At 68.9% G+C, this 56,000-nt stretch carries 54 protein-coding genes and 1 pseudogene; 31 read left to right on the forward strand and 24 right to left on the reverse strand.

What is annotated here, in order from left to right:
- Nucleotides 1-111, forward strand: a pseudogene (locus tag JMF86_RS24470) (AraC family transcriptional regulator); the annotation flags it as partial.
- Nucleotides 108-1,145: a LysR family transcriptional regulator gene (locus JMF86_RS24475; protein WP_011694655.1), complete on the forward strand. Its 1,038-nt coding sequence runs from the start codon at nt 108-110 to the stop codon at nt 1,143-1,145. The pseudogene JMF86_RS24470 and the gene JMF86_RS24475, both read left to right, overlap by 4 nt.
- A 38-nt stretch (nt 1,146-1,183) precedes the next feature.
- Here the strand turns inward: JMF86_RS24475 and JMF86_RS24480 are convergent, their stop codons facing one another.
- Nucleotides 1,184-2,302 (reverse strand): porin, encoded by a 1,119-nt coding sequence (locus JMF86_RS24480; RefSeq protein ID WP_011694654.1) that lies wholly within the window; start codon nt 2,300-2,302, stop codon nt 1,184-1,186.
- A gap of 410 nt (nt 2,303-2,712) precedes the next feature.
- Here JMF86_RS24480 and JMF86_RS24485 point away from each other — a divergent pair, with 410 nt between their 5' ends.
- Both JMF86_RS24485 and JMF86_RS24490 read left to right on the forward strand, forming a co-directional pair.
- Complete coding sequence (locus tag JMF86_RS24485; RefSeq protein ID WP_011694653.1) at nt 2,713-4,116, forward strand: MFS transporter; 1,404 nt, start codon at nt 2,713-2,715, stop codon at nt 4,114-4,116.
- A gap of 214 nt (nt 4,117-4,330) precedes the next feature.
- The gene (locus JMF86_RS24490) at nt 4,331-5,311 is read left to right on the forward strand and encodes a PDR/VanB family oxidoreductase (protein WP_011694652.1); all 981 of its coding nucleotides are present in this window, start codon (nt 4,331-4,333) and stop codon (nt 5,309-5,311) included.
- Nucleotides 5,312-5,452: 141 nt separating this feature from the next.
- On the opposite strand, the gene JMF86_RS24495 is transcribed toward JMF86_RS24490, so the two are convergent.
- Complete coding sequence (locus JMF86_RS24495) at nt 5,453-6,370, reverse strand: LysR family transcriptional regulator (protein WP_011694651.1); 918 nt, start codon at nt 6,368-6,370, stop codon at nt 5,453-5,455.
- Between the two features lie 140 nt (nt 6,371-6,510).
- Between JMF86_RS24495 and JMF86_RS24500 the strand changes: the two genes are divergently transcribed.
- The 3 genes from JMF86_RS24500 (at nt 6,511) to JMF86_RS24510 (ending at nt 8,803) form a co-directional block, all read left to right on the forward strand.
- Entirely contained in the window at nt 6,511-7,794 is a 1,284-nt protein-coding gene (locus JMF86_RS24500) for a Rieske 2Fe-2S domain-containing protein (protein ID WP_011694650.1), read from the forward strand.
- Nucleotides 7,791-8,294, forward strand: coding sequence for an aromatic-ring-hydroxylating dioxygenase subunit beta (locus tag JMF86_RS24505; protein ID WP_041489639.1), 504 nt, complete (start codon nt 7,791-7,793; stop codon nt 8,292-8,294). The genes JMF86_RS24500 and JMF86_RS24505 overlap by 4 nt, the downstream gene beginning before the upstream one ends.
- 122 nt (nt 8,295-8,416) lie before the next feature.
- Nucleotides 8,417-8,803: a 2-hydroxymuconate tautomerase family protein gene (locus tag JMF86_RS24510; RefSeq protein ID WP_011694648.1), complete on the forward strand. Its 387-nt coding sequence runs from the start codon at nt 8,417-8,419 to the stop codon at nt 8,801-8,803.
- Nucleotides 8,804-8,853: 50 nt separating this feature from the next.
- Here JMF86_RS24510 and JMF86_RS24515 read toward each other — a convergent pair whose 3' ends face one another.
- Nucleotides 8,854-10,401, reverse strand: coding sequence for an ATP-binding protein (locus JMF86_RS24515; RefSeq protein ID WP_011694647.1), 1,548 nt, complete (start codon nt 10,399-10,401; stop codon nt 8,854-8,856).
- Nucleotides 10,402-10,550: 149 nt separating this feature from the next.
- Here JMF86_RS24515 and JMF86_RS24520 point away from each other — a divergent pair, with 149 nt between their 5' ends.
- From JMF86_RS24520 to JMF86_RS24540, 5 genes are all read left to right on the forward strand, one after another.
- The gene (locus JMF86_RS24520; protein ID WP_011694646.1) at nt 10,551-11,744 is read left to right on the forward strand and encodes an acyl-CoA dehydrogenase family protein; all 1,194 of its coding nucleotides are present in this window, start codon (nt 10,551-10,553) and stop codon (nt 11,742-11,744) included.
- A gap of 102 nt (nt 11,745-11,846) precedes the next feature.
- Nucleotides 11,847-12,224, forward strand: a complete 378-nt coding sequence (locus JMF86_RS24525; RefSeq protein ID WP_006490490.1) for a hypothetical protein — start codon at nt 11,847-11,849, stop codon at nt 12,222-12,224.
- An 8-nt stretch (nt 12,225-12,232) separates the two neighbouring features.
- The gene (locus JMF86_RS24530; protein WP_011694645.1) at nt 12,233-12,754 is read left to right on the forward strand and encodes a nuclear transport factor 2 family protein; all 522 of its coding nucleotides are present in this window, start codon (nt 12,233-12,235) and stop codon (nt 12,752-12,754) included.
- A gap of 31 nt (nt 12,755-12,785) precedes the next feature.
- Nucleotides 12,786-13,910, forward strand: a complete 1,125-nt coding sequence (locus JMF86_RS24535; RefSeq protein WP_011694644.1) for an amidase — start codon at nt 12,786-12,788, stop codon at nt 13,908-13,910.
- Nucleotides 13,911-13,969: 59 nt separating this feature from the next.
- Complete coding sequence (locus JMF86_RS24540) at nt 13,970-14,713, forward strand: SDR family NAD(P)-dependent oxidoreductase (protein WP_027812267.1); 744 nt, start codon at nt 13,970-13,972, stop codon at nt 14,711-14,713.
- A 141-nt stretch (nt 14,714-14,854) separates the two neighbouring features.
- Here JMF86_RS24540 and JMF86_RS24545 read toward each other — a convergent pair whose 3' ends face one another.
- Entirely contained in the window at nt 14,855-15,487 is a 633-nt protein-coding gene (locus tag JMF86_RS24545; RefSeq protein ID WP_006479687.1) for a response regulator transcription factor, read from the reverse strand.
- A gap of 354 nt (nt 15,488-15,841) precedes the next feature.
- Here JMF86_RS24545 and hpaC point away from each other — a divergent pair, with 354 nt between their 5' ends.
- Nucleotides 15,842-16,387, forward strand: a complete 546-nt coding sequence (gene hpaC, locus JMF86_RS24550) for a 4-hydroxyphenylacetate 3-monooxygenase, reductase component (protein ID WP_006479688.1) — start codon at nt 15,842-15,844, stop codon at nt 16,385-16,387.
- Between the two features lie 39 nt (nt 16,388-16,426).
- Here the strand turns inward: hpaC and JMF86_RS24555 are convergent, their stop codons facing one another.
- Both JMF86_RS24555 and JMF86_RS24560 read right to left on the reverse strand, forming a co-directional pair.
- A complete protein-coding gene (locus JMF86_RS24555) occupies nt 16,427-17,677 on the reverse strand; it encodes a YbfB/YjiJ family MFS transporter (RefSeq protein WP_011694642.1) in 1,251 nt (416 codons plus the stop codon).
- A gap of 183 nt (nt 17,678-17,860) precedes the next feature.
- Nucleotides 17,861-18,406, reverse strand: a complete 546-nt coding sequence (locus JMF86_RS24560) for an alpha/beta hydrolase (protein WP_041489664.1) — start codon at nt 18,404-18,406, stop codon at nt 17,861-17,863.
- Between the two features lie 115 nt (nt 18,407-18,521).
- Here JMF86_RS24560 and JMF86_RS24565 point away from each other — a divergent pair, with 115 nt between their 5' ends.
- From JMF86_RS24565 to JMF86_RS24570, 3 genes are all read left to right on the forward strand, one after another.
- Nucleotides 18,522-18,977: an Lrp/AsnC family transcriptional regulator gene (locus JMF86_RS24565; protein WP_011694640.1), complete on the forward strand. Its 456-nt coding sequence runs from the start codon at nt 18,522-18,524 to the stop codon at nt 18,975-18,977.
- A 405-nt stretch (nt 18,978-19,382) separates the two neighbouring features.
- Nucleotides 19,383-19,505: a hypothetical protein gene (locus JMF86_RS35325; RefSeq protein ID WP_006479692.1), complete on the forward strand. Its 123-nt coding sequence runs from the start codon at nt 19,383-19,385 to the stop codon at nt 19,503-19,505.
- 58 nt (nt 19,506-19,563) lie between these two features.
- Complete coding sequence (locus tag JMF86_RS24570; protein WP_011694639.1) at nt 19,564-20,517, forward strand: hypothetical protein; 954 nt, start codon at nt 19,564-19,566, stop codon at nt 20,515-20,517.
- A gap of 16 nt (nt 20,518-20,533) precedes the next feature.
- Here JMF86_RS24570 and JMF86_RS24575 read toward each other — a convergent pair whose 3' ends face one another.
- Entirely contained in the window at nt 20,534-21,043 is a 510-nt protein-coding gene (locus tag JMF86_RS24575) for a GNAT family N-acetyltransferase (protein ID WP_041489638.1), read from the reverse strand.
- 68 nt (nt 21,044-21,111) lie between these two features.
- Nucleotides 21,112-22,143, reverse strand: a complete 1,032-nt coding sequence (locus JMF86_RS24580) for an AraC family transcriptional regulator (protein WP_041489637.1) — start codon at nt 22,141-22,143, stop codon at nt 21,112-21,114.
- 272 nt (nt 22,144-22,415) lie between these two features.
- Here JMF86_RS24580 and JMF86_RS24585 point away from each other — a divergent pair, with 272 nt between their 5' ends.
- The 4 genes from JMF86_RS24585 (at nt 22,416) to JMF86_RS24600 (ending at nt 27,620) form a co-directional block, all read left to right on the forward strand.
- Entirely contained in the window at nt 22,416-24,134 is a 1,719-nt protein-coding gene (locus tag JMF86_RS24585) for a GMC family oxidoreductase (protein WP_011694636.1), read from the forward strand.
- Nucleotides 24,121-26,571: an alpha/beta hydrolase fold domain-containing protein gene (locus JMF86_RS24590; protein ID WP_011694635.1), complete on the forward strand. Its 2,451-nt coding sequence runs from the start codon at nt 24,121-24,123 to the stop codon at nt 26,569-26,571. The genes JMF86_RS24585 and JMF86_RS24590 overlap by 14 nt, the downstream gene beginning before the upstream one ends.
- A gap of 390 nt (nt 26,572-26,961) precedes the next feature.
- Nucleotides 26,962-27,294, forward strand: coding sequence for a type II toxin-antitoxin system RelE/ParE family toxin (locus JMF86_RS24595; protein ID WP_011694634.1), 333 nt, complete (start codon nt 26,962-26,964; stop codon nt 27,292-27,294).
- Nucleotides 27,291-27,620 (forward strand): DNA-binding protein, encoded by a 330-nt coding sequence (locus JMF86_RS24600; RefSeq protein WP_006479699.1) that lies wholly within the window; start codon nt 27,291-27,293, stop codon nt 27,618-27,620. Before JMF86_RS24595 ends, JMF86_RS24600 begins: the two co-directional genes overlap by 4 nt.
- A 24-nt stretch (nt 27,621-27,644) precedes the next feature.
- On the opposite strand, the gene JMF86_RS24605 is transcribed toward JMF86_RS24600, so the two are convergent.
- Nucleotides 27,645-29,663 (reverse strand): VTT domain-containing protein, encoded by a 2,019-nt coding sequence (locus JMF86_RS24605; protein ID WP_011694633.1) that lies wholly within the window; start codon nt 29,661-29,663, stop codon nt 27,645-27,647.
- Between the two features lie 115 nt (nt 29,664-29,778).
- Nucleotides 29,779-30,231, reverse strand: coding sequence for a hypothetical protein (locus JMF86_RS24610; protein WP_011694632.1), 453 nt, complete (start codon nt 30,229-30,231; stop codon nt 29,779-29,781).
- A 323-nt stretch (nt 30,232-30,554) separates the two neighbouring features.
- Here JMF86_RS24610 and JMF86_RS24615 point away from each other — a divergent pair, with 323 nt between their 5' ends.
- Complete coding sequence (locus JMF86_RS24615) at nt 30,555-31,202, forward strand: response regulator transcription factor (RefSeq protein ID WP_011694631.1); 648 nt, start codon at nt 30,555-30,557, stop codon at nt 31,200-31,202.
- On the forward strand, nt 31,199-32,995 hold the full coding sequence (locus JMF86_RS24620; protein ID WP_011694630.1) for a sensor histidine kinase: 1,797 nt from the start codon (nt 31,199-31,201) through the stop codon (nt 32,993-32,995). Before JMF86_RS24615 ends, JMF86_RS24620 begins: the two co-directional genes overlap by 4 nt.
- 36 nt (nt 32,996-33,031) lie before the next feature.
- On the opposite strand, the gene JMF86_RS24625 is transcribed toward JMF86_RS24620, so the two are convergent.
- The 4 genes from JMF86_RS24625 to JMF86_RS24640 all read right to left on the reverse strand — a co-directional run bounded on the left by JMF86_RS24625 (nt 33,032) and on the right by JMF86_RS24640 (nt 36,181).
- Nucleotides 33,032-33,331 carry a type II toxin-antitoxin system RelE/ParE family toxin gene (locus tag JMF86_RS24625; RefSeq protein WP_027808612.1) on the reverse strand — a complete coding sequence of 100 codons (300 nt, stop codon included), beginning with the start codon at nt 33,329-33,331 and terminating at the stop codon, nt 33,032-33,034.
- Entirely contained in the window at nt 33,328-33,603 is a 276-nt protein-coding gene (locus JMF86_RS24630; RefSeq protein ID WP_006482105.1) for a YlcI/YnfO family protein, read from the reverse strand. Before JMF86_RS24630 ends, JMF86_RS24625 begins: the two co-directional genes overlap by 4 nt.
- A 112-nt stretch (nt 33,604-33,715) precedes the next feature.
- Nucleotides 33,716-35,026: an MFS transporter gene (locus tag JMF86_RS24635; RefSeq protein WP_011694628.1), complete on the reverse strand. Its 1,311-nt coding sequence runs from the start codon at nt 35,024-35,026 to the stop codon at nt 33,716-33,718.
- A gap of 129 nt (nt 35,027-35,155) precedes the next feature.
- Nucleotides 35,156-36,181, reverse strand: a complete 1,026-nt coding sequence (locus tag JMF86_RS24640) for an ABC transporter substrate-binding protein (RefSeq protein ID WP_011694627.1) — start codon at nt 36,179-36,181, stop codon at nt 35,156-35,158.
- 237 nt (nt 36,182-36,418) lie between these two features.
- Between JMF86_RS24640 and JMF86_RS24645 the strand changes: the two genes are divergently transcribed.
- Entirely contained in the window at nt 36,419-37,084 is a 666-nt protein-coding gene (locus JMF86_RS24645) for a response regulator transcription factor (protein ID WP_011694626.1), read from the forward strand.
- The gene (locus tag JMF86_RS24650) at nt 37,071-38,495 is read left to right on the forward strand and encodes a sensor histidine kinase (RefSeq protein ID WP_011694625.1); all 1,425 of its coding nucleotides are present in this window, start codon (nt 37,071-37,073) and stop codon (nt 38,493-38,495) included. Before JMF86_RS24645 ends, JMF86_RS24650 begins: the two co-directional genes overlap by 14 nt.
- Before the next feature lie 58 nt (nt 38,496-38,553).
- Here the strand turns inward: JMF86_RS24650 and JMF86_RS24655 are convergent, their stop codons facing one another.
- The 6 genes from JMF86_RS24655 to JMF86_RS24680 form a co-directional block, all read right to left on the reverse strand.
- Complete coding sequence (locus JMF86_RS24655) at nt 38,554-39,003, reverse strand: hypothetical protein (RefSeq protein ID WP_011694624.1); 450 nt, start codon at nt 39,001-39,003, stop codon at nt 38,554-38,556.
- 87 nt (nt 39,004-39,090) lie between these two features.
- Nucleotides 39,091-39,855: an ABC transporter ATP-binding protein gene (locus JMF86_RS24660; RefSeq protein WP_011694623.1), complete on the reverse strand. Its 765-nt coding sequence runs from the start codon at nt 39,853-39,855 to the stop codon at nt 39,091-39,093.
- Complete coding sequence (locus JMF86_RS24665; RefSeq protein WP_011694622.1) at nt 39,852-40,709, reverse strand: ABC transporter ATP-binding protein; 858 nt, start codon at nt 40,707-40,709, stop codon at nt 39,852-39,854. The genes JMF86_RS24660 and JMF86_RS24665 overlap by 4 nt, the downstream gene beginning before the upstream one ends.
- Nucleotides 40,710-40,720: 11 nt before the next feature.
- Nucleotides 40,721-42,532 carry an ABC transporter permease gene (locus JMF86_RS24670; RefSeq protein ID WP_011694621.1) on the reverse strand — a complete coding sequence of 604 codons (1,812 nt, stop codon included), beginning with the start codon at nt 42,530-42,532 and terminating at the stop codon, nt 40,721-40,723.
- A 39-nt stretch (nt 42,533-42,571) separates the two neighbouring features.
- Nucleotides 42,572-43,765 (reverse strand): ABC transporter substrate-binding protein, encoded by a 1,194-nt coding sequence (locus tag JMF86_RS24675; RefSeq protein ID WP_011694620.1) that lies wholly within the window; start codon nt 43,763-43,765, stop codon nt 42,572-42,574.
- A 13-nt stretch (nt 43,766-43,778) separates the two neighbouring features.
- The gene (locus tag JMF86_RS24680; protein WP_175804006.1) at nt 43,779-44,075 is read right to left on the reverse strand and encodes a hypothetical protein; all 297 of its coding nucleotides are present in this window, start codon (nt 44,073-44,075) and stop codon (nt 43,779-43,781) included.
- 44 nt (nt 44,076-44,119) lie between these two features.
- Here JMF86_RS24680 and JMF86_RS24685 point away from each other — a divergent pair, with 44 nt between their 5' ends.
- The 4 genes from JMF86_RS24685 to JMF86_RS24700 are packed head-to-tail and all read left to right on the forward strand — an operon-like array spanning nt 44,120 to nt 47,707.
- A complete protein-coding gene (locus JMF86_RS24685) occupies nt 44,120-45,133 on the forward strand; it encodes a LysR family transcriptional regulator (RefSeq protein WP_041489636.1) in 1,014 nt (337 codons plus the stop codon).
- Nucleotides 45,130-46,590 (forward strand): NAD(P)-binding domain-containing protein, encoded by a 1,461-nt coding sequence (locus tag JMF86_RS24690; protein ID WP_011694618.1) that lies wholly within the window; start codon nt 45,130-45,132, stop codon nt 46,588-46,590. Before JMF86_RS24685 ends, JMF86_RS24690 begins: the two co-directional genes overlap by 4 nt.
- Nucleotides 46,587-47,117 carry a CMD domain-containing protein gene (locus JMF86_RS24695; protein WP_011694617.1) on the forward strand — a complete coding sequence of 177 codons (531 nt, stop codon included), beginning with the start codon at nt 46,587-46,589 and terminating at the stop codon, nt 47,115-47,117. Before JMF86_RS24690 ends, JMF86_RS24695 begins: the two co-directional genes overlap by 4 nt.
- Nucleotides 47,114-47,707, forward strand: a complete 594-nt coding sequence (locus JMF86_RS24700) for a peroxidase-related enzyme (RefSeq protein ID WP_011694616.1) — start codon at nt 47,114-47,116, stop codon at nt 47,705-47,707. Before JMF86_RS24695 ends, JMF86_RS24700 begins: the two co-directional genes overlap by 4 nt.
- Before the next feature lie 34 nt (nt 47,708-47,741).
- Here the strand turns inward: JMF86_RS24700 and JMF86_RS24705 are convergent, their stop codons facing one another.
- A complete protein-coding gene (locus JMF86_RS24705) occupies nt 47,742-48,173 on the reverse strand; it encodes an Lrp/AsnC family transcriptional regulator (RefSeq protein ID WP_006479718.1) in 432 nt (143 codons plus the stop codon).
- Here JMF86_RS24705 and JMF86_RS24710 point away from each other — a divergent pair.
- The 3 genes from JMF86_RS24710 (at nt 48,172) to ctlX (ending at nt 50,616) form a co-directional block, all read left to right on the forward strand.
- Nucleotides 48,172-48,339, forward strand: a complete 168-nt coding sequence (locus tag JMF86_RS24710) for a hypothetical protein (protein ID WP_154234412.1) — start codon at nt 48,172-48,174, stop codon at nt 48,337-48,339. The two genes, JMF86_RS24705 and JMF86_RS24710, sit on opposite strands and share 2 nt — an antisense overlap.
- 127 nt (nt 48,340-48,466) lie before the next feature.
- Nucleotides 48,467-49,546: an ornithine cyclodeaminase gene (locus JMF86_RS24715; protein WP_011694615.1), complete on the forward strand. Its 1,080-nt coding sequence runs from the start codon at nt 48,467-48,469 to the stop codon at nt 49,544-49,546.
- Between the two features lie 59 nt (nt 49,547-49,605).
- Entirely contained in the window at nt 49,606-50,616 is a 1,011-nt protein-coding gene (gene ctlX / locus JMF86_RS24720; RefSeq protein WP_041489635.1) for a citrulline utilization hydrolase CtlX, read from the forward strand.
- 91 nt (nt 50,617-50,707) lie between these two features.
- Here ctlX and JMF86_RS24725 read toward each other — a convergent pair whose 3' ends face one another.
- From JMF86_RS24725 to JMF86_RS24735, 3 genes are read right to left on the reverse strand one after another with little or no spacing between them, the layout of a single operon-like run.
- Nucleotides 50,708-53,464 (reverse strand): Hsp70 family protein, encoded by a 2,757-nt coding sequence (locus JMF86_RS24725; protein WP_011694613.1) that lies wholly within the window; start codon nt 53,462-53,464, stop codon nt 50,708-50,710.
- A gap of 5 nt (nt 53,465-53,469) precedes the next feature.
- Nucleotides 53,470-55,311: an Hsp70 family protein gene (locus tag JMF86_RS24730; protein WP_011694612.1), complete on the reverse strand. Its 1,842-nt coding sequence runs from the start codon at nt 55,309-55,311 to the stop codon at nt 53,470-53,472.
- Nucleotides 55,308-55,898: a DUF2760 domain-containing protein gene (locus JMF86_RS24735; RefSeq protein WP_011694611.1), complete on the reverse strand. Its 591-nt coding sequence runs from the start codon at nt 55,896-55,898 to the stop codon at nt 55,308-55,310. Before JMF86_RS24735 ends, JMF86_RS24730 begins: the two co-directional genes overlap by 4 nt.
- Nucleotides 55,899-56,000: the final 102 nt, after the last annotated feature.

The following is a 56,000-nucleotide window of genomic DNA, read 5'->3' on the forward strand; positions in this document are numbered from 1 at the left end:
GTGACCGACGTATTGATCGCGCACGGCATCCATGGCTTCGGCCATTTCGCGAAGGCGTATGCACGGCGTTACGGCCACGCGCCTTCCGTCACTGCGAGGCAGACACGATGACGCTCTCCGCTCCCGGCCGCCCCGCGGCACCAACCCGCCCCGAACCCGTGCCGCACGACGGCGACGCGTCCGACGGCCTGCGCGTGCAGGATCTCGATCTCAACCTGTTGAAGACGTTTCGCGCGGTGTATGAAGCCCGGCACGTCGGCCGCGCGGCGCTGCGGCTCGGCGTCACGCAGCCGTCCGTCAGCTACGCGCTCGGCCGGCTGCGGCTGATGTTCCGCGACGCGCTGTTCGTGCGCACCGGCACCGGCGTCGAGCCGACGCCGCGCGCGCAGCGGCTCGCGATCTCGGTCGACAAGGCACTCGCGATCCTGCAGGACGTGCTCGACGAAGGCTCGCGCTTCGCGCCCGACAGCACGCAGCGCGTGTTCCGCCTGCACATGAGCGATTTCGCGGCGAGCGCGTTCCTGCCGACGCTGCTCGCCGCGTTCGACCGGCGCGCGCCGGGCGCCGTGATCGAGACGCTGCACGTCGACGAATGCCAGCTCAACGTCGCGCTCGAATCGGGGCGCATCGACTTCGCGCTCGGGCATTTCGCCGATGCGTCGAGCCACTTCCAGCGCACCGCGCTGCTGCACGAGCGCTGCGTGCTGCTGATGCCGCGCCGCACCGCGCAGCGCGTCGGGCTGCCCGACGATTTCGTGCTCGACGGCGCGGCGCCCGACACGCTGCGCTTCGTCGCCGTCACGTCGCATCCGCAGTCGATGCAACTGCTCGAACGACACGAACTGATGCCGCGAGTGCGCGCGGCGCTGCCGGATTTTCTGGTGGTGCCGGCGTTGCTGCAGGACGGCGACTACGCGCTGATCCTGCCGGAGACGATCGCGATCACGTTCGCGGCACGCCAGCCGTGCGTGCTGTACGAGATCGCCGGCGCCGGCGAATGGGCCGTCAACGCGTACTGGCACCGCCGCTTCGATGCGGACCCGGGTCATTGCTGGCTGCGCGCGCTGCTGCTCGAACTGTTCAATATCGGCGAGCAGGCGCCGTTCGACGCATGGCTCGCGCCGCAGCCGCCCGCCTGCGCGTAGCGGCGCGAGCGGACACGAGCACGGGCCCGCCGAGACGCTCAGAACGACGTGAGGATGCCCGCGACGAGCGAACTCGCGGTCGCGCCCGGCTTGGCCACGGCGACGCCGCCGCCGGCCGCGCCGTTGACGACGAAGCGGGCATGCGCGCCGTTGCGTACCATCGCGGCGCCCGTGTACAGCACCGTGCGCTTCGACAGCGGATAGTCGAAACGAATGCCGTACGAATCGGCATTGCCGTCGCTGTCGGCCACCTTCCGGTAATGGCCGACGCTCAGCAGCAGCGACGCACGCCCGATCGGCACCGTCGCGCTGAGCTCCATGATGTCGCTGTGCGGATACGCGCTCTGGCTGTCGATCGCGGTCGCGACATCGGGGCCGCCGCGATGGCGCAGGTACAGCGCGGCCACCTTCACGACGTTGAAGTCGTACGAAATCGCGCCGAGCGTGTAGTTGCCGTTCGCGGCCGCGCTCGTGGCGCCGAGCGTGGGCGCCGCAACCGGACTGAACTTCTGCTGCATGTAGTCGACGTCGACCGACAGCCCTCCACGCACGTAGTTGAGGCCGGCGCCGTACGTATCGCCGAGCGTCGCCGGCTGCCCGGCCGCGCCGTTGGTGCCGCGCGCGGCCATCGCGCGCAGCAGGAAGCCCGCGTAGCGCGGCGACGTGTAGCGCATCGAGTTGCGTACGCGCAGGAACGCGGGCCCGACGAAGTTGTTGGTCGCATTGCCCCAGGCGAGCCCCGCGCCGAGCCCGGGCAGGCTGTACGTGACGAGCGTCGTATGCAGGATCGTGTAGAGCTCGCCGAACTGCACGCCGCCGAACGGCCCCGTGATGCCGACCCACGCTTCGCGGCCGAACAGCGCGCTGCTGTTCGACAGCGCGCCGCTCGCCGCGTTGAAACCGTCCTCGAGCTTGAAGATCGTCGCATAGCCGCCGCCGAGATCCTCGACGCCCTTCAGCCCCCATTGCGACGCCCACAGGTTGCCGCTGCCCATGCGCGTCACGTGGTTCGGCCCGGCGTTCGCGTATTCGATCGCGGTGTCGATGCGGCCGTAGAGCGTCACGCTCGATTGCGCGGCGGCCGGCAGCGTCATGCACGCCAACAGCGCGGCAAGCGGTACGGCAAGCCGGAGGGCTCGCCCGTTCGGATGGTTCATCTGCGTCGTCCCGTAGAAGTTGCGGCGCCTGTCGGCATCGCGCCGCTTGATGTGAAGCGCGTTCGCTTCCAGAGGCGAACGCTGCCGATCAAAACCGGGCCGAGTCTAGGAACGACAATTTCGGACGTCGACGCAATGCGCTCTATAACGCTTATAGATGTGCCGCATGAGGCATGCGGGCCCCGCCGCACGCGCGCTGCGCGGCGGCCCGCGCGCACGGTCTCGGTGTTTTCTTTATCCGGGTCGGTAAATGTCCGTGTGGCGCGGCTGTCACTCCGGCTATGGCCGCCGAATTTGGCCGACTACGCTGCGTTTCCGATCGTGTCATCCGCACGCTTTCGCGCCGCGACGGCGCCCGGCCCGCCAGGCCGATGCCGCGCTTTTCCACCGCCCGCTCCTGGAGAACCCGCATGTCCGCATCCACGGCCCGCGCTGCCGACGGCAAGCGCTATACGTACGAATGGTATGTCGTCGTCATCTGCATGCTCGCGTACATCTTCTCGTTCGTCGACCGGCAAGTCCTCGTGCTGATGATCGAACCGATCAAGCGCGACCTGCATCTGTCCGACACGCAGTTCAGCCTGCTCAACGGCTTCGCGTTTTCGCTGTTCTACGCGGTGATGGGGCTGCCCGTCGCGTATCTCGCCGACCGCTATGCGCGCCCGCGCATCATCTCGCTCGGCATCGCGCTGTGGAGCGTCGCGACCGCCGCGTGCGGGATGAGCCAGCACTTCGTGCACATGTTCGTCGCGCGGATGGGGGTCGGCGTCGGCGAGGCCGCGCTGTCGCCCGGCGCGTATTCGATGCTCGCCGACTACTTCCCGAAGGAGAAGCTCGGGCGCGCGGTCGCCGTGTATTCGCTCGGCTCGTTCATCGGCGGCGGCATCGCGTTCCTGATCGGCGGCTACGTGATCGCGCTGCTCAAGCATGCGAGCGCATTCACGCTGCCGGTGGTCGGACAGGTGCATGCGTGGCAGGTCACGTTCCTGATCGTGGGGCTGCCGGGCATCCTCGTCGCGCTGCTGTTCGCCGCGACCGTGCGCGACCCGCAGCGCAAGGGGCTCGCGCAGGACCGCTCGGGCGCCGTGCGGCGCGTGTCGATGCGAGATTCGCTGCGCTTCGTCGGCACGCACCGCGCGACCTTCGCGTGCCATTACCTCGGTTTCTCGTTCTACGCGATGGCGCTGTACTGCCTGCTGAGCTGGACGCCCGCGTTCTATATCCGCCGCTTCGGGATGACGGCCGTCGAAGCCGGCTACACGCTCGGCATCGTGCTGCTGGTCGCGAACACGGCCGGCGTGTTCTGCGGCGGCTGGCTCAACGACTGGCTGCTGCGGCGCGGCCGTAGCGATGCACCGATGCGTGCCGGCGCGATCGGCGCCGCGTGCATGGTAATCCCCGCGACGCTGTTCACGCAGCTCGACAGCCTGCCGGCGTCGCTCGCGATGCTGGTCGTCGCGATGTTCTTCGCGTCGTTCCCGATGCCGACGTCGACCGCCGCGATGCAGACGCTCGCGCCGAACCAGATGCGCGCGCAGATCTCCGCGCTGTTCCTGCTCGTGTCGAACCTGATCGCGCTCGGGATCGGCACGACCGTCGTCGCGCTGTTCACCGATCGCGTGTTCGGCGCGCCGGCCGCGGTCGGCCATTCGATGTCGATCGTCAACGTCGCGGCGGCCACGCTCGCCGCGCTGCTGCTCGCCGCCGGCTGCCGCCACTATCGCCGCAGCCTCGAGCGCGAACGCGGTCATGCGGCGGCATCGGCTTCGGCTGACGCGGCCGTCGACGGCGGCAACGCCATTGCCGCGCGCTGAAGTCGCGCGGTTCACCGATCGCGTGGTCGGCGCACCGGCCGCGCGATCGCCGCCACGCTGACCGGCGACAATCGGCACGCCACCATCATCCATCCCGCTTATTCCAGCATCGCTTTTTAATCGATTTGATTTATGTGATGCGCGTCCCTATTCTCGATCGCATGACGGCGCGGGGCTCTGCCGCGCCGCTTTCCTCTACCCCACGGAATTTCCCATGCAAGCGAACCGCCACCAGGTCCGGATCGACGCGCTGATCGACGCGGCGCAGGACATCCGCTGTTTCCGGGTCTCGCGCGTCGACGGCCAGCCGTTCGACGCGTACGAACCGGGCGCCCATATCGACGTCACCGCGCCATCCGGCGTCACGCGGCAGTACTCGCTATGCGGCAACCCCGACGAGCGCGGCAGCTATCTGTTCGCGGTGAAGAAGGAAGCGCAGTCGCGCGGCGGCTCGCGTTCGCTGCACGACGACGTGAGCGTCGGCGCCGAGTTGTCGATCGGCACACCGCGCAACCTGTTTCGTCTGACCGATGACGCGAGCGAGCACGTGCTGGTCGCGGCCGGTATCGGCATCACGCCGCTGCTGTCGATGGCGTATGCGCTGCACAAGCGCGGCGCGCGCTACCGGTTGCATTACTTCGCACGCAGCCGCGCGCATGCCGCGTTCGTAGACGCATTGTCGGTCGAACCGTTCGCATCGCACGTGACGTTCCATTACGGCGTCGAGCCCGATGCGCTCGCGGCCGAACTGGGCCGCTGCGTCGAGTCGATCGACCCGACAGCGCATGTCTACACGTGCGGTCCCGGGCCGTTCATGGATGCCGTCGTCGCGGCCGCGGCCCGGCGCATCCCGGAAGACGCGATTCATCTCGAACGCTTCGCGGCGGAACCGTCCGAGACCGTCACCGCCGCGCATGCCGCTCCGGCGGAAGGCTTCGAAGTGCGCCTGCAACGCAGCGGCCAGTCGGTGCGCGTCGCCCCCGATACGTCGATCGTCGACGCACTCGCGCAGATCGGCATCGAGGTCGATACGTCATGCGGCGAAGGCGTATGCGGCACCTGCATGGTGCCGGTGCTCGACGGCGAGCCCGATCACCGCGACCACTGCCTGAGCAAGGCCGAGCGCGCGAGCAATACGGTGATCTGCTGCTGCGTGTCGCGTGCGCGCTCGGCGGTGCTCGTGCTCGATCTCTGATGCGCCGAGCGCCCCGCCATGCTGCGGCGCCGATCTAGCGCTTGATCGAGGCACCGAGGCACCGATGCACCGGCGCACTGAAGGCCGATGCCGACCATCGCCGGCGACACGCACGGCGCGCCATCGCGCACCGCCCGATCGTCATTCGTCGAAACGCTCGACGATCTCCGCGAGCAGCGCGCGCATCCACGCGTTGCCCTCGTCCTCGTGGAAGTGCTCGTGCCAGTGCATCGTCACCGGCGCGGGCGGCAGCGTGACCGGCAGTTCATACAGGCGGAATGCGTTGTCGCGGTTCAGGATCTGCGCGAGCCGCCTCGGCAGCGTCGCATACAGATCGGTGACCGACAGCACGCTCGGCAGCGCGACGAAGTGCGGCACCTCGAGCGCGATGTTGCGGCCCACGCCCTGCGCGCGCAACGCGTCGTCGAGCGCGTGGTGGCTGTGCTCGACCGATTTCACGTTGACGTGCGCGGCGCGCACGAACTGCTCGAGACTCAGCACAGCGGCCGTCGGCAGCCCGCGCCGGCGCCCCGTCATGCACACGTAGGTTTCCTCGAACAGCACCTGGTGGCGCGTGCGCGGCATCAGCTCCGGCAGGTTGCCGATCGCGAAATCGAGCCGGCTCGCGCGCAGCGCTTCCTCGATCTCCTCCACCGGCAGCGGCTGCACGCTCAACGTCACGCGCGGCGCACGCTCGCGCAGCGCCTGGCAGATCGCCGGCAGGTACGCCATCTCGCCCGCATCCGACAGCGACACCCGGAACGTGCGCGCGCTGGTGGCCGGATCGAAGCGCTCCGCGTAGCGCAGCGCCACGCGCACCATGTCGAGCGCCTTGCCGACGATGCCCGCGAGTTCGAGCGCGACGGGCGTCGGCTGCATGCCCGAGCGCGTCCGCACGAACAGCGGATCGTCGAACAGCGTGCGCAGCCGGCCGAGCGAATAGCTCACGGCCGGCTGCGACAGCGCGAGCCGCTCGCCGGCCTTCGTCAGGCTGCGTTCCTCGACGATCGCCTGGAATACGCGCAACAGGTTCAGATCGAGATGATCGACCGATGTCATCGTGACCTCCATCATTTGCCGCATTTATTTGATCATCAATTTTAGATCAATTTGACCAATATGTAGCAGAAGACGAGACTGGTCTCCGGACGCTGCGCCCAGCGCGGCCCGATTTTCGCGACTCTTTCCCCACGACGACGATGAGCGACATTGCCTACCAGACGATCGACACCCGCGCGTTGCATGGCCTCGCGCAGCCCGACCGCATCGCGCCCGCGATGTATCACGACCCCGCGCTGTTCGAAGCCGAGCTCGACCGCATTTTCTACCGCACCTGGATCTGGGTCGCGCACGACAGCGAACTGCCGAACCCGGGCGACTTCGTCACGACGACGATCGGCCGCCAGCCGGTGATCGTCGTGCGCGACAAGACCGGCGAGATCAACGTGCTGCAGAACCGCTGCCGCCATCGCGGCGCGACCGTGTGCGAAGCGCACAAGGGCAACGCGAAGGGCTTCACGTGCCCGTATCACAGCTGGTCGTATGCGCTCGACGGCACGTTGCGCGCGCTGCCGTACGGCGACGGCTACGAAGGCGTGTGCGACAAAGGCGACCTGCCGCTCGTGAAGCTGCGCGTCGGCGTGTACCAGGGGCTGATCTTCGCGAGCTTCAACGACGCGATCGAGCCGCTGGAAGATTTCCTCGGCGGCGCGAAGCCGTGGATCGACCTGTTCATGAAACAGGGCGCCGGCTACCCGATCAAGGCGAACGGCGAACACAAGTTCAAGTTCAAGGGCAACTGGAAGATCCAGCTCGAGAACACCACCGACCTCTACCACTTCCCGGTCGTGCACAAGTCGTGGATGAAGTCGATCGACGACGAGACGGCCGCCGCGATCACGAGCTTCATGACGAGCGAGCATGCGTTCTGCCGCGGGCTCGGCAACGGCCACAGCCTTGCGGTGCTGATGCCGGAGCTGATCGATCTCGACGAGGACGACGGCGCACCGCTGCCCGAACGCTTCGCGCCGCTCGCGGCGAAGCTCGCCGAGCGCCATGCGCCGGACGAAGTGCGCCGCATCGTGCGCTCGCTGATGGGCGTCGGCTTCAACCTGAACCTGTTCCCGAACCTCGCGCTGTCGATGGCGTTCTTCCGCGTGCTGCGGCCGATCTCCGCGAACGAAACCGAGATCCGCCACGTCGCGCTCGCGATGGACGGCGGCCCCGACGAAGCGAACCGCGAGCGGCTGCGCATCCACGAGCACTTCCAGGGCCCGTTCGGCTTCGGCAGCCCCGACGACGCGGAAGCCTGGGAGCGCGTGCAGCGCGGCGCGCACGCGGGCCCCGACGTGCCGATCCTCGTGAATCGCGGGCTGAACCGCGAGACGACCGCCGCGAACGGCGAAAAGACCGCGCATGCGACCGACGAAACCGGCATGCGCGAGGCCTACCAGCAATGGCGCAAGATGATGGAGCAACAGTGATGGACGACCGCAACGCCCTCTTTTCCGAGCAGACCTTCGCCCGCGCGGTCGAATTCGTGTGGCGCGAAGCCGAGATGCTCGACCGCCGCGACTATCGCGCGTGGCTCGACCTGTGGGCCCCGGCCGGCCACTACGTGGTGCCGATCGATCCGGACACGACCGATTTCGCGGCGACGCTGAACTACGTGTTCGACGACCAGGACATGCGCGAGAAGCGCGTGCAGCGGATGGTGTCCGGCTATTCGGCGTCGGCCACCGACGCTGCACGCACGGTGCGCACCGTGTCGCGTTTCACGCTGGAGAGCAGCGGCGCCGATACCGTCGAGCTGAAATCGGCGCAGGTCGTGGTCGCGTACAAGCGCGGCGTCGCGACGCTGTTCGCGGCCGACGTCACGCACAAGCTGCACGTCGATGCCGACGGCGAGATACGCATTGCCGAAAAAGTCGTGCGCCTGATCGACTCGACCGAAGCGCTCAGCGCGATCGGCTTCCTGCTGTAAGCCGTGGCCGGTTCACCGTCGCCAACGCAATGGTGAGCCAGCCACCTTCACCTGTGAGCGGCTGCCGGCTCGCGATCGCCAGCGCAAAGGTGAGCCGGTCACCTTCACCTTTCCGGACGACCATGCCCACACTCGAAGTTTTCCTGCCGGCCGGCCACGACGACGCGCGCAAGGCCGAGCTGATCGCCCGGCTCAGCCACGCGACCGTCGACGCGATCGGCGCATCGATCGATTCGGTGCGCGTGCTGCTCACCGAACTGCCCGCGACGCATATCGGCCTCGGCGGCCGCAGCGCCGCGGACGGCGCGCCGCCGTCGCTGCCGGTGATCGTCGCGATCCTGATCGCCGGCCGCACCGATGAACAGAAGCGCGCGCTGATCGCCGCGCTGTCCGACGCGGGCGCGAACGTGCTCGACGCGCCGCTGCAAGCCACGCGCGTAATCATCAAGGACATTCCGAACACGGATTTCGGCATCGGCGGCCAGACCGCGCGGGCGCTGGGGCGCTGACCATGCGCCGCGCGTCGCTGCCCCGCCATGACGCGCCGACGCGGTTGCGCTCAACCGTCGGCGAGCGGCAGCGTCACGCGGCAGTCGAGCCCGCCGCCCGCGGCCGGCGTCGCGGCGATCCGCCCGCCGTGGCGCGTGACGATGCTCTTGCACAGCGACAACCCGATCCCGTTGCCGCCGGCCTTCGACGACGAAAAGCCGTCGAACAGCCGGTCGTGCGCGCCCGCCTCGATCCCCGGGCCATTGTCGAGCGCACGCAACTCCGCATGGCCGGCCACGTTCGCGGTGCCGAGCGTCAGCGTGCGCGGCAGGCGCTCGCAGCCGGCGAATGCCTCGATCGCATTGAACGCGAGATTCAGGATCACCTGCCCGATCAGCACGCGTTCGCAGCGGATCGGCAGCGGCGCGTCGGCCTGCACGATCGCGACCGTCACGCCGGCCTCCTTCGCGCGCAGCTCGATGAAGTACGCGACGTCCGCGAGGATGTCGCGCAGGTCGGCGCGCGCGACGACCGGCTCGCGCTTCACGATGAATTCGCGCACGCTCTTGATGATCAGCGCCGCATGCTCGGCCTGCCGGTCCGCGCTGCGCAGCCCCCAGATCGCGTCGTCGACGGCGCCGTTGCCGTTCAGCCGCCGCACCGCGCCTTCGATGAAATTGCGCACCGCGGCGAGCGGCTGGCTCAACTCGTGCGCGATCACGGTCGCCATCTCGCCCATCGCGTTGTAGCGGCCCGCGTATTCGAGCATCCGCGCCTCCGCACGCCGGGCCTCCTCGATCGCGACTTCGTCGCTCACGTCGCGGAATTGCACGAGCAGCCCGTCGAGATCGCCTTCGATCTCGACCTGCCGGCACAGGATGCGCAGCCAGCATGCCGAGCCGTCGCGCCGCACGATCCGGTAGCGCTGCGGCGCGGACGGGCATGCGGACGGCGCATCGCGCAACTGCGCAATGAGCCGATCGCGATCGGCCGCGGAGCAGTAGTCGAGCACCTCGCCGAGCGGTTCGTCGGGCGCGAGCCCGAGCACGCGGCGGCCCGACTCGCTGATGAACTGCACGCCGCCGCGCGGCGTCACGACCGCGATGCCTTCGTCGAGATCCTGCATGAACTCGCGCAGCCGCGCCTCATAGCGGCGCAACTGCTGGCGGACCGCCTCTTCCGCGCTGATGTCGCGGAACTGCACCATCACGACGTCGCGCCCGCGCAGCGGCACGTAGGTCGCGGTGGCCTCGGACAGCATGTCGACGCCCGTGCGCGATCGATAGCACCATTCGTACACCTGCGGCCCGTCGACGCGCGCACGATCCCAGGCGCTCACCGCGATCTCGCGCTGGTACTTCGGCTCGGGACGCGTCATGTCCGGCGCCTTCAGCGGCAGCAATTCCTCGACGGAAAAGCCGAGCGCGATGCACGCGGCGCGATTCGCCCACACGATCGCCCGGGTGTGCGCGTCATGCAGCAGCACGCACGTGGTCAGCGCGTCGAGCAGCCGGTGGAAATCGTCTTCGTCGGGAAAACTCATGATCGGATTCGGAGGAAGGCGCGCGGCATCGCGCGGCCGGAAACCCAACATAGCACCGGCACGCGCCGATCGCATCTGAAGATTTCTTTAGGCCGGCACGGAGCGTCACCAGTCGCGCGGCCCAACGCACCAATTGCTGCGTGTTTTCGGCGTTTCTAGACTGGTTACATCGTCTTGCCCCCCGCAACCGACACCGGAATCGCCCCCATCCCCAGGAGACTTTCATGCCGCAAGCCGCTCTCGCCATCGAATCCGCGCCGACCTCGCCGCCCGCGGCGCGTCCCGCGGCCGCGCCGTTGTCGCCGCTCGACGCGGTGATCGAAACCGTCGCCGCGCGCCGCGAGGAATTCGACCGGCTGTCGCACGTGCCGCGCGACGTGATCGCGCTGTTCAAGCAGGCCGGCATCTATCGCGCGGGCACGCCGCGCCGCTTCGGCGGCGATGCGCTCGCGCCGACCGCGTTCCTCGACATGATCGAACGGATCGCGACCGCCGACGGCTCGGCCGCGTGGGTCGCGAGCTTCGGCTCCGCGAACGTCTACCTCGCCGCGCTGCCGCTCGACACGCAGGCCGAGCTGTACGCGAGCGGCCCCGACCAGGTGTTCGCGGGCGGCCTGTTCCCGGTGCAGCCCGCGCAGGACGCGCCGGGCGGCTGGCGGGTGAACGGCACGTGGAAATTCGCGAGCGGCTGCAAGGGCGCCGACTGGCTCGGCGTCGGCATCGCCGTGCCGGGCGCGCAGGACGCCGCGCCGAACAAGCCGCGCACGGCCGTGTTCCGCGCCGCCGACGTCGAGATCGTCGAGAACTGGAGCGTGGTCGGCATGCAGGGCACCGGCAGCCACGATTTGCGCGTGAACGACCGCTTCGTGCCGGAGGCGTGGACCTTCGTGCGCGGCGGCGAACCGACCGTCGACGAGCCGCTGTACCGCTACCCGACCGTCGCGTATGCGGCGCAGGTGCTGGCCGTCGTCAACCTCGGCCTCGCACGTGCGGCACTCGACGTCGTGAACCGCATGTCGGGCGGCCGCCAGACGACGACCGGCGCGCCGCGCCTCGCCGATCGCGCGTATTTCCGCATCGAGCTCGCGAAGGCCGAAGCGCAACTGCGCTCGGCACGCGCGTTCTTCTACGACGCGACCGACACGGTCTGGCAATCGATCCTCGCCGGCAATCCGGTCACGCCCGATCAGGTCAGCCTGCTGCGGCTCGCGGCCACGCAGATCGCCCGCGAAGGCGCGAGCGTCGTCGAACGCGCGTATCGCCTCGGCGGCACGGCGGCGATCTATCGGTCGCATCCGCTGCAGCGGCTGCTGCGCGATGCGATGGTCGTCACGCAGCACGCGTTCCTCGCCGAGGGCAACTTCGACGGCGCGGGCGCGGTGTTCACCGGCGTCACGCCGTTTCCCGGTTATCTGTAACCCGCGTCGACCGACGCTTTTGACGAACGCGCATGAAGCCGAACCCGACGGAGCATCGCCGGCCGGTTCATGCACCCGACCGATTCCCCTGGAGAACCCGATATGTCCGATTCGAATCCGCTGCCGCTGCGCGTGCTGTTCTGCTGCGGCGTGTCGCAGAATTTCTTCGACCTGCCGCGCGAGCAGATCGGTGAAGTGTGGCAGGCGTACGGCGCGATGCTCGCGGCCGTCGAGGCGATGCCCGGCGTGCGCGTGCTCGGCGTGATGGACGACGACCGCCTCGTGGTCGGCCAGGCCGACGGCGCGCCGTGGACCTTCTACATCATGGCCGACGTCGCCGATTTCGACACGACGGTCGCCGTGTGCAACCTGTACCGCACGACGCCCGTCGGCGAATACAACCTGTGGCGCTACGGCAAGATCGAGGCGCGCGTGGGCCGCGCGCTGACCGTGCCGCCGGCCGCGAAGCCCGCGGCGTGAGGCGCGCGATGACCGAGCTGTCACCCGCCGCGATCGACGCGCTCGCACGGCGCGTCGCGGCGCTCGACGCCGAGCGCGCGGTGCGCGCGACGATCACGCGCTACATGGCGCTGTGCGACGTACCCGAAAATGCGGGCGACGGCCCGTCGCTCGCCGAACTGTTCACGCCCGACGCCGTATGGGAAGGCATCGGCCCGCAGTACACGAAGAAGTTCGGCCGCCTCGAAGGCACCGCCGCGATCGTCGCGATGCTCGGCCGCTATCTGCCGCCCGATCCGCATTTCTCGGCGAACCTGCATTTCCTGACGTCGGAGTCGATCGAGGTCGCCTCCGATCTTGCAAGTGCGCGCGGCCGCTGGATCATGCTGCAGGCGTCGCGCTACGCGGACGGCGCGGCCGAACTGATCGCCGCGCGGCTCACGATCGATTTCGCGCCGGCCGCCGACGGCGCCGCGTGGCTGATCCGCCATTTCCGCACCGAACGCGTGCTCGACGGCCCGTGGCCGCTCGCCGCCGCGTCACGGCCCTGACGTTTTCCGCTGCTTTCGCACGATACCGACCATGACAGGCTTCATCGACACCTTCACGCTCGGCGGCCCCGGCCCGACGATCGCGATCAAGGACACGATCGACATCGCGGGCCATCCAACCCGCGCGGCGAGCCGCGCGCTCGCCGATGCGCCGCCCGCCGAACACCACGCGGACGTGGTCCGCCTGCTGCTCGACGCCGGCTGGCAGATCGCCGGCAAGGCGAACATGCACGAACTCGCGTTCGGCATGACCGGCATCAACGACTACACGGGCACGCCCGTCAATCCGCAGGATGCCACGCGCATTCCCGGCGGCTCGTCGAGCGGCTCCGCATCGCTCGTCGGGCTCGGCACCGTCGACGCGGCGCTCGGCACCGATACCGGCGGCTCGATTCGCGGGCCGGCCGCGTGCTGCAGCGTGGCCGGGCTGAAACCGACGTTCGGCCGCGTGTCGCGCCGCGGTGTCGCGCCTACCGATACCACGCTCGATTGCGTCGGGCCGTTCGCCCGCGAAATCCGCACGCTCGTCGCGGTGATGGCCGCGATCGCACCGGGCTTCGACCGTGCGCGGGCGACGGCTTCCGCGGCAGGCTGCACGGTTGCGCAACTCACCGTCGAAGCCGATCCGGCGATCGCCGCCGCACTCGATGCGGCCGTTCGCGCATCGGGGCTGCGTTCGCACACGATCGTGCTCGACGCCATGCCGGCCGCGTTCGCGGCGGGGCTCACCGTGATCAACGCGGAAACGTCGCGCGCGTTCGGTCATCTGGTCGCGACCGGCAAGCTCGGCGCCGACCTCGATGCGCGATTGCGTGCGGCCGCAACGACCGCGCCTGCGGCATTGAAGGAAGCCGAAGCCGTGCGCGCACGCTTCACCGCGCAGGTCGATGCCGCGCTCGAACACGCGGACGTGCTGGTGCTGCCGACGCTGCCCGCGTTGCCGATCACGCTGCAGCAGGCACGCGACGGCGTATCGGTGATCGCGATGTCGTCGCTGATCCGGCCATTCAACCTGAGCGGTCATCCGGCGCTCAGCCTGCCGTTGCCGCTCGCCGGTTCGCCGTTGAAGGCCGGCTTGCAGATCGTCGGACGCAAGGGCGCGGACGAACAGGTCTGCGCGATCGCGGCACACTTCGAGGCGGCACTCGCCGCATGAACCACGATGCGGGCGCCGCTGCCACCGGCGTGCGCCCGCGAACCACGGAATTCCAGACCATGTCAGATCGAGTCGTCCTCGTCACCGGCGCCGCGCGCGGGCTCGGCGCCGTCATCGCCGAACGCTTCCATGCGGCCGGCTATCGCGTCGCGCTGGCCGACATCGCCGCCGACGCGATTCACGCGCATGCGCGCGACCTCGACCCGAGCGGCGAACGCGCGCTCGCGCTGCCGCTCGACGTCACGTCGAAACGCGATTTCGAAGCGGCACGCGATGCGCTCGTCGCGCGCTGGGGCACGATCGACGTGCTCGTCAACAACGCGGGGGCCTCGAAGGTGGTGCCGGCGATGGAAATCACGGCCGAGCAGTTCGACCAGGTGATCGACGTAAACCTGCGCAGCGTGCTGTTCGGCTGCCAGGTGTTCGGCCAGTACTTCGCGCAGCGCGGCGCGGGCCGCATCGTCAACATCGCGTCGCTCGCCGGGCAGAACGGCGGCTCGGCCACGGGCGCGCACTACGCGGCCGCGAAAGGCGGCACGCTGACGCTGACCAAGGTGTTCGCGCGCGATCTCGCCGCGCAGGGCGTGACCGTCAACGCGATCTCGCCGGGCCCGCTCGATCTGCCGATCGTGTACGAAAGCGTCGCGCCCGAAAAACTGCGTCAGGTGCTCGCGAGCCTGCCGGGCGGCAAGCTCGGATCGGCCGGCTTCGTCGCCGATGCGGCCGTGCTGCTCGCGTCGGGCGACGCGCATTTCGCGAACGGTGCGTGCTGGGACATCAATGGCGGGCTATACATGCGTTGAACGGCGGCACGCATCGGGCGTGTGGTGCCGTGCGCAATACGTGTGGCGTATAGGGCACGCGTGGCGCGTGCCTCGCCTGCTTCACGTGCTTCGTGTGCCGTGGCGTGCCTGCGCAAGCCCGTCCGCAAGCAGCCCCGACCGCTAGCGCGACGACTCTCCGTCGTCGCCCCACACGACCATCACGTCGCGCACCAGCGCGGCGATCGACGTCGCGCCGAGCTTCTCCTTGATGCTCGCGCGATGCACGTCGACGGTCTTCACGCTGATCGACAGATCGGACGCGATCTGCTTGCTGCCCTTGCCGTCCACGACGCCGCGCAGCACTTCCTTCTCGCGCGCGGTCAGCGCATCGAGCCGCTGGCGCAGCTCGCGGTGGCGCTGGCTCACCGCATGCCGCTGCTGCGCGAGCCGCAGCGCACGCTGCACGCGCTCGAGCATCTGCTGCGAGTTGTACGGCTTCTCGACGAAATCGATCGCGCCGTTCTGCAGCGCGCGCACCGACATCGGAATGTCGCCGTGCCCGCTGACGAAGATCACCGGCAGCGTCGCGCCGCGCGCATTCAGTTCGGCCTGCACGTCGAAGCCGCTTTTCTCCGGCATCCGCACGTCGAGCACGAGGCACGCGGGCAGGTTCACGTCGAAACGTGCGAGAAAGTCGGCGGCGTTCGCGAACCCTTCGGACGCGATGCCGACCGATTCGAGCAGCCACGCGAGCGACGTCCGCATGCCGCTGTCGTCGTCGACGATGTATACGATCGGTGCGGGTGACGTCATCGCGGGTGTCTCGCTGAATATCGGTATCGGGGTCGCACGCGCCGCGCGCAACGCCGGTGGCTGGCGTATCGCGCGCGTCGTTCGCTGGGGATGTGCGGCACATCATAACGAGCCGAAAATCCGCTGCAAACCCCTGCACGTGCCGTACGAACGCGCAACCGCGGTTTTTTTCGCACGCGGCGGCACGCATCTAGGTAGAACCTTTAGACGCGTCGGCAGGAACGCCATCCCGATCGCCAATCGTGCGAATGGTCGGCCGCATTTTCGCGACGTACGCTTGGGTCATCGTCGGCGATCCGGCGCTGCCCTTGCAGCGCTGCGCGGTTCGCCGCTTTCGTCCAATCAGGAGCGCCCATGTCTTCCACGACCGATATCCAGCGACCGGCGCGCGTCGAACCGACCGATGCGCAGAAGGCCTTCCGCCAGGCGATGGCCCACCTCGGCGCGGCCGTCAACGTGATCACCACCGCCGGGCCGCACGGCCGCTGCGGGATCACCGCGAGCGCCGTGTGCTCGGTCACCGACGCGCCGCCGACGCTGCTCGTGTGCCTGAACCGGTCGAGCGCGATGCATGCGACCTTCGAGCGCAATCGCCAGGTCTGCATCAACGTGCTGCCGGCCGAGCACGAGTTGCTCGCGCGACACTTCGCAGGACTCACCGACCTGCCGATGGAACAGCGCTTCGAACTGCCCGTGTGGGATCGCGGCGAACAGGACGTGCCGGTGCTGCGCGATGCGCTCGCGAGCCTGCAAGGCACGATCGCCGAGATGAAGGAAGTCGGCTCGCATTCGGTGATGTTCATCGAGGCGACGTCGATTCGCGTGCGCGACGACGGCGACAGCCTGATCTACTTCAGCCGCGCGTTTCATCGCGTGTCGCGCACCGCGTGCGTGCGGTAACGATGCCGGCATGTGGCGCGGCGTGCGCGTTCGGGCGGACTACGCAGGCGCCCGCAGCGCACGCTGCCCGACCGCAAGTGCCGCGCCCGCGAACAGCGTCAGCGCCGAATACACGAGCCCGCGCGCGAGCCCCGCGCTGTCCGACACCCAGCCGATCGCGACCGGCCCCGCGATCTGCCCGAAGGCGAAGACCGTCGTGAATGCGCTGATGCCCTTCGCCCAACCATCGGGCGGCAGGTTGTGCCGCACGAAGGCGGTCGTGGAGGCCACCGCCGACAGGAACGTCGCGCCGAACAGCAAGCCCGATGCGAACGCGGCAGCCGGATGCACGAACAGCGCGGGCATCAGCGTCGCGACGCCGAGCAGCGCGTTGAGCACGGCGAGCGCCTGGCCGCCGCGCATCCGATCGAGCAGCCCCGACCACAACCGCGCCGACACGACGGTCGCGACGCCGAGCATCACGTAGAACGCGGCGACCACCGTGCCGCTCATCCCCGCGCCGCGCAGCAGCGCGACGATGAACGTCATGTAGCCGATATAGCCGACGCCGAACAGGCCGTAGCCGGCCAGCGCGAGTGCGAAGCGGGCCGGGCTCGCGGTCGCGGCCGGTTTCGCGCCGTCGGCCTCCCTGGCCGGTGCCGCATGCGCATGCTCGATGCGGCGCGCAGCCGACACGGCCACCGCCGAGAACAGCACGCACGCCGTCGCGAGTGCGAACCATGCCGGCTGCCAGCCGTGTACACGGTGCACGAGCGTCGCCGGCACGAGCAGCGACGACGCGACGATGCCCCATCCGGTGCCGCCGTAATAGAGGCCGAGCAGCAGCCCTGCGTCGCGCGGCGACGCGGACGCGAGCCGCGCGGCCAGCACGCCGCCACTGATGAAGATCAGCGCGCTGCCGACACCCGTTGCGAGCCGCTGCGCGAGCAGCACGTGCATGTCCGACGTGAGCCCGCCCGCGGCCATCAGCACGGCGGTCAGCACACAGCCGGCCGCGAGCAGCGTGCCCGCGCGCCAGCGCCGCGACAGCAACGGAAAGGCCAGCGCACCGATCAGGTAACCGGCCGCGTTCGCCGTGTTCAGCGCGCCGGCCTGCGCGAACGTCCAGCCGAGGTCGGCCTTCATCGGCGGCAGCAGCAGCGCATACGAAAAGCGGGCGAGGCCAAGCGCGATCGCGCTGCCCAGCGACAGGCAGATCGCGAGCCGCCACGCGGCCATGCGGCCGGGATCGGTTGCGCCGGCGTCCGGCCGCGAGCGGCCGGCACGCTCCGGTTGCGGCACTGCACGCATCGGGGTGTCTCCTTCGTTGTTCGATTCCGGGGCGTTCGCCGCCGTCGGTCGATCATACTGGAGCCGTGAAACCGGCGCGCGCCGGCGGCAAACACCCGCCGGCCGTCGCGCCCAGGTTCCGCTCCACGGCGGGACGCGCGCGACGGCTGGAAAACGCGGAATGCCGGCCGGCGCCGGCACGCACTACCGCCCGAGTCCGGCCGCAAACGCCGCAAGCAGCGCGCGCCCTTCGGGCCATCCGCCCAACCCGGACGCCGCGTTCAGATGGCCGCGTGCGCCGAGCAGAAGCGGCGTCGCGCCGTGTTCCGTGGCCCATTCGAGCGCTCGCCCCGCCGGATCGTACGGATCGTCCGCGCTCGCGATCGCCAGCACCGGCACGCGCCCGAACCGACCGCCCGGCAGGTTCGCGAACGCGGCGGCGGCAACCGGAAAACGCGGCCCTGCCGGATCGGGCACGGCCACGAGAAACGCGCCGCGCACCGCGCGCGCCGACCCGGCACGCCAATGCGCGAACAACAAACAGCCCAGCGAATGACAAATCACGAGCGGGGGCGCCCCGGCGTTCGCGACAGCCGTGTCCAGCGCCGCCGTCCAGTCGGCGAGGTCGGGCGCCTCCCACGAAGCCGGCGCGATGCGCGCGGCGCCGGGAAACGCCGTCTCCCAATGACTCTGCCAATGATCCGGTCCCGAATTGCCGATACCCGGCACGATCACGATCGCCTGATCCATCACGCCCTCCATCAACTGAAACCCGGAGTGTGGCCACGCGCCGGTCGGCATGGAATGGCAAGTCATCGGTTATTGAGACAAAATGCCGATGAATCAACGGTACCGGAGGACCGTCATGCCGGACGAAGCACTGGATCGCCTGGATCTTGCGATCCTCGAAGCGCTGCAGGAGAACGCGCGGACGCCGCTATCGGAAGTCGGCAGGCGCATCGGCCTGTCGCAACCCGCCACCTCGGAGCGCGTCAAGCGGCTGGAAGAACGCGGCATCATCGCCGGCTACGGCGCACGCATCGATCCGGCGGCGCTCGGGTTGGGCATGATGGCCATCATCCGACTAAAAACGACTCACGAGCACATCAAGCCGGCGCTGCGCGCGTTCGCCGAGATGCCGCATGTCATCGAAGTCCACCGCATGACCGGCGAGGACTGCTTTCTGCTGAAGGTGCTGGTGCCGACACCGGGCCAGCTCGAAACGCTCATCGACGCGATTGCCCGCTTCGGCGCGGTCACGACATCGCTGGTGCTGCGCTCCGAACCGACCAAGACGATCGGAAAGGCGTTGCTTGGATGACGTGCGGATGCTGATTGACTGCGTGACGCATGGAATCATGCGGACCGGTTCGAGCACCAGGCGATCGCGCTTGTGGTTCTCGTGAATGACATAAAACGCAGCAATCCGGGCAATTGAATTCAAATTAAAAATAACCGAATTCATTTCGCCTATCCGGATTCCTTCCGATAAAAAATGATGCTCGATCTGTCGCTCGTTTTATCCTGTTTTTCCAATATGTGGATCGCGAATGCCTCGTGTTTAGCACGTCACGGCTAAAAACACTGCAACGCATTGCATTCGAAAATTCGTCAGACTAATATCGACGCCACTCGTCCGGCATTCACAAAATATCGAACGAGGAGCGGTCATGTTTTTTCCGCGCTTTCATGTTGAATCACTCATGTTCACCACAGGAGAATTGACATGCAGGAAACCCAGCAGATCGAATTGCTTGACTGGATGCAGGAAGACACGCACCCCGAGGCCGTCGACATGATGGTCGAGGACGCCGTGGTGCCGTTCGGCACCGCGCTCTGGCCGGTCTGAGCGGGCCACCCGTTCTCGCGGAAGGGCCGCGGCCCTTCCGCCGCTTCCGGAGATACGCATGCTGAACCTGCACCGCGCGCTCGGCTTTCACCCCGCGTTGCGCGACAAGCTGGCCCGCGGCGAATCGGGAAAACTGCTGGTCGGCCATGACACCCGCAACCGCGACATCGCGTTGCGCGCCTTTTCCGCCCTGCCCGATTCGCTCGACGCGACCACCCTCTGCCTCGAAAGCACCCCGCCCGCCGACATCGCCGCCGCGCTCGACGCCGCCGACCTGTTCGTGCTGCTGTACGACTCGTCGTGCCTGCCGACGCCGTCGCCGAGCGGGCCGCCATTCCTCGCCGCGATCCGCCCCGCGATCGTCGAACACTGGAGCAAATCGGTTTTATTCAAGGATTACGGCCCGCACCTCGACGAGGCGTTCGCCGAATCGCTCGACGACATCGCCGCGCGCAATGGCCGGCTGATCGACGCGGCCGCACGCGCGTCGCAGATCCGCTTCATCGACGAAGCCGGCAACACGCTGACGGGCTCGCTTGCGCCGGACCAGAAATGGACGAGCGTGGACGGCATGGGCAACCTCGACGTCGTGCCCGGCGAGATCGCGACGCACGTGACCGACCTCAACGGCTCGGTCGTGTTCAGCGGCACCTTTCTCGGCACCGTGCCGTTCGCGATCAAGTACAAGGTGGCCGAGCGGCTCGCGACGCTGCATGTCGAGCACAGCACGATCGTCGATTTCGACACCGACGATGCGGGCTTCCGGCGCGATTTCACGACCTATCTCGACCGGCACGCGAATCACCGGCGGATCGAGGAATTCGGCATCGGCACGAACCTCGGCATCCGCGGCCTGTACGGCCGCAACGCGGGGTTCGAGGAACGCCATCCGGGCCTGCATCTCGGGCTCGGCGGCGGCGAAAACGGCAGCCACCATCTCGACCTGATCTTCGCGCGCGGCACGCTCGCGCTCGACGAGCGGATCGTGTTCGACGGCGCGTTCGCCGTCTGACGCAGCGGCGCGTTGCTCAGGCTTCGGCGGCCGCCGCGTCGCCGAGCCACTTGAACATCACGAAGCAGTCGACGAAGCCGAGCCGCGCGTGACGGTATGCGCGCGGCAGCCGGCCGACGATCTCGAATCCCAGCTTCTGCCACAGCGCGACCGCGACTGCGTTCGTCGCGACCACCGAATTGAACTGCATCGCGAGGAAACCGCGCTCGCGCGCCACCTGCTGCGAGTGCTCGCACATCAGGCGCGCGACGCCGCGGCCGCGCGCGGCCTCGCTCACCATGTAGCCGCAGTTGCTCACGTGCTTGCCGGGCCCGGCGGCGTTCGCCTTCAGGAAGTACGAGCCGAGCACCACGCCGTCCTCCTCCGCGATCCACGTACAGAGCGGCGCGTCGAGCCACAGTGCGCGTGCCGCTTCCTGGGTCGGTTCGGGATCGAATGCATAGGTTTCCTGAGCAGCGACGATGGCGCGGTAGGTCGGCCAGAAACGCGCGAAATCGTCGTCGGTCATCGGGCGGATCGTGATCATGCGGGGTCTCTCGTGAATGTGATGTCGACAGGCAGGACGGGCAAGCGAGCGAGCGATCGTACCGCGATTCATTGCGGGTCGCCTGATCGTCGCGCCGCGCTGCGATACGCGCCCGGCGGCACGCCGTACCAGCGCTTGAACGCTTGCGAGAAACTGGACAGATCGCTGAAGCCGAGCCGCTCGGCCACGTCCGCGAGCGACAGCCGCGCATCGCCGAGCAGCGTCTCGGCCATCGCCCCGCGCGTCTGCGCGAGCAGCGCGCGAAACGTCGTGCCTTCCTCCTGCAATCGCCGCTTGAGCGTGCGCGGGCTCGTGTTCATCAGGCGCGCCATGTCGTCGAGCGAGAACGGCGCGCTGCCGGGCGTCGCGTTCAGGTATTGGCGCACCATCTCCGATGTGCCCACGCGCGCACGCCGTGCTTCGACGAGTTGCCCGCACATCTGCTCGCACATCGACACCGTCAGCGGATTCGCATGCGGCAACGGCCGGTCGAGGAACGCACGGTCGAACGCGAGGCTGTTCGCCCGCGCCGAGAACGTCGGCTCGATGCCGGCGATGCGCGGCGCCGCGAGCGCCGGCGAACGCGCGGCCTGCAGCGTGAAGCGCGACAACGCGAAATCGCCGCTGGCGATTTCGTGCAGCAGCACGGCCGCGGCCGTCATGTCGCGCTCGACGAGGAACCGGCTCAGGTCGGCGTCGAGTTCCGGCGCGCCGAAGCTGAGCACGCCAGTGTCAGCCGCCTCGCGGTACGTGATGACGGTGTACGCATACGTGAGCGGCAAAAAACGCATCGCGAGCGCGAGCGCATCGCGCCCGGTCGCGCTCGCGATCAGCCCGTAGCCCCACACGCCGTACGCGGAGAAGTGGTAACGCCGGCCGACCTCGAACCCGAGGCCCTGTGCCCGGCCGAGCGCACGCAGCAGGTTGCCGGTCAGCCGCAGTTCCTGCGCGGCCGTCACCTCGACTTTCGGGTCGTCGAGCTGCGCGCTCGCGAGGCCCGTGCCGGCCAGCAGCGTGGCATGCGGCACACCGCGTTCGTCGCCGAAATCGACCAGCAACCGGGCGCTGGCCGGACTCCGGGTGAAATCCCAGAAGCTCATGCGGAGAAACCCTCGAAGCGCCGATTTGGCCCAAATACTAAAACAATTGTCCCCAACCAGCATTGGTGTTTTCCCATGCGGCCCGCACCATCGGCGTCATCCAGTCGTCGTCCGAACGACGCCATCACCCCAGGAGGAGACACCATGCGACCGAGTCGCCCGACCGATCCCGCCGCCCACTTCACCCACTTCGCCCGTCGGCGCGCCGCCCGCGCCCGCATGCCGACACGCGTCGCATGACCCACCGATCACCGAAGCAAGGAGACGATTCCATGAGCAAGACTTTCGACTACATCGTGGTCGGTGGCGGGTCGGGCGGTTGCGTCGTCGCGGGCCGGCTGACCGAGGACCCGGCCGTGACCGTCTGCGTGCTCGAGGCCGGCGGCCGCGGCGACAGCGCGGTCGTCAACGTGCCGACCGGCGCGGTCGCGATGATGCCGACCCGCCTGAACAACTGGGCGTTCGACACGGTGCCGCAGCCGGGGCTCGGCGGGCGCATCGGCTATCAGCCGCGCGGCAGGGCGCTTGGCGGTTCGTCGGCGATCAACGCGATGGTCTATATCCGCGGTCATCGCGTCGACTACGACGGCTGGGCCGCGCTCGGCAACGAAGGCTGGGCGTACGACGACGTGCTGCCGTACTTCCGCCTGAGCGAGCACAACGAGCGCTTCGACGATGCCTGGCACGGCCGCGACGGCCCGCTGTGGGTCAGCGACCTGCGCACCGGCAACCCGTTTCATGCGCGCTATCTGGAAGCCGCGCAACAGGCCGGCCTGCCGCTCACCGACGATTTCAACGGCGCGCAACAGGAAGGCATCGGGATCTACCAGGTCACGCAGAAGCACGGCGAACGATGGAGCGCGGCGCGCGCGTACCTGCTGCCGCACGTCGGCCGCCGCGACAACCTGACGGTCGAGACGCACGCGCAGGTGCTGCGCATCCTGTTCGACGGCACGCGCGCGACCGGCGTCGAGGTGCGGCAGCACGGTGAAATCCGCACGCTGCGCGCGCGGCGCGAAGTCGTGCTCGCGGCCGGCGCGCTGCAGACGCCGCAGTTGCTGATGCTGTCGGGCGTCGGCCCGGGCCGCGAACTCCAGCAGTTCGGCATCGCCGTACAGGCCGATCTGCCGGGCGTCGGCAGCAACCTGCAGGATCATCCGGATTTCATCTTCGGCTACCGCACGCGCAGCGTCGACACGATGGGCGTGTCCGTCCGCGGCGGGCTGCGCATGCTGCGCGAATTCGCCCGCTTTCGCCGCGAACGGCGCGGGATGCTGACGTCGAACTTCGCGGAAGGCGGCGGTTTCCTGAAAACGCGTGCCGATCTGGCGGCACCGGACATCCAGCTACATTTCGTCGTCGCGCTCGTCGACGACCATGCGCGCAAGCTGCATGCCGGTCACGGGCTGTCGTGCCACGTGTGCCTGTTGCGGCCGCGCAGCCGCGGCTCGGTCACGCTGAACGGCGCCGACCCGCTCGCGGCGCCCCGCATCGATCCCGCGTTCTTCGACGATCCGCGCGATCTCGACGACATGGTCGCGGGCTTCCGCCTCACACGTCGCCTGATGGATGCGCCGGCGCTCGCCAGCTGGACCACGCGCGACCTGTTCACCGCGAACGTGACGACCGACGACGAGATTCGCGACGTGCTGCGGCGGCGCGCCGACACCGTCTATCACCCGGTCGGCACCTGCCGGATGGGGCGCGACGCGCTCGCCGTCGTCGATCCGCAACTGCGCGTGCATGGCCTGCAAGGGCTGCGCATCGTCGATGCATCGGTGATGCCGACGCTCATCGGCGGCAACACCAACGCGCCGACGATCATGATCGCCGAGAAGGCCGTCGACCTGATGCGCGGCATATGCCGCGTGCCGGCGCAGCCGCATGCCGACGCAACCGTCAGGAGGACGACGGATCGTGACCCTACCCTTGCAACCCGCGCCGCACACGCCGGCGACCAGCCCGAGGAAACCCGCCATGCTGTCGCCTGATCCCTCCCGTTCCGCCGGCTCCACCACGCCGCTTGCGGCGATCATCATCGGCGCCGGCTTCGCCGGCATCGGCATGGCAATTGCGCTGCAACGCGCCGGCATTCGCGATTTCGTGATCGTCGAACGCTCGCACGACGTCGGCGGCGTGTGGCGCGACAACCGTTATCCGGGCGCCGCGTGCGACGTGCCTTCGCACTTGTACTCGTTCTCGTTCGAACCCAATCCCGCGTGGTCGCGCGTGTTCGCGCCGCAGCCCGAGATTCATGCGTACCTGCAACACTGCGCGCGCAAGTACGGTCTCGCCCGCCATCTGCGCTTCGGCGCCGAAGTCGAACACGCGCGCTACGACGAAGCCGATGCGCTGTGGCACGTCACGCTGCGCGACGGCACGACGCTGAGCGCCGCGCTGCTCGTCAGCGGCACCGGCCAGTTGAGCCGCCCCGCCATGCCGAACCTGCCGGGCATCGACACGTTTCGCGGCCGTGCGTTCCACTCCGCGCACTGGGATCGCGATTACGCACTCGCCGGCAAACGGGTGGCCGTGGTCGGCACCGGTGCATCGGCGATCCAGTTCGTTCCGGCGATCGCCGGCGACGTGCGGCGCCTGACCGTATTCCAGCGCTCGCCGGCCTATGTGATGCCGCGCCCCGACCGCGCGTATCGCCCGTGGGAAAAGGCGCTGTTTCGTCGGCTGCCGGCGGCGATGAAACTGCATCGCGCATCGATCTACCTGCGCTATGAAGCGCGTGCGATCGCGTTCACGCGCCTGCACGGGTTGATGAAGGTCGCGGTCGGCCGGCCGTTTCGCAAGTTGCTCGCGCGCGACGTGCCGGACCCCGCGTTGCGCGCACGGCTCACGCCCGATTATCCGGTCGGCTGCAAGCGCATCCTGCTGTCGAGCGACTATCTCGCCGCGATGAGCCGCGACCATGTGGAACTCGTCACGCAGCCGATCCGGCGCGTGACCGAGGACGGGATCGAGACCATCGACGGCGTGCATCATCCCGTCGACGCGATCGTCTACGGCACGGGGTTCGCGGCAACGGAATTCCTGTCGCCGATGCGCATCACGGGCCGCGGCGGCCTCGACCTGAACGATGCGTGGCGACGAGGCGCGCAGGCGTATCTCGGGCTCACCGTGCCCGGCTTTCCGAACTTCTTCATGCTGTACGGCCCGAACACCAACCTCGGTCACAACTCGATCGTCTACATGCTCGAGAGCCAGATCGCGCACGTGATGCGCTGCATACAGGCGATGCGTCGCGACGGCGCGCGCGAGATCGACGTCGACGCGCGCCGCTACCGGTGTTTCAACGTGCACGTGCAGCAGAGGCTCGCAGGGTCGGTCTGGAGCAGTTGCAAGAGCTGGTACGTCGATGCATCGGGGCACAACAGCACGAACTGGCCGGGCTTCACGCTGACCTACCGGTGGATCACGCGCTTCACCGGCATGTCCGCGTACCGCTTGTCGCAGCCGCTGCCCGGGGCGGCCGCTCCGATGCACGGCATGGTGGTCGCGCCGCCCGCCGGCAGATTCGAAGCCTTCACGGCCGCTTCGTTGCGCGGGTTCCTGCGTGTCGCGTTCCGGCCGCTGATCGGGCCGCCGTTCGGCGCGCGCATGCAGCGCCGCGTCGTCGCGCTGCTGTCGCCGCTGATGCCCGGTGCGGGCGGCACGCTGCGCTACCGCACGTCGGCGCAGCATGTGCCGATCGAAGTGGTCGCGCCGAAACGCGGCGACACGGGTGGCGCGATTCTCTATCTGCACGGCGGCGCGTTTTGTCTCGGCGGGCCGCATACGCATCGCGGCGTGACGACGCGCCTCGCGAACGATGCGGGCCTGCCGGTGTGGGTGCCCGATTACCGGCTCGCGCCCGAGCATCCGAGCCCGGCCGCGCTCGACGACGCACTGGCCGCCTACGACGCGATGCGAACGCAGGGTTACGCGCCGCACCGGATCGTGATTGCCGGCGACTCGGCCGGCGGCGCGCTGGCGCTGGCGCTCGCCATCGCGCTGCGCGAGCGCGGCGAGCCGACCGCCGCCGCACTGCTGCTGATCTCGCCCGTGACCGACTCGACGCTCGGCGGCGCGACGCTGGCCTCGCGTCGCCACGACGATCCGATGATCCGGCGCGGCTGGCTCGAACAGGGGCTGCGCTGGTATCACGGCACGGGCTCCGCCGCGGCGCGCGGGCCGCTCGACACCGATCTGCATGGCTTGCCGCCGATACTGATCCAGGCCGGCGACCAGGAAGTACTGCTGTCCGATGCGCAGCGGCTGGCCGAGCATGCACACGCGTGCGGTGTGCCGTGCCGGCTGGAAATCCATGCGGCGCGCTGGCATGTGTTCCATCTGCAGGCGTTTTACTTGCGCTCGGCGCGGGACGCGTTGCGGACGTTGGCGGGGTTTGCGGCGGAACGTGTCGCCACGACGGCATGACGATGAAACGAGGACGCACGACGATCAGCGCATGTCCGATCGTCGTGTCCGCTTGCAACGGAGCGCCGCCGGGGCGACAACCACCCAAGATCGCGACGGCCGCGTCGGCGAAGCAGTAATTACACAGTCTGCCGGCGGATTTTCCGCCCATCATTCATTCCCTCACGCTCCCCGTCTCGGGGTGCGTCTCCTCTCCTCACGCCATCGACAGCCGGCCATTTGGCCGAATCGTCATGCGCCATCCCGGATGAAAGAATGATCGTCGTTCGGGAAGCCCGCACCACGCCCTGATATCCCGACCATGAAGACGCCGTATGCGTGTCGGCCTCTAAACCATTGCGATGCCAACCGCTTCGTTCCCACTACCTCTTTTGTAGCTTATAAGTTACAATGCTCGCCAAGTTCGAACTCCTTCGCTATCAGCGCGACGACGGTCGCGAGCCTTTCACCGAATGGCTGAACGCCGTCCGTGACAAGCCCGCGCAGGCGCGGATTCGCGAGCGCCTGCGCCGCGTGCAGACCGGCAACTTCGGCGATTGCGAGCCGGTCGGCGAAGGTGTGATCGAACTGCGCGTCCACGTCGGCGCCGGCTACCGCGTGTACTTCGGCCGGCACGGCAGCGCGTTGGTGCTGCTGCTGTCCGGCGGCGACAAGGCGAGTCAACCCGACGACATCAGGCGCGCCAGGGAACACTGGTCGAACTGGAAACGGAGGCAAACATGAACAAGCTCAAAGGCGCGGTATCGCACCACGATGCGGAAGTCGCCGAACTCGGCGCCGACCGCGAGCTCGCGGTCGCCTATTTGCGCGTCGCGATGGAATCGCTCGACGATCCCGACAACCGTGCGGCCGGCCTGCTCGCGCTGCGCACGGTCGCGGAAGCGTATGGCGGGCTCGGCGCGGTCGCGGCCGAAGCCGGCATCAGCCGCGAATCGCTGTATCGCACGCTGTCCCCGAACGGCAACCCGACGCTGAAGACCCTGCTCGCGGTGCTCAAGACCGTCGGCCTGCGCCTGTCCGTCGTTCCCGCGCAGCCGTCGCACGCGTAACGGGCGCACAGCGCGCGGGCTCCCTCACGGCTGGACCATCCACACGAGCAGCATCGCGTCCGGCGCGGCCGCCATCCCCGCCGGCCGATGCACGATCGTCGGCTCGACCGCCAGCGCGTGCGCGATCGCCACCGCATCGTCGATCGTCGTCGAGCGCACGAACGTCATCAGCCGCGCCGGCCGGCGCAGCGTCTCGCGATACAGCGCGCCGTACCACAGCGGCCGCATGCCGAGCGCATCCTGCAACACGTACGGATAGCGCCACAACCGCAGCACGAAGCGGCTTTCCGGGTGGGCCGGATCGACGCGAACGAACACACGCCGCGTGCTTTCGCCATGCGTGTAGCGCGGCAGCACGGGCAGCGTATCGGCGGCCGCCTGCGGCAACAGCCAGCGCAGCGCGGTGGCCGGCGTCCACGGCGTCGCGCGCTGCCAGCCGGCCTGCGCGAGATGACGGTCGAGCGTGTCCGACGTCGCGCTCCATTGCAGCGGCAGAAATTCCTCGCGGTCGCCGCCGATCTCGGTGCGCCGCGTCGGCACGCGCTGCCACCCGCCGCGCAGCCACTGGTCGACGGTCATCGCGACCACGTCGCCGACATGCGGACGCGCCGCGCGATCGAGCTGCCACTGCGCGGGAACTGTCCATACACCGGCCGTCGCGAGCACGACGACGACCGCGACGAGCGCGCCTCTGGGCTGTACGTGCTCGCGCACACGCCAGTACGCATAGGCGCCGGCGAGCAGCGCGAACCACGCGAGCCCGAGGCTCCATCCGCCCAGCAGACCCGACAACCAGGTATCGCCGACATACAGTCGCGCGAAGCCGCCGAGCACGATCCACAGCACGACCGCCGTCACGACCGGTATGCGCCACAGCGCGGGCCGGTCGCGCGTGAGCGCCCAGCCGAGGCCGCTGCTCGCGAGGATCGCGAACGCGGCGTCGGCGTCGGGCAGCGCCACGTGCAGCGCGCCGGGCGGCAGGCTCGCGGGCGTCGCGCCGGGCACGCTCGCGCCGAACACCGGCACGAGCGCAACGGCGACACCGATCGTCGCGAGCCACCAGGCCGCCGTCAGCCAGCAGCGATGGATCATCAGCCACACGAGGAACGCGGCCGCGACGATCAGCCCCGTGTCGTGCCCATGCAGCACGGCGAGCGCACTCATCACGGCGTCGCCGGGTGGCGTGCGCAGGTTCTGCAGGAACGCATACAGCGCAATGTCCACATGCATCAGCGGATCGTTCGCGACGACGTCCTGCACGATCCCCGCGAACAGCCATACGCAGCCGATGAACAGCAGCGCGAGCACGGGCACCGCGCCGGGCAGCCCGCGCAAGTACGCGATCCCGTCGTGCAGCCGCGCGCCGAATCGCGGCCAGCGGCGCGCGCATGCATGCACGGTTTGGACGAGCGCGCGGCGCAGCAACGGCCAGCCGCGCCGCAGCGCGACGCGCACACCGATCCACACGAGCGCGACCAGCCCGGCCACGACCAGCAGGATCGCGGCGACCCGCACGCTGATCGCCGCGGCCAGCGCAGCCGACGCGCCGAACAGGATGCCGGGCGCGACGTGCACGGGCGCCCACACGAGCGCGGAGATCACGTTGACTGGATAGAACGACCGGCGCGGCAGCGTCGCGCAGCCGACGATGACCGGCACGACCGCCCGCACCGGCGCGAGAAAGCGCGCGAGCACGATGCTCTTCATGCCGTGACGCAGCACGAATTCCTCGCCGCGCGCGTAGGCGCTCGCATAGCCGAAGCGCGCCCACGCGTTGCGGATCATCCCGCGGTAATGCCGGCCGAGTTCGTAGCTGATCCCGTCGCCGATCACCGCGCCGACGGCCGCGACGCCGATCGTCGCCCATGCGTCGAGCGCGCCCGCGCCGATCAGCGCGCCGGCCGCGAACATCACGGCGCCGGCCGGCACGATCGTGCCGACCAGCGCGATCGCCTCGGCGCACGCGGCCACGAACACGATCGCCAGCACGAGCAGCGGATGCGCGCCGATCGCGCCGATCCACGCATGGATCGTGTCGCTCATTGCACCCTCCCGGACGGTGCGGCCCGGTGCGCGACTACCGGGCCGGCAAGGGCATTGGATACGTTCATCGCAACATGCGCGCGCTCGCGCCGGCGTCGAAGGTCAGCAGGCGGGGTCAGTCGAACTCGTGCTGCCGCGCGTCGGCTTCGAGCGGCGCGTCGTGATAGCCGACCGTCGCGATCTCCCGTAGATAGCGCGCAAGAAACGCGCCGATCGAGCCGGCAGCCTCGTATTGATGGACATGCCTGAATTCGTGGGTCAGCAAGCGGCGCGTGTCGTGCCCGCGCAGCACGTACACCGCATGACCGAGCGTGAGGCCGATCGTCCCGGGCGCCAGCAGCCCGGAGTCGCGGGCGATCGCGGCCAACGTCGGCGTGTCGGGAAACGGCATGCGGTCGACCGCCATCACGCGAATCCGGTCCGGCTGCGCGACGCCCACCGTGCGCGCGTCGTCGGCTTGCGCCGGCGTCAGCGGCGCGCCCTGCGCGAGCCCGCGCGCGGCCTCCGCTTCGGCCCAGGCGACCGCGGCGGGCAGTGCGGACGGCAGGATATCGGCAAGGTCGATCATTGCAGGGCTCCTGGTTCGAGTGGTGGCATCGGGCACCAGTTTAGTCCCGAATCGGAACGGTTCGTGGCGCGGTTCCGGCGAGGCCGCACCGGCTCGCGGCGGCCGCAACGGTCGCCCGGGAATACCCTGATCCACATGCGCGCCGCGCCATACCCTTTCCCGCGAATTATTTCGTTTCAGCGCACATTCCGCACTCAACCCTCCCGAAAATTTCGCGAACGAGTACCTTTTTCGGGATCGGGGGCATATATTGATCAGAAGAACGGCCGCGGCGACACCCGGACAGCAACGCGCGGCGTCATCCCGAAGAGGATCGCTGGAAGATGATCAGGGTAATTCTGGCTGACGATCACGCAGTCATGCGGGACGGACTGCGTCACATCCTGGAGCGGGCCGGCGGTTTCGAGATCGTCGGCGAGGCGAGCGACGGCTCGGGCACGCTCGCGCTGGCCGAGCGCGCGGCCGCCGACGTGCTGCTGCTCGACCTGTCGATGCCCGCGCCGACCGGCATCGAGCTGATCCGGCTGGTCAAGCGCCAGGCGCCGTCGCTGCGCACGCTGGTGCTGACGATGCACGCGGAAACCCAGTACGCGGCACGCGCGTTCAAGGCCGGCGCCACCGGCTACCTGACGAAGGACAGTGCGACGGCCGAACTCGTCGAAGCCGTCGGCAAGGTGGCGGCAGGCGGCGTCTACGTGAGCCCGTCCGCGGCCGAAAGCCTCGCTCACACGCTGCGCGCGCCGGCTCAGGCGCTGCCGCACGAACGGCTGTCGGCGCGCGAGTTCGACGTGATGCGCCGCATCGTCGCGGGTCAGACCGTCACGCGGATCGCGTCCGAACTCGCGCTGAGCGCGAAGACGGTCAGCACGTACAAGACGCGCATCCTCGAGAAGATGGGGCTCCCGCACGAAGCCGCACTGGTCCGCTACACGGTGCGCCACGATCTCGACCTCGGGGACGACGACGCATGACGGCCGCCTTCCGCTTCCCGCCCACGTCGCCGCCGGACGACGACGATCCGGACACGTCGCGTCTGTTCATGTCGTCGCTGCCGCCGGGCCGGCGCGAGCAGCGGCTCGCGCTCGCGACGGTACTCGTATCGGCCGTGATTTTCGCCGCGCTCGCACCGTTCGCGGCCATGCCGCTCACGCCGGGCTGGGCGTTCATTCCCGTGTACCAGTCGGCGATCGTGATCAACGACATGGTGACGGCCGGCCTGCTGCTCGGCCAGTACGCGATCCTGCGCGAGAAGCCGCTGCTCGTGCTGGCGGGCGGCTACCTGTTCACGGCGTTCATGGCCGGCACGCACATGCTGACCTTCCCCGGGCTGTTCACGCCGACCGGCCTGCTCGGCGCCGGCGAACAGACCACCGCATGGCTGTACCTGTTCTGGCATGGCGGCTTTCCGTTGTCGGTCGCCGCGTACGCACTGCTGCGCGCGACGTCGCGCGGGCGCCCGGCTCCGGCCCCGCAGCGGCGTGCGGCGATTCCGGTCGTCCTCTGCCTCGTGGCCGCCGGCGGCGCGACGGCCGCGCTCGCGCTGCTCGCGACCGTCGGCCACGCGCTGCTGCCGCACATCATGAGCGGCAACCGGATGACCTCGACGATGACGAACGCGATCACGGTCGTCTGGGGCCTGAACCTCGTCGCGCTGATGCTGATGTGGCGGCAGCGGCGCCGCCATTCCGTGCTCGACCTGTGGGTAATGACGGTGCTCGTCGCGTGGCTGTTCGACATCGCGCTGTCGTCGATGCTCAATCACGGGCGCTTCGATCTCGGCTTCTATGCGGGGCGCGCGTATGGTCTCGTCGCGTCGGGCGTCGTGCTGTTCGCGATGCTGTTCGAGAACGGCCGGCTGCATGCGCAGACGGTGCGCGCGCTGGCCGGCGCGCGCTACCAGCATCTGCTCGTCGTGCAGAAAAGCGCGCAGTTGAACGATGCGAACGAACGGCTCGAACAGCGCGTCGCCGCGCGCACCGCGCAACTGAGCGCGTCGAACCGCGACCTGCGGCGCGAAGTCGAGGAGCGCGTACGTGCGGAGCGGGCGCTACAGGCCTCGCGCGAGGAGCTGCGCGAGATCGCCGCGATCAGCGCCAGCGCGCGCGAAGCGGAGCAGCGCCGCATCGCGCGCGAACTGCACGACGAATTGGCGCAGACGCTAGCGACGCTGAAGAACGATCTCGAATGGCTGATCGACCACGTGCCGCAGGACGACGCATCGCTGGCACGCAAGATCGCGGCGATGCATGCGCTCGCGCGCGGCGCGGTGGCCGCGACCCGCCGCATCGCGTCGGACTTGCGCCCGCTGATGCTCGACGATCTCGGCTTCGCGGCCGCGATGCAATGGCTCGTGGAGGATTTCCGGCATCGTCACGGGATTGCCTGTTCGCTGCGCGTCGAGCCGCCGGAGCTGCAACTCGACGAGCCGTATGCGACGGCCGTGTTCCGCATCGCGCAGGAAGCGCTCGCGAATGTCGCCCGGCACGCGGCAGCGTCGCATGCGGACGTCGAACTCGTGTGCGGCGGCGAAGCGATCGCGCTGACGATACGCGACGACGGCGCGGGATTCGATCCCGCGGTGCCGCGCAAGTCGGCGTCGTTCGGGCTGGTGGGGTTACGCGAGCGTGCGTATCTGGTCGGCGGCACGCTGCGGATCGCGACGACGCTCGGCGAGGGGACAACGGTCGAGGTCGAGATTCCGCTGTCGCCGGCGCCCGTCGCGGTCGCGCATGGCGGGGACAGGGATTCGCGAATCAATCGCTGACCAACGCGGCAACGACAACCACCGCATCGTCACGTATCAGTGGTAATCATCTTCCCGTTGGTGTCGTACGGCTAAAATCGTAACTTGCTCGGCTGCTTCAATCTCGAACAGCAGGACATAGCCCGACGTGCCGAAGGACATGATCAGCTCGCGCAAAAATGGATTTCCGTGATCGACCTTGCGGCATGTGAACGGAAACATGCGGAGCATGGCGACACCTTGTTCGATCGCGTCCACAGCCCGCGCCGCCGCATCCACATCACGTTCGAGCAAGTATCGATACATCCGTACCAGATCCTCACGGGCCGCACGTGTATATCGGACCCGATAGATCAATCAGCCGCCTTCGCTGCACGCGCAGCCTTCAGCATGCCCTCGAGTTCGGCCTGCACGTCGGCGGCATCGACGTATTCACCGGTACGACGCGCCTCGTCGCGTGATGCGAGGCCACGGGTTACAAACTCGCGTTGCAGACGGCGACGCGCGATCCCGTCGCGCAGCGCCGACTCCATGAACGCAGACAACGTCTCGTTTTCCTCAAGGACCGACTCTGCCTCCTCCCGCAATTGCGGATCGACACGCAGCGCCGGCATGGTCGCGGTTTTCATCGCACACTCCATGCATTACATATGTAATGCATGGTAGCACACCCGCTTTTTCGCGTGCAGTCGGCCGTTCGGCCTAATCCAAGTATCCCGGGGCCACAACCCCGGCCGTCCATCACGCCCGCGCCGCCACCATCCCCCGCTCCGAGCGCGTCCACGCGACCAGCGCGCCGACGCCGAGCAGCGCGAGGCACACGATCGGCACGATCATCGGCCCGAACGCGGTGCCTGTCACCTTGCCCGCGAACGGCATCAGGTTCTGGCTGAAGAAGCCGCCGAGGTTGCCGATCGAGTTGATCGCCGCGACGCTCGCGGCCGCCCGCGCGCCGGTGAAATAGCGCGGCGGCATCGACCAGAAGCACGGATACAGCAGCGGGATGCACGCGCCGCCGAGCACGAGCGCGATGAAGCGCAGCGGCGTCGACGGCAGCACGAGGCTCAGCAGGAAGCCGAGCGCGCCGAGCGCCGCGACGATCGCGATCGTGCGCAGGATGCTCTTCGCACGGCGCAGCTTCGACGGCAGCCACACCAGCAGCACCACCGCGAGCGCCCACGGCAGCATGCTCAGGAACCCGTTCATCGTGCTCGACACGCCGAACGATTTCACGATCGTCGGCAACCAGTACGTGACGCCGTACAACGACGTCGACATCAGCATGTAGGTTGCCGCGAACAGCATCACGCGCGGATCGAGCAGCGCCTTCCACGGCTGACCGTGCTCGGCCTGCGCCGGCTTCTCGCGCTCCAGCGCGGCCGCGACGATCTGCTTCTCGCGCTCGTCGAGGAACCGCGCTTCGCGAAACGATGCGGGCAGCACGCGGAACACGACGATCGCGACGACCACGGCCGGAATGCCCGTCGCGACGAACACCCACTGCCAGCCCGCCAGCCCCCACACGCCGTTCAGGCTCAGCAGCAGGCCGCCGACCAGCGAGCCGAGCATGTTCGCGAGCGCGCTGCCCAGCGTGAAGATGCCGAGCACCTTCGCGCGGTAGCTCTGCGGAAACCACAGCGTCAGGTAATAGATCACACCCGGATAGAAGCCGGCCTCGGCGATGCCGAGCACGAAGCGCAGCGAACAGAACGCGGGCATCGACGTCGTGAAACCCATCAGCACCGTGATGAGCCCCCACGTCAGCATGATCCGTGCAAGCCACACGCGCGCGCCGTAGCGATGCAGCGCGAGCGTGCTCGGCACCTCGAACAGCAGGTAGCCGATGAAGAACAGCGACGACGCGAGCCCGAACGCGGCTTCCGTCATGCCGAGGCTGTGCACCATCTGCAGTTTCGCGAAACCGACGTTCTGCCGGTCGATGAACGCGATCAGGAACATCACGACGAGGATGGGCAGCAGGCGCCGCGCCATCTTCGACATGATGCGCTGTTCTTCGGCGGACGCGGGGTCCAGGGTGTCGGTAGCGTTCACTTCAGGCTCCTTGGGTGAATCGATTGCATATCGGTTGAATCGGTGAATCGGTTGAATCTGCGCCGCGCGTGACGAACGCGCCGGCGCGAGGTGTTTCGATGAACGGAACCGGATCGCGACGGGCGTAGCTCAACCCGACCGGTAGTCGTCGAGCATCGGCGCGAACATCTCGCGCCACGCGCGCGGCTTCGCCTTGATCGTGCCGGCCAGGTACAGGAATTCGACGTAGTCCATCAGCTGGTTCGGCAACACCGAGAAGCGCGTGTCGGGCGCGGCGAGCATCCGCATCACGTCGTCGTGCGACACGCCGACGCCCGACGACGCCGCATAGAGCGCCGCCGCCGCACGCGGGTCCTGCGCGATCAGGCGGTTCGCTTCGTCGAGCGCGCCGAGAAACGCGACGGCGAGCGCCGGCTCCGCATCGACGAGCCGCTTCGGCGCGAACACGACGTCGAGCGTCATCGGGCCGAGCACGTCGACCGAGCTCACCACGCGATGAATGCCCGGCTGCCGCAATTCGAGCGTCGAGAACGGCGGCGACGTGAAGTGCGCGGTCACGCCGTTCTCGCGGCGGATCAGCGCCTGCATCGCCTGCGGATGCGGCAGGTTCACGGTGATCGAATCGAGCTGCGCGAAATGCGTCGGGCCGAGCTGCCGGCTCGCGACCATCTGCAGCACGACCGCCGACAGCGACGTGCGGATGCCCGGCACCGCGATCCGGTCGGACGACGTGAAGTCGCGCAGCGATGCGAGGCCCGCGCGGTTCGCGTTCAGCGACAGCGACGTGGTCGACAGCCCGCTGATGCCGATCACCTCGACGTTCGGAATGCCGCGCGCCCGCGCCCACAGCTCGATGAAACCCGGCGCGCCGGCGCCCGCGAAATCGAGCGTGCCGGCCATCATCGCGTCGTTGACGGAATTGCCGCCGTCGAGCAGCACCCATTCGACCGCGACGTCGCGCACGCCGTGACGCGCCGCGTGCCGCTCGAAGAGCCGCTGCTTCTCCATCACGAGCAACGGCAGGTACAGCACGCCATAGCCTTTGGAGATCCGCACCGTGCGCGGCTTCGCGCGCACCAGCGCCGGCGCCCCGAGCCCGCCCAGCACGCCGAGCCCGGCTGCGATCAACGCGCGGCGGCGCGGCGACGTCGTCATGCGCGTGCCGCCGTGCGGCCGACGGCCGGCGGCCACGCGCAAGCCGGCGTGGCGCCGTGGCGCGCGTTCGTCGTGCCCGTGACATGCTGCATGTTGCCGTCTCCTTGAATATTTCTGGTATTAATGCCGTCCTTGCATCCTGCTTCCGGCTCGACACAGGTTATCGGCCGAGTCTGAGAAAATGCTGACATCCCGGCCCCGGGAAAACCCCTAATTCACCTACCTGCAAACGGCACCATGCGCATTCTCGTCGTGGAGGACGATGCCGAAATCGGCGCGGCGATCCGCAGCCGGCTGGCCCGGCTCGGCCACGCCGTCGATCTCGAAACCGACGGCGCGACCGCGAACGGGCTGCTGCGCGTCGAGCGCTTCGATCTCGTCGTGCTCGATGCGAACCTGCCCGGCATGGACGGCTTCACGGTACTGCGCCACCTGCGCGCGTCGGGCAGCACGACGCCCGTGCTGCTCGTCACCGCGCGCTCGGCGATCGACGACCGCGTGAGCGGCCTCGGCCTCGGCGCCGACGACTACCTCGTGAAGCCGTTCGACTACCGCGAACTCGACGCGCGCGTGCAGGCGCTGCTGCGCCGCAACAGCGGCCACGCGAACGACGTGCTGACGCTCGGCGGACTCGTGATCGATCGCAGCAGCCGCCTCGCGGAGCTCGACAGCCAGCCGCTGTCGCTGTCCCGCCAGGAATTCGCGCTGCTCGAAATCCTCGCGAGCCGCCCGCAGCGCATCTTCTCGAAGGAAGAACTGCTGAACCAGTTGTTCAGCTTCGGCAACGAGCCGACCGCGAACGCGGTCGAGCAATACGTGACGCGCGTGCGCAAGAAGCTGCAGGGCAGCTCGGTCGAGATCCGCACCGCACGCGGAATGGGGTATCAGATTGCCGCGCATTGACTGGTTCCCGAAGACGCTGTTCGGCCGCACGCTGCTGTTCATCGCGCTCGTCGTCGCGACCGGCGCGCTCGCGCTCGCGGCGATCGCGCGCTACTACGCGGGCGTCGCCGCCGAACGTGCATACGATCAATTGCTCGCCGGCGCCTCGATCCAGGTCGCGGAAAACCTGTACGTGCAAGGCGGCGTGCTCGCGCTGAACCCGCCGGTGGCCGCGCTGTCGACGCTGTCGCGCTACGACCTCGTCTACTACAAGGTGGTCGATTCGCGCGGCGTGGTCGTTGCCGGCTACCACGATCTCGCGAGCCCCGCGACGCTCGCCGCCGCGAAGCAGGGCCCGGCGTTCGCGAACGCCGTTTACCAGGGGCATCGGGTGCGCACCGCGACGATCGCGCGCTTCATGCCCGAGGAAAGTACGCCGGGCTGGGCGCTCGTGACGGTTGCGCAGACAACCAACGCGCGCCAGCAACTGACGAACGACATGAGCTTCAAGGTGTGGACATTGATCCTGCTGATGAGCGTGCTCGCGATCGGTGCGAGCGGCCTCGCGATCCGGCGCGGCCTGCGCCCGCTCGCGCAGATCGGCGCGATCATCGCCGCGCGTGACCCGGCCGACCTGCGGCCCGTGGCCGTCGATACGCCGAGCGAGATCGACGCGATCATCGGGTCGATCAATGGCTTGATGCACCGCCTCGCCGAGCGGATCAACGCGATGCAGCGCTTCATCGCTGACGCCGCGCACCAGATGCGCACGCCGCTCGCGCGGCTCGACGCGCAGATCGAGCTGCTCGACGGCGAATCCGATCCCGCGCGTCACGCGGCGCGGCTCGATGCGCTGCGTGCGACCTCGTCGGACGTCGGCCGGCTCACCGGGCAGTTGCTCAATCATGCGATGGTGATTCATCGCACCGAGGCCGTGCCGCTGCAACCGGTCGACCTCGTCGCGCTCGCGAAAGAGGTCCTGGGCCGCACGATTCCGCTCGCGGGCGAACGCGATGTGGCCGTTGCGTTCGCGAGCGACGCGCCGCATGCGTGGATCGACGGCGATGCGATCAGTCTTCAGGAAGCGCTATCGAACGTGCTGCACAACGCGCTGCTGCATGGGCATGCGGATGACATCGTCGTGGCGGTCGCGACTCAAGGCAACGTGGATCGAGCGGTGACGCTGACCGTCACCGACAACGGGCGCGGGATACCGCGTGAGCACTGGGACGCGGCGTTGCAACCGTTCGTGCGGATCGCGCCGGACGGCAGCGAGCGGCGCACAGGGTCGGGCCTCGGGCTCGCGATCGTGCAGGAAGTGATGAAGGCGCACGGCGGGCGCGTGGGGTTCTCGTTTCCCGATGCGGGCGGGTTCGCGGTGGTGTTGACGTTTCCGCGTGCGGCGGCGAAGCACGCTGCAAGCGACGCTTAAGCAACCTCAGATCCGGCGCACGCACGGCTCGATCGAACGCCACCGCGGCGACACGCGTTCAGTCGTCGCTGTCCCGATCGTCGTCGGCGTTGCGCTGCGCATACCGCGCCACCCGTTGATCCAGTTCGTCATACTGGCGGTCGCAGAACAACCGGCACAACGCATCGACGTCGACGCGCTTCCTGACGTCGATCGTGTCGACGTGCTGCTCCAGCTTGCCCTTGCCGATGCCGAAGAGCCCCTTCTTGATCCGCATGGACACCGCATTCAGCTGGAAGCCGTCCGAATGCGCATCTGTCAACGCAGTCACCCACAGCTCACGCTGATCGTCGGCATGCTGCAGCACGAGCGCCGGCAGCGGGCCGTCCTGCGTCTCGTTCCATTCGACGTGCTGCGCCCCCCAAGGGAACGCATCGAACGCATGAACGAACGACGCGTAGTCGGCCGCGCCCTGCTGATCGAGCTGATTGAAGTCGTAGCCGACTTTCTGGATTGAATAGGTCAACATGGCGCGGTGCTCTCCGTGGTGTCGATCGCAACAGAACGCCAATCTACTCCACATTTCACGGCGCCTGGCAGCGCCTGCTTGCGCCGCCTACACCGCCACCGCCTCCCCGCCGAGATACGCATCGCGCACGCGCTCATCGTCGAGCAGCGTTTTCGCGGGCCCTTCGAGCACGACGCGCCCCGTCTGCAGCACGTACCCGTAGTGTGCAATCTCCAGCGCGAGGCTCGCGTTCTGCTCGACCATGAACACCGTCACGCCCTGCTTGTTGATCGCGTCGATCAGTTCGAGCACCTTGTCGACGTAGAGCGGCGACAGCCCCATCGTCGGCTCGTCCATGCAGATCAGTTTCGGCCGCGCCATCAGCGCACGCGCCATCGCAAGCATCTGCTGCTCGCCGCCCGACAGCGTGCCCGCGCGCTGCGCGAGCCGTTCGCGCACACGCGGAAACAGGTCGAGCACGCGTTCGTAGTCTTCGCTCACCGCCGCACGATCGCCGCGCGTGTACGCGCCCATCAGCAAATTCTCGCGCACGCTCATGTCGCCGAACAGCCGCCGCGCCTCGGGCACGGCCGCGATCCCGCGCCGCACGCGCTGCGGCGTCGCGAGCGCCGTCACGTCGTCGCCGTCGAAACGCACGACGCCGCGCTTCGGCCGCATCAGCCCGAGAATCAGCTTCATCGTCGTCGATTTGCCGCTCGCGTTACCGCCGAGCAGGCTGACGATCTGCCCGCGGCCGACCTCGAAGTTCACGTCGAAGTGCACCTGCACCGGTCCGTAGAACGTGTCGAGATGTTCGAGTTTCAGCAGCGCGTCGGTCATGGTCGTATCAGGCACGGAAGATTGCACGGTCATGCGGCCGCCTGCGCGGAATGCTCGGTGGCCGCGCCGCCCGCGTGGCGGCGGCCGAGATAGGCCTCGATCACGCGCGGATCGTGCCGCACGTCGCGCGGCGCGCCTTCGGCGATCTTCACGCCGTTGTCGAGCACCATCACGCGGTCGGACACGCGCATCACGAGTTCGAGCTTGTGCTCGATCAACAGGATCGTCAGCCCGCGCGCCTTCAGCGACTGGATCAGTTGCAGCATCTCGGCCGTCTCCGTCTCGTTCATCCCGGCCGTCGGCTCGTCGAGCAGCAGCAGACGCGGATGCAGCGCGAGCGCGCGGCCGATCTCCACGCGCCGCCGGTTCGCATACGACAGGCTGTGCGCCGGATGATCGATGCGCGGCGTGAGCCGTTCGCCGAACCCGGCGACGATCGCGCGCGCTTCTTCGCGCAGTTCGGCTTCCTCGCGCCGCACCGACGCGGGCCGCACGAGCGCGCGCAGCACTTCGGCGGCCGCGCCGAGCGCCGGCCAGCCTGGCCGTGCCGCACGCAGCCGCGCATGCGCGCCGATCAGCACGTTGTCGAGCACGCTCAGGTTGCCGAACACACGGCCGTGCTGGAACGTGCGTGCAATGCCGAGCGCCGCGAGCCGTTCCGGCGCGGTGCCGGTGATGTCGCGGCCGTCGAACGTCACGCGGCCGGCGTCGGGCCGGTCGGCGCCCGCGATCAGGTTGAACAGCGTCGACTTGCCCGCGCCATTCGGGCCGATCACGCTCAGCAGTTCGCCGTCGGCCAGCGTCAGGCTCGCGCCGTCGAGCGCGGTCACGCCGTCGAAGCGGCGCGTCAAACCCTGCACGTCGAGCAGGGGTCGAGTGGTGGTCATCGCATTCCTCCTCACACCGTGCCGAGCAGGCCCTGCGGCCGGAACCGGACGAGCAGCAGCAGCACGAGGCCGTAGATCAGCATCCGGTAATCGGCCGCCCAGCGGAACAACTCGGGCAGCCCGATCAGCGCGATCGCGCCGACGATGCCGCCGAGCACGTTGCCGAGCCCGCCGAGGATCACCATCGTCAGCGCGAGGATCGACACCTGCGAATCGAAGGTCTGGTGATTGATGTAGCTGTACAGATGCGCGGCGATGCCGCCGCTCACGCCGGCCGCGACGCCGCCGACCGCGAACGCGATCGCCTTGTAGCGGTTCGGCGCGATGCCGTGCGCACGCGCGGCGACGTCGTCCTCGCGCACCGCGCGCAGCGTGCGGCCCAGATGCGAACGCAGCAGCCGCACCTGCACGAGCGCGAACACGACGAGCACCGCGAACGTGAACCAGTACGCGGCGCGCGCGGTCGTCGCCCACGGCAGCGGCGCGATGCCGGTGATGCCGAGCGGGCCGCGCGTCAGGCCGTCCCAGTTCAGGATCACGAGGCTCACCACTTCGCCGATGCCGAGCGTCGCGATCGACACGTAGTGCCCGCGCAGCCGGAACGCCGGATAGACGAGCAGCGTGCCGAGCACGGCGGTGATCGCGCCCGCGCACGGAATCGTCACGGCCGGCGACCAGCCGAGATCCGACGACAGCAGCGCCGACGCATACGCGCCGATCACGAGCAGTGCGGCGTGGCCGAGCGAGATCTGCCCGACCGTGCCCGCGACGAGCGTGAGGCTCAGCGCGAGCAGCCCGTACAGCCACGCGTTGGTGAGCGTCTGCAACACGTAAGGTGATGCACCGAGCCAGGGCAGCACGGCCGCCGCCGCGATCAGCGCGACGAGCAGCGGGCGCGGCACGCGAACGGCTTTCGCGGCGGCGAGGAACGTACCCGTCATCGGCTCGGGCGGCAGCGCGCGATTCGCGCTGAACAAGCCGTTCGGCCGCCACACGAGGAATACGATCAGCAGCCCGAACGCGAACAGGTCGCGATAGCTGGTGCCGAACAGCGCGACGCCGTAGCTTTCGACGAGACCGAGCAGCAGGCTGCCCGCGATCGCGCCCGGCACGTTGCCGAGGCCGCCGATCAGCAGCGCGACCACGCCCTTCAGCGTCGCCTGGAAACCCATCGCCGGATCGATGCTGTTGTAGTACATGCCGACCAGCAGCCCGCTCACGCCGCCGAGCGCGCACGCAATTGCGAACACGGTCTGGTTCACGCGATCGACGTCGACACCCATCTGCAGCGCCGCGTCGCGATCCTGCGCGGTCGCGCGCACGGCCCAGCCGAGGCGCGTGAAGCGCAGGAAGCCGTACAGCAGCGCGGCCGCCGCGATGCCGATGCCCGCGATCAGCAAGTCGAGCGAGCCGAGCGTCGCGCCGGCGATCCGCACGTGCCAGTCGGGTAGCGGCGTCGGCACCGCGCGCGGGTCCGCGCCGAACGCGAGCTGCGCGAGCTGGTCGAGGATGAAGCTGATGCCGATCGTCGCGAGCAACGGCGCGATGCGCGCGGCATGGCGCAGCGGCCGCAGCCCGATCCGTTCGATTGCGATGCCGAGCGCGCCGCAGCCGACCACGACCGCCGCGAGCGCGACGGGCAGCGGCAGCCCGAAGCGCGTCAGGCACAGCCAGCCGATGAACGCGCCGACCATGTACACCGAGCCGTGCGCGAAGTTGATCAGGTGCGACACGCCGAAGATCAGCGCGAGCCCGACTGCGAGCAGCGCGTAGATGTTGCCGACGATGAGGCCGTTGAGCGTGTAGTCGAGCCAGGAAGCCATCACGATGCGTCCGTCAGGTGCAGGCGGTTCATGTCGGGTTCAGCGCGCCGCGAGCTGCGGCTTCGCGCCGTCCCACAGCGCCCACTGCCCCTGCTTCACGACCAGATAGACCGTGCGCGCGCCGGCGACGCGGCGCGTCTGCGGATCGAAACGCACCTTGCCGAAGATCACGCTCGGCACGTCGCTCACTTTCGCGAAGCCGTCGTGCGCGGCCTGGCGCGTCGTGCCGTAGCGGCGCAGCACCTCGGCCGACAGGATCAGCGCATCGTAAGCACGCGCGACGAACGAATCGGGATCGGCGTGGAATTTCGCGCGATAGCGCTGCACGAACGCCTGCACCTCGGGGCGCGGTTCGGCCGGGAAGAAGTTCGACTCCGTATAGACGCCTTCGACGGCCGTGCCGCCCAGTTCGAGGAACTTCGGCGAATACACGGAGCCCACCGCCGCGATCGGCAGTGCAACGCCCGACGTGCGCGCCTGGCGCACGATCTGCGCGCCGTCGGCGTAATAGGAGATCAGCACGATCGAATCGGGCTTCGATTCACCGATGCGCACGAGCGTCGAACGGAAATCCTTCTCCGCCGGCTGGTAGCCTTCGGCCGCGACGACCTGCGCGCCGAGCCCCGTCACCGCCTTCGCGAAGATGTCCTTGCTGGTGCGCCCCCAGTCGGTATTCAGGTACAGCACCGCGATCCGCTTGAAGCCGAGTTCCTTCACCGCGTAGCGCGCGAGCAGCGGCTGTTCCTCGGCCTGGCTCAGCGCCGTGCTCCACAGATAGTCGCCGCCCTTCGTGAAATCCGGATGCGAATTCGTGAAGCCGAACTGGATCAGTTGCCCGCGCTGATAGATCGGCGACGCGGCCATCGACGTCGCGCTCGAGAAATCGCCGAGCTCGATCGCGATGCGCGGATCGGCGACGAACTTCTGCGCGATCGCCACCGCCTGGCGCGGATCGCTGCGGCTGTCCTGGAAGTCGATCGCGAGCGGCCGGCCGTGAATGCCGCCGCTGCCGTTGATCTCGTCGAGCGCGAGATCGAAGCCGCGCTTCCACTGCTCGCCGTACTGCGCGTCCTGGCCCGTGAGCGGCCCGCTCACACCGATCACCACCGGCTCGCCCGACACGCCGGCCGCTAGCGCGCCGCCCGTCGACAAACCCCATGCGGCAGCGAGCGCCGCCACCGTGCCCAGCACGCGCCGCCATGCGCCGCGTGCGTCGTTCCCCGAAACGTTCATGCGTCCCCCAGCTTCAGTCAATCGAAAAGAGTGAGGGCATGTAACCATCCGGGTCATAGCGTTCCAACGAAGTTTTGTGCATATCGATATCGCAGGCGGCGCGAAGCGGATGACGTTCGCGATCGACGTGAATGCCCGCTGCATCCACCGACATGCGGGCATGCATCGCATCGCGTTGATTCGATTGGCGTTTCGTTCTCGTCACCCCGCACAACCGGCGCGCATGCGCGCAGGGCCGGCCGCCGCGTCGGTCGCGCCCTTCGCAGTTTTCCCGCTGTCGATAGCAAAAATCATTATATGAATCGTGCATGCTCACGCTCCTACAATGCGCAAATTGCATCATCGGAACGCGTCATGGAGCTGCATCAACTCGAAGCCTTTTCCGCGGTCATGTCGGCCGGCAGCGTGACCGGCGCGGGCGAACTGCTCGGCCGCTCGCAGCCGGCCGTCACGCGGCAGATCCAGGAACTCGAAGCCGATCTCGGCTACGCGCTGTTCGACCGGCACGGCCCGCGCGTCACGCCGACGCGCCGCGCGTTCCTGCTGTACGAGGAAGTCGAGCGCTCGCTGGTCGGCCTGCGCGCGATCGAGGCGCGGGCCCGCGCGCTCGGCGATGAAACCGCCGAACCCGTGCGCATCGCGGCCACGCCGTCGCTCGCGGCCACGCTCGTGCCGGCCGCGCTCGCCGCGCTGCCGGACGACGCGCACGCGCCGCACTACCAGTTGCGCAGCGAATCGGCCGAGCATGTCGTGCACGAGGTGCTGGCCGGCACGGCCGATGTCGGCGTCGTCACGCTGCCGATGGCGCATGCCGGGCTCGACGTGCACTGGATCGCGCAGACGCCCTGCGTCGCCGTATTGCCGGCCGACGATCCGCTCGCGGCGCAGCCGCGTATCGCGCTGCGCGACCTCGCGCGACGCCGCATCGTGACGGTCGCGAACCGGCACCGGCTGCGCCAGCGGATCGATGCCGCATTCGCGGCCGCACGGGTCGACGCGCGCGTGTTCATCGAAACCAATGCGTCACTGAATGCGGTGATGGCCGCGCGCGCGGGCATCGGGATCGGCATCGTCGATCCGGCCACCGGCGTCGCGCTGCCGGTGGAGGGTGTCGTCGCGCGCGCGCTCGACGTCGACATTCCGTTCGCGTTCGGCGTCGCGACGCCGGCCGGCAAGGCGCGCACGGAGGCCGTCGATGCGCTGCTCGACGCGCTGCATCGCACGACGCGCACGCTGCTCGACGACGTGATCTTTCACGACGCCGCCGCGCACGACGCGCTGCTGCGCGGCGACCGGCTGCGCACCGACCGCACCGCGCGCCCGCCTCGCCCGACACGCACCCGCCGCGCGCGCCCGGAGGCCGCATGACGGCCCAACTCGACGCACTCGAAGCCCGGCTCGCGCAGGACCTGCGCTGGCTCGACCTGCCCGCGCCGTCGTGGGTGCCGCCGCGCGAAGCGGACGGCGTGCGCGTGCTCGACGTGGCGATCGTCGGCGGTGGCATGGCCGGGCTCGCGGCGTCCGCCGAACTGCGCCTGCTCGGCATCGACAACCAGTGCGTGATCGACCGCGCGCCGGCCGGCTACGAAGGCCCGTGGGTCACGTTCGCGCGGATGGAGACGCTGCGTTCGCCGAAGCAGCTTGCCGGCCCCGCGCTCGGGCTGCCCGCGCTGACGTTCCGCGCGTGGTTCGAAGCGCAATACGGCCGCGACGCGTGGGACGCGCTGTACAAGATCCCGCGCCCGCAATGGATGGACTACCTGCGCTGGTATCGGCGCGTGCTCGACCTGCAGGTGCGCAACGACACGACGCTCGTCGCGCTGCGCCCGCGCGACGACGGGCTGCTCGCGCTCGACGTGCGCGGCAACGGCGAAGCGCAGACGCTGCTCGCGCGGCACGTCGTGCTCGCGACCGGCCGCGACGGTCTCGGCGGCCCGTACGTGCCGCCCGTCGCGCAGCGCGCGCCGCGCTCGCGCTGGGCCCATTCGTCCGAGCCCATCGATTTCGCGGCGCTCGCGGGCAAGCGTGTCGGCGTGGTCGGCGCGGGCGCATCCGCGTTCGACAACGCGGGCACCGCGCTCGAAGCGGGCGCCGCGCGCGTCGACCTGTTCTTCCGTCGCGCGGACATTCCGCGCATCAACAAGCTGACCGGCATCGGCAGCCCGGGCCTCGTGCACGGCTACGCCGATCTCGACGACGCGACGAAGTGGCGTTTCATGCACTACGCGCTCACGTCGCAGACGCCGCCGCCGCGCGACAGCGTGCTGCGCGTCTCGCGCCACGACCATGCGCATTTCCATGCGGGCAGCCCGATCGAGACGCTCGCCGACCATGCGGACGGCCTCGACGTGACGACGCCGCGCGGCCGCTACACCGTCGATTTCCTGATCTTCGCGACGGGCTTTCATTCGGACTGGACGACGCGCGACGAATTCGCGTCGTTCGGCGCGCACGTGCGGCGCTGGAAGGATCGCTATCGGCCGGAACCGGCGCTGTGGCTCGACGAGCTCGCCGAGTCGCCCGATCTCGGCCCCGCGTTCGCGTTTCAGGAACGCGAGCGCGGCGCGTGCCCGGCCGTCACGCGCATCCACTGCTTCAACCACGCGGCGAGCCTGAGCCACGGCAAGCTGTCCGGCGATATCCCGGCGATCAGCGCGGGCGCGCAGCGGCTCGCGCGCGGCATTGCGAGCCGACTGTTCGATGCCGATCGCGACCGCCACTACGACGCGCTCGTCGCCTACGCGAATGCCGAACTGCAAGGCGACGAATGGCGCGACGCCGATGCCCTCGATCACTTTGACGATGAAGGAACACCGAACCGATGACTGACTCCATCACGCCGGCCGCCGCGCCGGATATGATCGACGCGGCAGCCGGCCTGCGGGAAGGCGACGCCGTCGCCGCGCTGCGCCGCGCCCGCGACAAGGTGCTGCTTCCGACGCGACTGAGCGAAGCCGCGCTGTTCGATCCCGCGCTGCCCGATCTTTCACTGATCGAGCGGCTGCATGCGGCACGGTATGTCGCGCAGCAGTCGAATGCACACGCGCTGGCCGACATCTATCGCGCCCGATTGCTCGACGCAGGCGGCACGCTTGCCGACATCGAACGAGCCGATGCCGACGCGCTCGACGCACTGCCGCGCCGCCTCGGCGCGATCCTGTTGCACGCGAAGCGCCTGACGCACGCCCCGGTCGACGCGCGCGCATCCGATCTCGACGCGCTGAAATCGGCCGGACTCACGACCCCCGCGATCGTCGCGCTGTCGCAGCTCGTCGCGTTCGTCGCGTATCAGTTGCGTGTCGCCGCCGCCGCGCGGGCACTTCAGGCACGTGCCGCAAAGGAGGCCGCATGACGACGGCCACTCACGGCTTCACATCCGACACGCTCGGCTGGCGCGCGTGGCTCGACACGGTCTCGCTCGACGCCGCGACGCCCGAACAACTCGCGGTGCTCGAAGCGAGCCATCCGCAAGCGAAAACGTCCGACTATTACCTGCTGCTCGTCCATCTTCCCGAGATCCTGCGGCAGCGCTCGGGCGTGTTCAACGCGATCATGTACGGCCCCGGCGGGCTGTCGCGCGCGGAGCGCGAACTCGCGAGCACGGCGGTGTCGCGCGTGAACGGCTGCGTGTACTGCGCATCGGTGCATGCGCAGCGCTTCGCGCAACTCGCGAAACGCACCGATGCGATCGAGCAGGTGTTCGACGATCCGGCGACGGCCGGCACGACGGCGCGCGAACGCGCGATCGTCCGCTATGCGATCGCGTTGACCGAACGGCCCGACGCGATCAACGAAAGCGACATCGCCGCGCTCGAAGCCGAAGGGCTCACGCATGAGGAGATTCTCGACCTGTCGCACGCGATCGCGATTTTCGCGTGGGCGAACCGGTTGATGCTGACGCTCGGCGAGCCGGTGTTTCCGGAATCGGCGGCCGGCGCCTGACCGCGTGCAGGAACGTGGCGCGGCCCTGCCCGCGTCACGCCTTGTGCGTCGACAACAGGATGCTCGTCTCGGTATTGGCGATCCCGTCGATCAAGCGGATCGCGCCGAGCACACGATCGAAGTGCTCGAGCGAATCGGCATGCAGTTCGGCGACGAGATCCCAGCGCCCGTTCGTGCTGTGGATCGACGCGACGTTCGGATGCCCGCGCAGCACCTTCACCACCTCCGCGCCGCGATTGCCCTGCACCGCGATCGACATCAGCGCGCGAATCCGGTGCCGTTCGGCGGCCGGCTTGAGCCGCACCGTATAGCCGACGATCACGCCGTTCTTCTCGAGCCGCGTGAGCCGGTTTTGCACGGTCGCGCGCGCCACGCGCAATTCTTTCGCCAACGCGACGACAGGCAGTCGCGCGTTGTCGCGCAGCAGCGCGATGAGCTGACGGTCGACGTCGTCGAGCGTGATCATGAACGGCTTTCCTGTTGAGCGTGAACCGGCCGCCAGCGTGCCGGAGGCGGCGCATGCCGGCCAGCTTGAATTGATCAAACTGCCGGAATGGGCTGGCAATTTGCCAAGTCTATCGATAAATCTGCCACTTTTGCCGTCTTTTTGTTGGCTCGACTCGCGGAAATAATGACTCCATCGACCGGCCGACCCGCCGCGCCGCTGCCTTTCCAGGAAGCCCGGATTCGCGCCGAAGCCCCGGCCGGTCGACCAGAACGCCGGCCCCCCGTACCGGCACCGAATATGGAGACAGACCGATGACTCGCTTCCTCGACGTTCCCGCCACCGCCCGCCTGATCGCCCAAACCGGCGTCACGACGTTCCTGCGCGAACTGGTCGACACGCTGCGCGCCGACTACCTGCACTGGGCCGATTTCGACAAGTCGCCGCGCGTCGCGTGCCACTCGCGCGACGGCGTGATCGAGCTGATGCCTGTGGCGAACGCGTCGTTGTTCGCGTTCAAGTACGTGAACGGCCACCCCGTCAATGCGGCGCGCGGCATGCACACGGTGATGGCGTTCGGCGCGCTCGCCGAGGTCGATACCGGCTACCCGCTGCTGCTCGCCGAACTCACGCTGACCACCGCGCTGCGCACGGCCGCCACGTCGGTCCTCGCCGCGCAGGTGCTCGCGCGGCCCGATGCGCGCTCGATGGCGCTGATCGGCAACGGCGCGCAAAGTGAATTCCAGGCGATCGCATTCCACACGCTGCTCGGCATCGACGAAATTCGCGTGTTCGACGTCGATTCGCACGCGACCGACAAGCTCGTGCGGAACCTTGCCGCGTACCCCGGCTTGCGCATCGTGCGCGCCGCTTCGACCGCCGACGCGGTGCGCGGCGCCGACATCGTGACGACCGTCACCGCCGACAAGGCGTTTGCCACGATCGTCACGGCCGACATGATCGAGCCCGGCATGCACCTGAACGCGGTCGGCGGCGACTGTCCGGGCAAGACCGAACTCGAAGCGGGCGTGCTGCGCGCGGGCCGCGTGTTCGTCGAATTCGAGCCGCAGTCGCGCATCGAGGGCGAGATCCAGCAGATGCCGGCCGATTTCCCCGTCACCGAGCTGTGGCGCGTGCTGCAGCGCGAGACGACCGGCCGCCAACGCGCGGATGAAGTCACGGTGTTCGACTCGGTCGGCTTCGCGCTCGAGGATTACTCGGCGCTGCGCTACCTGTACGCGCTCGCGCAGCAGCACAACGCGGGCGTCGAGATCGCATTGATTCCGCCTGCCGTCGATCCGAAGAACCTGTTCGCGCTGATCGACGACCCGGCCGCGATCGCGCACGGCCACGCGGCGTTCGTGACCGAAGCCGTCGCCGCGTTCGCGCGCTGACCGTCATGCACGGGCGGCCCGTACGCCGCCCGTTTTCCTGCCCTTCGCTCCCGCCCTTCATGAATCTCGTATCGATCCAGGCGCCGTCCGCCGTCGTGATGATCCGGCCGCACCGCTTCGTGCCGAACCCGCAGACCGCGGCCGACAACGCGTTCCAGCGCACGGCCGCTGACGATTCGCACGACACGTCGTCGGTATCGGCCGCCGCGCGCGACGAAGTCACGGCCGCCGCGCAGACGCTCGCCGATGCGGGCGTGCGCGTGCATGTGTTCGACGACCACGGCGAGCGCGACACGCCCGACTCCGTGTTCCCGAACAACTGGTTCTCGACGCATCCGGGCGGCCATGTCGCGCTGTATCCGATGCACAGCTCGAACCGCCGCCGCGAGCGGCGTGCGGACGTGATCGAGATGCTGAAGGCCGAGTACCGCGTGCAGGACGTGATCGACTACTCGGGCCTCGAATACGACGACGTGTTCCTGGAAGGCACCGGCGCGATGGTGTTCGATCACGTCGCACGGATCGCGTACACCGCGCGCTCGCGCCGAGCCGATCCGGTCGCGCTCGAACGCTTCTGCACGCACTTCAATTTCGAGCCGATCTGCTTCGACACGGCCGATGCGAACGGGCGGCCGATCTATCACACGAACGTGATGATGAGCGTCGCGACCGAGTTCGCGATGGTCGGCCTCGACCTGATCGCCGACAGCCGCCGCCGTGGCGAGATCGCGCAACGCCTGAGCGAAACGGGGCGCGCGGTGATTGCGCTCGATGCATCGCAAATCGCGAATTTCGCGGGCAATACGCTGGAATTGTCGGGGAAGAATGGGCGCGTGCTCGCGCTGTCGCGGCGCGCGTTCGACTGTCTGACCGGCGAGCAGCGCGTGACGATCGAACGCTCCGCGCGACTGCTACCGCTCGACGTGCCGACGATCGAACTGGCCGGCGGGTCGGTGCGCTGCATGCTCGCGGGGATTCATCTCGCGCGGCGTTCGGCGGCGGCGCATGACGGCGTGGAAATCGAATCAGAGGAAAAACGGCGCGATGCGGTGTCGGTATCGCACGCCTGAATGAAACGGGCGTCGACGTCGCGCCATGGTTGGTGCGACGTCGACCGGATGCTTCGATCTGCGAACGAGATCGAAGCATCCCAAGCTGCGCTCAATCGCCCAGCAGCTTCAACCCGGCCGGCAGCGTTTCGCCGAACACGCGCACCGTATCGGCTTCATCGAACGCGATCGCTTCACGAACCATGTCGATCCACGCCACCGATGCATTCGCGGCCGACAGGCGCTTGATGACGGCCTCGCGCGTGTCGTCCGGCAGATCGCGCGAACGGTCGCCGGTCATCCGCGCAATCTGTGCAGCCGCGAATGCAGCCGGCTCGACCTGCTTCCAGTCGAGCGCGAACAGCGCATCGAGCCAGCCGATGACGATTTCCGCCGGCACGACGCTGTGCGCGCTGCCATAGAACGGCCGCCTTGCGCCAATCCGCCCGAGCGCCCACGCACACAACGCGCGGTCGGCCGGCTTCTGCAATTGCGCGATCAAGCGCTCGGCGAGCTCGACCTTGCGCGCGACAGGCAGCCGTTCGAGCGACGCGGACAACCGCGTCATGTCGGCCGGACCGACCTTGGCCGGATCGAACGGCAGCTTGCGCCGCTTGTCGTCGGACGGTTCGAGGAACGCGATCGCGTCGCGCACCTGCGTCTGCGCGTCGTCGTCGAGGCCGCCGGCCACGCGCCGCCACAGCGTCCACCACTCGGACCACACCTGTGCATCGGTCACGTACTGAATACCGTCGTCGAACAGCGGCCACAGCTGCTCGATGCGCCACGCGTCGAGCGGATGACCGAAACCCGGACGCAGGCAATACCCGGCGAGATTCAGCCACGCACGCTCGTGATCGGCCGAGCGGCGCCGCCGCCGCGCCCGCGCGAGCAATGCGTCGAACAGTTCGCGTGCAAGCGCGACGTCCCAGTCTTCGCGCGCGCCGAGCACCTGTTCAAGTTGCGCGCGCAACCGGCGCGTGTCCTTCGGCGTCACGCCCGCGGCCTTGCTGCCGAACGAGCGCTCGATCAGCTCGATCGCCTGGTCGAGCCGCGGATGCCGCGCGAGCGCCACATCGTCACCTTGCACCGGCGCATCGCCGCGCAACTGGAATTCGAGCCGCCAGCGGCGCGCCGCGTCGTCGGTCGCGATGCAATGCATTTCGAGCGTGCCGACCTCGGTCAGCGACGCGGTGAGCTTCACCGGCGTTTCGCGCGCGTCGCCGCCCGCCTTCGCGTCGACGACCGTCGCGATCGGCGGCAGCCGCACGAAATCGCCGCCGTCGAGATCGACGAGATCGCCGGGCTGGTACTTCGTGTCGGCCACCGTCGATACGAGGTGAAAGCGCACCGGCTGCCCGAGCTGCAGCGCGAACGTGCGATCGTCGAGATGGATCTCGCGGCCTTCTTCCGCGCCGCGCGGCAGCAGACAAACACCGCGCGCGACAGCACCCTCGGCGCCATCGTCGAGCACGAGGAAATAGCTGCGCGCGGAGCCGCCGCCGATGCGCGGCGCATGTCCGGCGCGCGCAAGCCCGTAGGCCACCGCGCCGCGCGCGACGGCCACGTCCGGATGCGCGTTGTGCAGCACGTCGAGCGGTGCGCCGCGCCACGTACCGAGCGTCTGCGCGAGACGGCCGGCGAGCGCGCCCGCGCGGAACACGCCGCCGTTGAGCAGCAGCGTGTCCGGCAGCGGGCCTTCCGCATGACGCTTCAGGAACGCGGCGACGTGGCGCGTGACGGCCGCGTCGCTCGCATACGGCAAGCCGAATTCGACGATCGCCGCGCGCGCACGGCGCGGCAATTCGCCGGCCTCGACCTGCGGAAAGAACCCGTCGACGACGATCTGCTCGACTTCCTGTCGCGTCAGCTCGGCCGAACGCGCACCGCCGACGAGCTTGCTGCCCGCGCCGAGCAGCGTGACGGTGACGGACGCGGGCGCGTCGTCGCCGAGCAGCCGCTCCTTCGCCGCGCGGCAGCGCTCGACGAGTTGCGACAGGCTCGCGGCCGACAGCCGCGTACCGGGCTCGGTCAGCCGCGACTCGACCAGGCGCGCGAGCGCGAGGTCCATGTTGTCGCCGCCGAGCATCAGGTGATTGCCGACGCCGACGCGCGTGAAGGTCGGTTCGCCGTCGTCGCCCGGCGCGACGTCGACGAGCGTGAGGTCGGTCGTGCCGCCGCCGACGTCGCAGATCAGCACGCGCCGCGCCACGGTGAACGTCTCGCGCAACGTGTCGCGCTGGCCGTACAGCCAGTCGTAGAACGCGGCTTGCGGCTCTTCCAGCAACCGCAGCGCCGGCAGCTTCGCGCGTCGCGCGGCCTCGACGGTCAACGCGCGCGCGCCGTCGTCGAACGACGCGGGCACCGTCAGGATCACGTCCTGCTGCGCGAGCGGCGCATCGGGAAAACGCGCGTTCCACGCGTCACGCACATGCGCGAGATAGCTCGCGCTCGCGTCGACCGGCGACACCTTGTCGACGCCGTCGGCCGCGCCCCACGGCAGGATCGCCGCGAGCCGGTCGACCGCGGCGTGCGACAGCCAGCTCTTCGCGCTCGACACGAGCCGGCCCGGTACCTGCGCGCCGAGCGTGCGCGCATAGCGGCCGATCACGGCGGGCGGCGCATCGGCCGCGTTCGCCTTCGTGTTTACCTTCGGATCAGCCGCCCACGGCAGCCGCAGCGCGTCCGGCGGCAACTCGCCCGCCGCCGGGTGATAGCGCACCGACGGCAGCAGCGGCTGCGCGGCCACCGCGCCGGGCCCGACCAGTTGCTCGACGTCGAACACGCGGATCGCGTCGGAACCGGCCTCGACGTACGCGACGACCGTATTACTGGTGCCGAGGTCGATGCCGACCGTATAACGCTTCATCGCGCTCAGGCGGCGCCGCGCACGTCGAACTCGACCTTCCAGCGCTCGTTCGTGCCGCTCGGGATCGCCTCGAGTTCGAGCGTGCCGGCTTCGGTCACGCGCGCATGCAGCTTCACCGGCACGACTTCGCCGACCGTCCGCCCTTCGGCGGGCAGCGTCGCCTGGATTTCCTCCAGCTCCTGCAGCTCTTCCGGCGACCAGTAGTCGAGCAGCGTGCCGACCTGATCCTGACGACGCACCGACGACCCGAAGAAGCGGAACTGCACCGGTTCGCCGACGACGAGGCCGAACTCCTGCGGCGGCAGCGCCGCGTCCGAGCCTTCCTCCATCCCGAACGGCGCGACGCACAGCGCCTGCACCGGCGGCTCCAGCCCCGGCACCGCGGGCATCGCCGATTCGATCGCGACGTAGTACGCACGCGCCGTGCCGCCGCGAATGCGCACGCCACGGCCGCGCTTCACGTAGCCGTAGTACGCCGCGCCGCGCGCGACCGCGAGATCGAGATCCGCGCCTTCGAGCAGGCGCGCGGGCGGCGCGCCTTCGGCGGCGAGCCAGTTGTTGAGCGTATCGAGCACGCGCTGCGTGAGCAGCGTCGACTTGAACACGCCACCGTTGAACAGCACGGCGGTCGGATGCAGGAACGTCGCGCCTTGCGGCAGCGTGCGCTGCACGCCTTCGAGCGTGTCGAGCGCCGCGACCTGGCGACCGAGGAACGCCGCGAGATGGCGCGTGATGCCGGCGTCCTGCGCATACGGCAGGCCGAGCTGCGTCAGGCCGACACGCGCGCGGCTCACCGGGCGCGCGGCCGCATCGACCTGCGGGAAGAAGCCTTCGAGAATCGTCTGCGTGAGTTCCGCGCGCGTCAGCTCGGTGCGGATCGAGCCGCCGATCAGCTTCGAGCCGCGGCTCGGCACGACGAGCGGCACCGCATCGGTGGTCGGGTCGGACAGCAGCGTTTCCTTCGCCGAGCGGCACGCGTAGGTCAGCGCGCGCAGTTGCCACGGATCGGCCTGCGTGCCCTGCTGCGCGAGCTTGCGTGCGACCACGTGCGCGAGCGCGAGGTCCATGTTGTCGCCGCCGAGCAGGATGTGCTCGCCGACGGCCACGCGATGCAGTTCGAGATTGCCGTCGCGCTCGACCACCGCGATCAGCGACAGGTCGGTCGTGCCGCCGCCGACGTCGACGCACAGGATCAGGTCGCCGACCTGCACCTGCTTGCGCCAGCCGCCTTCGCTCTTCTGGATCCAGCTATACAGCGCCGCCTGCGGCTCTTCAAGCAGCGTCATCCGCGTGTAGCCTGCGGCGCGGGCGGCCTCGGCCGTCAACTCGCGCGCGGCCGGATCGAACGACGCGGGGATCGTCACCGTCACGTCCTGGTCGGCGAACGGCGCGTCGGGATGCGCGTGGTCCCACGCTTCACGCAGGTGCGTGAGATAACGGATCGAGCTTTCCAGCGGCGACACGCGGGCCACTTCCGGCGGCGCATCGCTCGGCAGGATCGCCGCGCGGCGGTCGACGCCCGGGTGACACAGCCAGCTCTTCGCGCTCGACACGAGGCGAATCGGCGTGCCGGCGCCGCGCGTGCGCGCCATCTCACCGACCGCAAACGCACGCGAGGCCGTCCACGGCAGCGTCAGGTCGCCCTGGGTCAGTTCGCTTTCATGCGGCAGGTAGAGGAACGACGGCAGCAGGTCGCGCGATTCCAGCGCGCCGGGCGCGGTCAGTTGCGCGATCGGCAGTACCTGCTGCACGATCTTTTCGCCGTCGCTCGTGCTGCTGTCGACGTACGACAGCGCGCAATGGGTCGTCCCGAGATCGATACCGATCGAATAGCGCGGATCGCTCACAGTTCCACCTCCGCCGGTGCGATCACCGATGCGTCGTGGCTGCCCGTCAGCTTCGGCAGGCGCACGTCGGACACGCGCCAGCCGCGATGGCTGACGGTGCCGGTGAACGGCGCGGAGCCGACCACGTTGCCGGTCACGCGCACGGCCGTCGCGTCGAAGCCGGCGGGCAGCGTCACGCGGCTGCCTTCGGCTTCATCGCGCACCGGCACGATCGTGAAGTGTTCGCGCAGCGCGGCGCGGCAACCGTCGTGCACGAGGCGCGCGGCCGCGCCGATGTCGGCGTCCGCGTAGCCGGCGATGTCTTCCTCGACGAAATCGATGAAGCGCGCATCGCGCTGCAGCAGGCCGAGCAGTTGCAGGGCGGCCTGCGGGCTCGCTTCGCGCAGCTCGGGGGCCGGCGCCTTCACCGGCGCGGGTGCGACGGGCGCGGCAGCGGGTGCCGGGGTCGGGACGGGTGCAACGGGTGCCGACGCGCCATCGCGCACGCGCAGTACGTCGGCCGCGAACTCGCGATTGCCGAGCACGGAGAAGAACGTGCCGACGGCCAGCGACAGCCGGCCGAAGAAGGACAGGTTGGATTCGGGCATGGGGTCTGGACTCCTGTGGGCTCGCAGCACGGCGAGCGTTTCTTGCCTGGGCGCCGGGCGGCGGCGTGCGGCATGCGCACTGGCGCCGCCCGGCGCGTGATT

This window comes from Burkholderia sp. E168m15 (assembly GCF_016586105.1).
Taxonomy (GTDB): Bacteria; Pseudomonadota; Gammaproteobacteria; order Burkholderiales; family Burkholderiaceae; genus Burkholderia; species Burkholderia orbicola.

Bases quoted from the DNA above. Each gene is read 5' to 3' on its own strand.
- JMF86_RS24535 (WP_011694644.1), top strand. From the start codon at position 12,786: ATGACAGGCTTCATCGACACCTTCACGCTCGGCGGCCCCGGCCCGACG.
- JMF86_RS24645 (WP_011694626.1), top strand. From the start codon at position 36,419: ATGCGCATTCTCGTCGTGGAGGACGATGCCGAAATCGGCGCGGCGATC.
- JMF86_RS24515 (WP_011694647.1), bottom strand. From the start codon at position 10,401: ATGCGATCGGCGCGTGCCGGTGCTATGTTGGGTTTCCGGCCGCGCGAT.
- JMF86_RS24675 (WP_011694620.1), bottom strand. From the start codon at position 43,765: ATGAACGTTTCGGGGAACGACGCACGCGGCGCATGGCGGCGCGTGCTG.
- JMF86_RS24520 (WP_011694646.1), top strand. From the start codon at position 10,551: ATGCCGCAAGCCGCTCTCGCCATCGAATCCGCGCCGACCTCGCCGCCC.
- JMF86_RS24660 (WP_011694623.1), bottom strand. From the start codon at position 39,855: ATGACCGTGCAATCTTCCGTGCCTGATACGACCATGACCGACGCGCTG.
- JMF86_RS24555 (WP_011694642.1), bottom strand. From the start codon at position 17,677: ATGCGTGCAGTGCCGCAACCGGAGCGTGCCGGCCGCTCGCGGCCGGAC.
- JMF86_RS24565 (WP_011694640.1), top strand. From the start codon at position 18,522: ATGCCGGACGAAGCACTGGATCGCCTGGATCTTGCGATCCTCGAAGCG.
- JMF86_RS24655 (WP_011694624.1), bottom strand. From the start codon at position 39,003: ATGTTGACCTATTCAATCCAGAAAGTCGGCTACGACTTCAATCAGCTC.
- ctlX (WP_041489635.1), top strand. From the start codon at position 49,606: ATGAATCTCGTATCGATCCAGGCGCCGTCCGCCGTCGTGATGATCCGG.
- JMF86_RS24590 (WP_011694635.1), top strand. From the start codon at position 24,121: ATGCTGTCGCCTGATCCCTCCCGTTCCGCCGGCTCCACCACGCCGCTT.
- JMF86_RS24620 (WP_011694630.1), top strand. From the start codon at position 31,199: ATGACGGCCGCCTTCCGCTTCCCGCCCACGTCGCCGCCGGACGACGAC.
- JMF86_RS24680 (WP_175804006.1), bottom strand. From the start codon at position 44,075: ATGCACGATTCATATAATGATTTTTGCTATCGACAGCGGGAAAACTGC.
- JMF86_RS24665 (WP_011694622.1), bottom strand. From the start codon at position 40,709: ATGACCACCACTCGACCCCTGCTCGACGTGCAGGGTTTGACGCGCCGC.
- JMF86_RS35325 (WP_006479692.1), top strand. From the start codon at position 19,383: ATGCAGGAAACCCAGCAGATCGAATTGCTTGACTGGATGCAGGAAGAC.
- JMF86_RS24605 (WP_011694633.1), bottom strand. From the start codon at position 29,663: ATGAGCGACACGATCCATGCGTGGATCGGCGCGATCGGCGCGCATCCG.
- JMF86_RS24570 (WP_011694639.1), top strand. From the start codon at position 19,564: ATGCTGAACCTGCACCGCGCGCTCGGCTTTCACCCCGCGTTGCGCGAC.
- JMF86_RS24530 (WP_011694645.1), top strand. From the start codon at position 12,233: ATGACCGAGCTGTCACCCGCCGCGATCGACGCGCTCGCACGGCGCGTC.
- JMF86_RS24480 (WP_011694654.1), bottom strand. From the start codon at position 2,302: ATGAACCATCCGAACGGGCGAGCCCTCCGGCTTGCCGTACCGCTTGCC.
- JMF86_RS24540 (WP_027812267.1), top strand. From the start codon at position 13,970: ATGTCAGATCGAGTCGTCCTCGTCACCGGCGCCGCGCGCGGGCTCGGC.
- JMF86_RS24490 (WP_011694652.1), top strand. From the start codon at position 4,331: ATGCAAGCGAACCGCCACCAGGTCCGGATCGACGCGCTGATCGACGCG.
- JMF86_RS24495 (WP_011694651.1), bottom strand. From the start codon at position 6,370: ATGACATCGGTCGATCATCTCGATCTGAACCTGTTGCGCGTATTCCAG.
- JMF86_RS24580 (WP_041489637.1), bottom strand. From the start codon at position 22,143: ATGAGCTTCTGGGATTTCACCCGGAGTCCGGCCAGCGCCCGGTTGCTG.
- JMF86_RS24715 (WP_011694615.1), top strand. From the start codon at position 48,467: ATGACTCGCTTCCTCGACGTTCCCGCCACCGCCCGCCTGATCGCCCAA.
- JMF86_RS24735 (WP_011694611.1), bottom strand. From the start codon at position 55,898: ATGCCCGAATCCAACCTGTCCTTCTTCGGCCGGCTGTCGCTGGCCGTC.
- JMF86_RS24475 (WP_011694655.1), top strand. From the start codon at position 108: ATGACGCTCTCCGCTCCCGGCCGCCCCGCGGCACCAACCCGCCCCGAA.
- JMF86_RS24705 (WP_006479718.1), bottom strand. From the start codon at position 48,173: ATGATCACGCTCGACGACGTCGACCGTCAGCTCATCGCGCTGCTGCGC.
- JMF86_RS24485 (WP_011694653.1), top strand. From the start codon at position 2,713: ATGTCCGCATCCACGGCCCGCGCTGCCGACGGCAAGCGCTATACGTAC.
- JMF86_RS24670 (WP_011694621.1), bottom strand. From the start codon at position 42,532: ATGGCTTCCTGGCTCGACTACACGCTCAACGGCCTCATCGTCGGCAAC.
- JMF86_RS24610 (WP_011694632.1), bottom strand. From the start codon at position 30,231: ATGATCGACCTTGCCGATATCCTGCCGTCCGCACTGCCCGCCGCGGTC.
- JMF86_RS24615 (WP_011694631.1), top strand. From the start codon at position 30,555: ATGATCAGGGTAATTCTGGCTGACGATCACGCAGTCATGCGGGACGGA.
- JMF86_RS24725 (WP_011694613.1), bottom strand. From the start codon at position 53,464: ATGAAGCGTTATACGGTCGGCATCGACCTCGGCACCAGTAATACGGTC.
- JMF86_RS24560 (WP_041489664.1), bottom strand. From the start codon at position 18,406: ATGGATCAGGCGATCGTGATCGTGCCGGGTATCGGCAATTCGGGACCG.
- JMF86_RS24545 (WP_006479687.1), bottom strand. From the start codon at position 15,487: ATGACGTCACCCGCACCGATCGTATACATCGTCGACGACGACAGCGGC.
- JMF86_RS24525 (WP_006490490.1), top strand. From the start codon at position 11,847: ATGTCCGATTCGAATCCGCTGCCGCTGCGCGTGCTGTTCTGCTGCGGC.
- JMF86_RS24630 (WP_006482105.1), bottom strand. From the start codon at position 33,603: ATGAAAACCGCGACCATGCCGGCGCTGCGTGTCGATCCGCAATTGCGG.
- JMF86_RS24695 (WP_011694617.1), top strand. From the start codon at position 46,587: ATGACTGACTCCATCACGCCGGCCGCCGCGCCGGATATGATCGACGCG.
- JMF86_RS24585 (WP_011694636.1), top strand. From the start codon at position 22,416: ATGAGCAAGACTTTCGACTACATCGTGGTCGGTGGCGGGTCGGGCGGT.
- JMF86_RS24700 (WP_011694616.1), top strand. From the start codon at position 47,114: ATGACGACGGCCACTCACGGCTTCACATCCGACACGCTCGGCTGGCGC.
- JMF86_RS24575 (WP_041489638.1), bottom strand. From the start codon at position 21,043: ATGATCACGATCCGCCCGATGACCGACGACGATTTCGCGCGTTTCTGG.
- hpaC (WP_006479688.1), top strand. From the start codon at position 15,842: ATGTCTTCCACGACCGATATCCAGCGACCGGCGCGCGTCGAACCGACC.
- JMF86_RS24710 (WP_154234412.1), top strand. From the start codon at position 48,172: ATGAACGGCTTTCCTGTTGAGCGTGAACCGGCCGCCAGCGTGCCGGAG.
- JMF86_RS24600 (WP_006479699.1), top strand. From the start codon at position 27,291: ATGAACAAGCTCAAAGGCGCGGTATCGCACCACGATGCGGAAGTCGCC.
- JMF86_RS24510 (WP_011694648.1), top strand. From the start codon at position 8,417: ATGCCCACACTCGAAGTTTTCCTGCCGGCCGGCCACGACGACGCGCGC.
- JMF86_RS24595 (WP_011694634.1), top strand. From the start codon at position 26,962: ATGCTCGCCAAGTTCGAACTCCTTCGCTATCAGCGCGACGACGGTCGC.
- JMF86_RS24690 (WP_011694618.1), top strand. From the start codon at position 45,130: ATGACGGCCCAACTCGACGCACTCGAAGCCCGGCTCGCGCAGGACCTG.
- JMF86_RS24685 (WP_041489636.1), top strand. From the start codon at position 44,120: ATGGAGCTGCATCAACTCGAAGCCTTTTCCGCGGTCATGTCGGCCGGC.
- JMF86_RS24640 (WP_011694627.1), bottom strand. From the start codon at position 36,181: ATGACGACGTCGCCGCGCCGCCGCGCGTTGATCGCAGCCGGGCTCGGC.
- JMF86_RS24500 (WP_011694650.1), top strand. From the start codon at position 6,511: ATGAGCGACATTGCCTACCAGACGATCGACACCCGCGCGTTGCATGGC.